This window comes from Turneriella parva DSM 21527, from assembly GCF_000266885.1.
Taxonomy (GTDB): domain Bacteria; phylum Spirochaetota; class Leptospiria; order Turneriellales; family Turneriellaceae; genus Turneriella; species Turneriella parva.
In genome coordinates this window covers 2000629-2057751 of record NC_018020.1, presented here as the reverse complement: position 1 = coordinate 2057751, position 57123 = coordinate 2000629, and the positions used below count along the sequence as shown (strand labels likewise).

Genomic DNA, 57123 nt, shown 5'->3' with positions numbered 1-57123 from the left:
ATTCGACGGTAGAAACTTGTTCAATTAGTCCCTTTAAATGCCAGCAATTGAAGCGAAAAACTGTTTCAGGCTCACTTTTCGGTGTCGTATAGATATAGGCAAAATTGAGAAAATTCTCAAGTAGCGCGCGCGAAATTGATAGGCTTGAATAAGAATCGTATATCAAGTATTCCTCGTTTTCTAACCGAATCTTTTGCCCTCGGGTAAAGTCAATTAGGGTTCTAAACTGAACTAAATACTTCACATAGAACTGACTGCAAATTTCGACGTGGAATTTGCCGCCTGGGTCTAAACCGCGCAAACCAAGGTCAAATTTTTTAAATAGTTCGAAGACACCTTCTGGGTCATAATTACCGTCATTAGTGAGTATGCTCATAAGGTAGGGAGTTTCGCACAACGTGGAATTTACCTGACGCTTGATGACGCCTGTGTCATTATTTCAACCGGTAAAGCCATTTTGCGTCATCAAATGTGCCCGAAGCGCCTGCCGGCGACGAGGCGAAGCCGAGTCTCCGTCCTAGGTGGAGCACAAAACAAGCGTCCCGCTTGTGCGACGAAGGCATCTTTGGCGCATAGGGCCGTGACCCGTCTTCGGGTCTCTGTCTTCAGAGCACGCGTGACGAGCCGTAGGCGAGTCTCCGTCTTCGGTGGAGCCGGGGTTTTGCGCCGCAAAACCCGGAGCACCGCAGGGAGCGCAGCAGGTAAATTTTGTTGGCTGCCGTAAGCGTCAAGAGCCAATTTTCCCGTACCTCTGATAATCAGAGAGAACCAATACACCAGTACGACCTGCCTGTTTGACTGGATAAAACAGCTTATAATGCCCTGCATTTGACTCAAATAGTGGTGGAAGCTTCTCAGCATTAGTGAAGATTTTATTCATATATGCTCGTTCATTTTTTCCGGTCCGACAAATGTGGTCAGTTTCCTCATTTGTGTCATGTTCTGACCACCTCGATTGGCTATCAAAGCAGACAAACAGTTGCTTTCCTTTATGAGAAACTTGGAAAACTATTGAAACCTCAGGAAAATGTTCGTCGAACTTACTCATTAAGTAAAGGGAATTTCTAGCCGTTTTCAGGTATTTTTCTGAGAATTTATAGTCTAAAAGTGTGTTAAAATCAACTTCGTACTTTTTGGTAATTTCTTCGGCATTTCGCAGTAAGAGAGACTCCTTCTTCTTAACGGTAAGCCAGTGCCCGGAGAACAAAAGCAATATGACGATTGGCATAGAAATCAGGTACCAACCGTAATGAAATTTAGAAGCTGCAATTTCGCTTTTTGTGTCCTTATGTACTGAATCTGCGATTATTGTAAGATTTGAAACGATATTGAACAGAAAGGACGCGGCTATTAGAGCCAAAATACCCAGAATGCTAAAGGCAAATAGCTCCGTCAGTTTCTCACGAAATATCTTCAAATCAAAAACATTTATGGTGACGAAAATTAAAAGCCAATATGCCAGGGCTAAAACGCCGAGAAACATGGCTTTACTCGTTAGATTTCGCATTTTAAAGTGATTCATATGTTCCTCGCTTATGGCAGCCAACTAGTTTTCCCCGCAACACCCCTACAAAAATCCACCCACCACCAAGGCCGCCCACCCGTAACCGGCGCTCGTCAGCGTGAAAGAAAAACCCGAGGCCATGCCGAAGGGTGAGAAGATCGACTTCTTCACGTCGGGTTTAATCGATAAGAACACGAAGAGCGCCGGGTTGAGCGCTGAGCCGGCGACGATCAGCCACAGCATTTCTTTTGCTGCGGGTAGGTGTAGTTGGTTGAAGAGCGCGAAGGTGAGCCAGTTTAGAATCGCCATAAAGATGTAGTCGAGGTGTGCACTGAGTAGATATTTTGCGTTCGTGATGAATCCGCCGAAAAGGCCAAGGTATTTTACCGCGACGAGCAACCATGCGAGTGCGAGCGCGATGATCATGAACACTGCGCCCGCTTTGAGTAGAATTTCCATGGGATACCGCGGCGAGCGGCATCGCATGGTAAATAGATTTCAGAGACGCATGTGCCGGCGCTTGCTGGCGGCTGCGGCAAGCTCTTCGGCCCGTCGGTAGGCATCTTCGGGAAACATGGCCTTGAGCCGCCCGAGCATGCCTGCGATTTGCTGTTCATTCAGCGCGAAGAAAACGAAGCGAAAATATTTGAGCAGCTTCTCGGGGCCGTCGGCTGCCATGATGCGGCGGCGGTGCTCATGTATCTCTTCGTCGCTGAAATGCGCCCAAACCATGGGTTCGAGCTCGTCTTCTTCGCGGTTCATGTGGGTCTGGAACGCGGCGCTGAAACGGTTCAGATCAGCGGCGAATTTTTCAGGCTCTGCCACGTGCGCTTCGGCCTCGAATGCGCGCTTCAGGTTTTCGTATGCGCGGTCGAGTTCGCGGTGTTCGGCCATGAGCGTTGCACTCGCGCCCGGCACCCGCAGGTCGAGTTCGGCAAAGGTGACGCTCTCTTCGGTGTGGCTGTGCGCCTCAATCAGGTACCAGACCGCCTGAAACAGCCCGGCAAAACTTGCCCGCTCTGGCGCGACTGAGATTTTGCATCGCCTCGCGCCAGCGCATGATGCGTGCGAGGTGTTTGGGCGAGGCACCGATTTGGGCGGCAAAACGGCGCTCGAGTGTTCGGGGGCTCACCGCGAGGTCTTTTGCGATTTGGCTTATACGGCGTTCACCGCGGTTCGTCTGCAAATGGTAGAGCGCACCCATAGCTTCAGGCGACAGGTCACGAGACAAAAGTTGCAGAAGTAAATGCTGCACGCGCTGCCATTTCTGTGAAAGCTCTTTGCCCGTTTCGAGAATTTCGCTGATGCCCCGCGTCACGCGCGAAGGCACGACATCGTGCATCGCCAGGCTCGCGCTGCCGAGTTCACCCGCGACCGCGCCAAAAAGACGGTAAAAGCCACCCGGTTCGAAAAACAGCAGCAGCGATTCTGTCTTCGGCTCGCTGCGAAACTCGCGCCACTTGTCGAGAATTCCCGTAACACCGAATATACTGAGCGCACGGTTTTCAGAAACGTGGTCGATGCGCCCCTCGAACTGAAAGCCGATAACCGTGTAGACACTCGGCATCACCCGATAGGTGTCGGCGCTTGCATGGCCCGTGACAAAAGCTTTCGCGACAACGCCGCGAAGGAAAGGGTGAACCGGTAAAGCTTGCACCTGCTAACGATTTTCGACCGCGCGCAGTTCGTCGATGCGTGCGTAGACCTTCGCGTCGATAAACACGTTCAAAAGTTCGCTGTCGACGTGGCCGTCTTTGACTTCCATCCAGAGAATGTCGATCGCCTTCTCGGGCGGTATCGCTTTTTTGTACGGCCTGTCCCAGGCGGTCAGCGCATCGTAGATGTCGGCAATCGTCATCATGCGCGTCTGCAGCGAAATCTCAGGGTCGCGCCGCTTGAGCGGATACCCATTGCCGTTGAGTTTTTCGTGGTGGCCATACGCGATCTCGGGCACCCAGCGCAGGTTCGGCGTCCACGGTATCTGCCGCAGAAAATTATAGGTGTGCGTCACATGCGACTCGATCTCTTGCCGCTCTTGTTCGTCGAGAGTGCCTTTGCGGATAGAGAGCATCACGAGTTCATTGTCGTGCAGATAGGGCACCGCATGGTCAGCCGAAAGTTTCACCTTGCGCTCGGCGATTTTTTTCAAGAAGTCGAATGAACCGGCAGCGAGCACAGTCGGTTCGTTCGCCGAAAGAATCGCCGAGAACATCTCTTCGGCTTCTAGCAGATTCTTTTGCAATTCAAGCTCGTGCCGCGCCTCGATTTCGGGCCACTTCTCAGCGGGGGATTTTTTAAGTTCTGCAAGCATGTTACGCAACACGCCCGCCTCAACGTCTTTTTTTATGAAATGGAACCGCCAGCGAATCAGCTCGAGCTGACTCGGGTAGAGTTTCTTCGCTTTTACGAGAACGTCTTCTCGCACACCGACCTTACCAAAGTCGTGCAGCAGCGAAGCGTAGCGCAGCTCTTGAATCTGGTTGCGCGTGAATCGCACTGAATTAAAGCGCGCGCCCGTGTCGCGGTTCACCGCCATCGCGATATTCACCGCATAGTCGGCGACGCGAAACGAATGACCACTCGTCGTCGGGTCGCGCTGTTCAATTGCCGTTACCGAAGCTTTGACAAAACCCTCGAACAGATTCTGAATGTCTTGCAGCAGTTGGTTGTTCTCTATCGCCACCGCCGCCTGCCCTGCCATCGCGCTCACGAGTGAATAGTCTTTGCGCGTGAACGACATGACGGCATCGCCTTTGAGTTCAGCGAGGGTCAGTTTCGCATCGGCGTCGCGCTTGCGGTTAATCAGCTGAATAATGCCGATCACTTCTTCGTGATGGTTCTTCATCGGAATCACCATCATCGACTTGGTGTAATAGTGGTGCGCTTTGTCGTATTCTGAGTTATACGTGTAGCCGGCGTCGACCGGCAGATTGTGCACGTCGTCGATCAAGAGCGGCTCGACGGTGAGCGCCACGTAACCGGCAATCGACTTTTTGTCGATCGGCAGCAGAAATTCGCCCGCATCGAGCTGCATCGCCGACTTCTTGAAACGTATGTGCGTGGGTTTGTCGCCGCTGCCGTGCTTCTCGCTGAGGTAAATCGACCCGCCGTCGGCGCTGGTGAGTTCTATCGCCGAATTCAATACCAGTTCAATGAGGCGGTCGAAATCGCGTTCGGTGGCAAGCGCCTGACCGACTGCCGTGAGACGCCGAATTTCAATATAACTGTTGGCGAGCTTTTCTTGCAGGCTCAGCCGGTCGTATTCTGCGTAGAGGGCATTGATCTGCGATTCACAGGCCTTACGCACCTGTGTCATGCTGATGCCCGCTGGCAGGTAAAGGTGAATCTGCTGTTCGCTCAGCGGCGAGAACAATAGCTCAGAAAAATCATGATCGCCGAGCACGATAATGCGCGATCGGTGCTGCGGGTATTTCTGCAGCCAGTTCGAGATAACTTGCGCGTTTTCAGTCAGCGAAGACGAAGTCACGAGCCACACAACTGCGTGCTCTTCGTCTGCCGTGCGCGGCTTGATCGCGAGGTTGTCGTTGATCGTCGCAAAGATGACCTGATCACGAAACGACTCGAGCGTAATTCGTGAAAGCGCCGGGTCAAAATAGATATGCGAGACCACGGTTCACGCCAAATAGCCGCGTTCATCAGGTCAAGGATAAACTGCCCAATTATGCGCTTCGGGCCCAGCATGGCCCGAAGCGCACGGGCACGACATTCATTACACTTGACATCCCCACTGGAGGGCAGGTTTTCACACATGCTCTTTGAACGTATGCAAAAAGAAAGCCTCGAGGCGCGCAAAGCACGCGACACCGTGAAGGCCGGGGTTCTGACGACGGCACTTTCGCAGGTTAAGGCGATCGCAATCGACGACGGCCACCGGGCGCCGAATGACGCAGACGTTCTGAAAGTCGTGCGCCAGTTTCTGAAGAGCGTCGAAGAGAACCTGGCGCTTGCCGCGCAGGGTAAAATGGACGCCAGCCGCGCCGACGCATTCAAAGTCGAAAAAGAGGTATTGCTCTCTTACCTGCCGCAGCAGATGAGCGCCGACGACCTGCGGGCGGCGCTGAAGAAATCGGGCGCGAAAAATATCGGTGAGGCCATGAAATACCTCAAGGCAAACCACGACGGCCAATATGATGGTAAACTGGCTTCAGAAATCGCAAAAGAGGTAATCGTATGATGTACATCTGGCACGCATTTAAGCACAAGTACAACCTGCTGTTTCTGGGAGCTGGCCTGATTGCAGGTCTTTTTTTCAGCTGGTCATTGCCGCTATTCTACCCCGTACTTTTTGCGGCCGAAACGGTCATTCTGATTGGGGCCGCGACCAACAAACGATTTCAGCGTGCCGTGGGTGCCCTCGAAGGCCGTGAAGCCGAAAAAGACGAGATTCGCCGGCTGAGAAACGCGATCTACGGTTCAAGCTCGGCGCTCAAGAGCAAAATGTCGCCGGCAGAAGAATTGATCCGCCAGATTAAACAGAACACCCGCCAGAACAGCAAAGCTTCTGTGCAATCGGGTGAAGCAATGCTGACGGGCCTCGACGAACTCGAAAGCAATTTTATTCATCTGCTCAATGGCTATTGCCGGCTCGACGACATGCAAAAGGTTGCAGGCTCGGGCCACGAAGCCGAACTCGCGAAACTGAAGGGCGATCTCGCGGCGCTTGCGCCCGATGCACCCGCAGAGACCAAAGACGCCCTGCAGCGCCGCATCGAGCTCGTCGAGAAACGCGCCGCGATGGTGAAAGAGGCCGAGGCGAATAAGAAAAAGTTTCTCGCACAGATTGAAATGGTTGAAGAAACCCTGCGCTACCTGCGCGACCAGTCTGTGCAGGTATTCGAGCCCGAGGTCATCTCTAAGCAGGTGACGGCCGTTTCAGAAAAAATGCAGACGACGCGCGAGACGATGCTCGAAATCGAGAAGATGTCTGCGGGCGCAGACTTCACCCTGCAGCAGACACGCATCAGATAATCCGTAAGAGTGAGGCCCAAGGCCTAACTCTTACGGAAAATTCTCTTCAGATCAGCGGCATGCAGACGCGCGTAAACACGCCCCGCATCAATGATTTCTTCTCGCCGGTCGAATTCGAACATACCGAAACGCGAAACGTCTGGGCTAAACAGCAGATCAAACTCGCGCGATTTCTGGCGTATCAGCTCTGAGCCCTCGAGCATCATTGCGCGGTTGGCGATTTGCAGAATCGGCGGGCGTGTCACAAAAAGGCGCAATGCCTTGAATACGCGCTTGAGGTTGTTCCAGAATTTGTCGCCGGGCTTCAAAAGTTGAAAGAGATTTGTTTCGATCAGATATTCGCGAATGGAATTGTCTTCGAGCGGTGTGCAGTTGATGCCGAGCACGCGTTCGACACCCTGTTCGCGTAAGACATTGCCCGGCACATTGTTGATCGCGCCACCGTCGACGAGATAGGCCCCGTGGTACCGCACCGGGGGAAAAACCACCGGCAGGCTCATGCTCGCGCGCACGGCGCGCCAAATGAGACCACGCGTCAGCCTGATCTCCTGGCCTGAAATCAGATCGGCGGCGATAATTGTCAGAGGCAGAGGCTGGTCTTCGATGCGCGCATTGCCAAAGACCCGCCGCAGAATGCGGTTCACGCTGCGGTCGCGAAAGAACGAAATAAACGGCAGATTATAGCGCAGTAACCCTTTGTCGCTCGGCAAGAACTCTTTGAACTTTTCGCTCATTTCGCGCGCATTGAGTCCCTGCGCATAGAGCGCTGCAACCAGCGAACCCATGCTCGTGCCTGACACATGGTCGAATGCAATGTGGTGTCGTTCGAGCTCTGAGATCACACCAATCTCGCTGAGCGCCCGGGCGCCGCCACCGCCGAATGCGATGCCCTGCGAGTTTTCACAGATCGACCTTGCAATGGCCATCGCCTGAATTTTGAGCGCCGGCGATTCAGAGTTTTCCCAATAGTCGCGCCTTAGTTTCAATCTGAAACGCACGTTGTGTTTAAGCCTCGCCTCAATTTCCGAAGTCGTGAGGTTGTCGCGCGAAGCATGGTGAACATTTATCACCATCGGCCGCAGTTGGGACTGCATGCCCTTTTGTTCTGCCTGACGCAAATAGAGTTCAGCCGTCTTGACCGAAGCCTCGTCTTCTGAGCAAGTCACGATCAACCGGTCAGCCATCGAAATGAGCGCCTTAACTAGGTGCCCCTCGGTTGTTGCCGCATTGACGGTCAGGTAGGCCGAGGGGTGCTTCATCAAGGTCTGGCTAATCGCCTTGCGCAGCGCGTCGGTCGACGCGCCTGCGCGCTTCAAGAACTCGCGCGGAAACAACATGAAATTCTTGAGTTTCTGCGCGGCGATCGCCGCGGTAGTGTTGGGCTCTGCCGCCAGATAATCTGCAGGGGTGCAACTGTACAGATGCAATATGAATCCCAATTCTTGATTCAGCTTAGGTTCGCGCACGATGTTGTGCCGAAGCCTCAGCGCTTCGATGCGAATAAGATTCTGCAACAATAACGGGTAATGCCTCAGCAGCGGATCAAGCTCTTTCTTGGTGATGCCCGCGATATGCGCATCGGTGACCGCGCGCACCTGCCCCGAATGGCGTTCGCCTGTGAGCATCGCGACTTCACCGACGATGTCGCCGGCAAGCAACGAAGCGATGCGCACCGGCTGGCCCGCGCCGATGACTTTTTCGACCCGCAACTTGCCATCGACGACGAAATACATCATGCGGCTATGCTGGTCGGCGCGAAACAGATAATCGCCTTTTTGCAGATGGTGCAGCCGAAAGTGCTTCAACACCCGGCTGAGCTGCGCGTCGCTCAGCGAGCGAAACAGCGCACTGTGGCGCGCGACACCCAAAATCTTTTTCTGGTTCATGGGTTTGTCAGCAGCGCGCGGTATTTCGCCCGGTCGCTCAGCAGCACGCGTACATAATGGTAGGTTTCTTGAAACGGTATCTGCTCGACAAAAACAGCCTCTTCAGGGTCGAGCTTCTTTTTCCACTGTGTATACCGGCCCGGGCCCGCGTTGTACGCGATCGCAAGGCCCACGAAATCTGCTGAGTAATAATCTTTGATCTCGCGCATGAACGCAGTGCCGAGGCGAATGTTGTCTTCGGGTTGAAGCAGGTTGTATCGCTCAAGGCCTTCTTTCGCGGCGACGAGCTTTGCTGTCGAGGGCAACAACTGCATCAGCCCCAAGGCATTCGCGCGGCTGATCGCCCCTGCAAAGAACTGCGACTCTTGCCGAATGAGCGCGAGCACTTCGGCAACCTCGACACGGTTTTTTGCCGCATATTTTTCAATGTGTGCTGCGTAGGTCGTCGGGTAGAGCAACTGCCTCATTTCAAGGGGGATCTCATAAAGAAACGGTCGTAGCTTCTGTTCGCGCAGCCATTGCTTCACCCCAAAAAGAGCAATGTCGCTCTTGCCAGAGACCTGGCCCACAACAACGAGGTTTTCATAGACCATCAGCCTTTCGGGGTTGCGCAAGAGTTCGCGCGCCTCGTCGCGGCTGTCAGCTGCGAAAAGCAGCGCCGCAGTGACGAGAGGGCCGTCGAGTTTTTTCTGGCGTTTCTGCGTGCGCTCGGTGAATTTGCGCAGGTCACTCAAGACTTCAATGCCGCGTGCTTGCGCGAGATCGGCGCTGATGAGCGTCGCCGTCAGCAGCGCAGAGCGTTCGTTACCAGAGGCAGGTGCCGCGATCAGTTGTTTCTGCAGCACCAGCGGATTTTCGATCAGGCGATAGAAATAGTAGTCATCGGCATATTGCGTCGCAATTTCTGTGACGAGCGCCTTTACCTGCTCTGCATTGCCGGTTGCGTCAAAATGCCGCGCCAAGAAATAACGCGCGCCGGCCCCGGTAACTTTACCTGCCGTGATACGCTTCAGCTCTTCAAGACAGGGGATATCCACACCCGAACGCGATTTTGACCTGTCGGGCAGACACGAACGCAGAAAAATGCGCTCTGCCAGGGTCGACTCGGCATCGAAAGAGGTGATGTATTCGGCAGCGATGCCGCGGGCCTTCGCAGAATAGTCTGACGAGCGCTGAGCCTGCCGCAGCTGGCACTGTAATTTGCTCTTCGTCGCTGGGGCAGTCGCAAAAAAATGGTTAACCGCAGCGTACTGTTTCTTCTTTAACAGGCGCTCACAGACATCGAGTGCAGCCTTTTCACCTGATTCACCATAAAAATCGCCGCTAGCTGAAGCGAGCAGGTTTTGAACTGCACGCGCATCGCCTTTTTCGATCATCAGCCGTGAACCGTAGTGCACGAAGAGATCGCGGTCGTGTTTCGAGAGCTTTTGGTTTACGAGACCTGAAAACAGTTTGTGCGCACTCGCTTTGTCTTTCGCGACGCGCAGAGCCTCCATGAGGCGAATGCGGGTAACGGGTGCACTCATGCTGTAGATACCTTGCCCCAGAAGATTGCGAATGTGCAGTCCGTTTTGGGCGAACGCGAAATCTGCCTCGGGGTGCTCGAGGCCCTGAATTGCCGTGGCGAGCGCAGCTGACTTATCACCTGCCCGGTCGAAAGCGTCGGCGGCCAGATACAGAGACTCGCCGTCTTTGAACTTTTCGAGGTGTTCGCGAAAGAGCTGCGCGCTCTGCGGCGCCTGGCCGCCAAGCTGAAGCAAGCGGCCTTTGAGCAGCGAGACTTTTCGCTGCAGGCTATCGGGTGGGTTCGAGATTTGCTGCAAGAGAGAGAGAGCAATGGCGGTCTGGTTGTCACGGGCAGCGAGGTCTGCCAGGTGAAACGCCGCATAGTCCGCGAGTTTTGAGCGATCAGAGCCCTTTAGTGCGCGAATTGCCGCCTCGGCGCAGGCTGCATCGGCGCAGATGGGTGCCTTCGCCGCATCCCGAAAGGCGCTCGCCAGATAGGCCTGCTGCTGCAGAGGCCGGTCGGCAGGGCTCTTTAGTCTCTGCGCGCGCGCATATTCGCTGAGGTAATTCACACCCTGGCCACCCGGCAGGTCGGCATACTCATGCAAGAGATTCGCCTCTGCAGAAGTGCGCCCGCAACAGACGAGCAGATAGCAGCTGGCGGCAAACAAGATGCCTTTAGATAGCATAGACGTAAGGGGGATGTACGCTTTACAGCACGTCAATCAGTTGTAGCCGCACGCATGCTGCAAGATAATCTGCAACAGGTCAGAAAGCCGCTGGTGATAGCGGCAGGTGTATTGCTCGCCACGCTGCTCATGGGCGCTTTAGCCATGTACATCAGCCTACGGTCGGTCGGCGATGGCTCGCGCCACATCGATTTTGCCGTTAAGGCGGGCTCGAACCTCTCGAACGTTTCAGCGCGCCTCAGCGAAGCGAACCTGGTCGGCAGCGAGACCTTATTTAAACTCTATATGCGCCTCACCGGCAAAGCCGGCAGAATCAAATTTGGCGTCTATGACCTGCACGACGGCATGTCGGCCGCAAAAATTGCACAGACGATCACGAGCGGTAAAACCAAAACAATCAGCATCACGATTGCCGAGGGTCTGCACAACCGGCAGATAGCCGACCTCTTCGTCGAAAAGAAATTTTTCGCATCGCGCGATGAATTCTTGCAGGTTGCCGCCAAAAAATCGATTCTCGATAAATACAAAATACCTGCACAATCAGCAGAAGGGTATCTTTTTCCCGATACATACTTCTTGCCACAGGGTTACCCAAAAGACAAGATTATCGAACACATGATCGAGCACTTTTTCGAGAAGGCTAAAGAAGTGAAGAATTTTCCGACTGAACCGCGCAAGATACATGAAACGGTGATTCTGGCAAGCATCGTCGAGCGTGAGGCCAAACTCAAAGACGAGCGGCCGCTGATCGCTGCGGTTTTCCATAACCGGCTGCGCGACAGCGAACCCCTCGAATCGTGCGCAACGGTACAATACCTGTTCGAAAAACCCAAGGCAAGACTCTTTTACAAAGACCTTGAAGTCGAGTCGCCCTATAACACGTATAAAGTGCGCGGCCTGCCCCCCGGCCCGATCGGTTCGCCAGGTATCGCCGCCATTAACGCGACGGTTAACCCTGAAAAGACTGACTACAAGTTCTTCGTGCTCAAAGGCGACGACGCACACCATTTCTCAAAAGACTTCAAAGAACATAACGCGGCCAAAAAGAAGTATATAGGACCTTAGTGCGTCACCCTTCGACAAGCTCAGGGTGACAAATAATTGGCTCAGAGTAAAAAAATAATTTTGTCATGGTGAGCATGTCGAACCATGACATAATCAATGGGCCTTATGACCTGCCATCGCCCGCAGATAACTCAGGATATTCTCAATCTGCTTATCGCTCAAATGTTCATACGACGGCATCTTGGAGCGGGCGCGAAATGCTGACGCATTGCGAATAAATCTTCTGAGCGTCGCCGCATCGCGGTATTCGGTGATATTCTGCGGCACGTTGAGTTCGGGGCCGATGTCGCCCCCCTGCAGATTCAGCGAATGGCACTTGAGGCATTCTTTTCTGAAGAGGTCAAAGCCCATTGCCACACCCGGTTGTTTTTCCATGCCCGCAAAATAGATCGCCGGAAACATTTCTCTGAAATTGACGAGCTCAATCGCGACCACCTCGTACGGCCACGAGAGCGTTTGAAAACCCGCGAGGTTTGTCGAGACAGCATAAAAAGGTTCTGGCGATACCAGCGCCTTGCCCTGGGGTATTTTTGCACTGAACGCATCTGAGTTTTCACCAAAGGCGAGGTAAAAATCTGCGAGCCGGCCCGCTTCAAAATCGGCACGGCTCACGTGCGCAAGGTAGCCGTCGGCACAACGAAAAATAAATTCATCATAGGCAGGGAAATCAACCGCAAACGCCGCGAGCATTTTCGCCAGCGGCAGTGCTCTGTATACGACGCTGCGCTTAAGATAGTAGTCGTCGACAGTTATGTTTTCGGGCGCGAACTTCTGTTTGAGTTCAGAAAGGGGGATCTTCTTCTCTAACGTACCCGTTTTGACCGTGAGCGATTTTTCGCTGCGCGCACACGAGGCTGACACGCACGCCAGAGCAATGATCAGCAGATACGCAGCTTTCATAAAAGATGAACCCGACGGTTTTGCGTGGTGAAAAGCAAAAATTCGCCTCTGCAAGCTCGCAATTTTATCCGTGTTGTCGGCAAGAGTCGGTGGCGACAAGTTTCCACCCGTGACGCTCGGTATCGGCAAATCGATAGTGCTCGTGATCGACGGCCTGGGCGTGGGTGAGCAGCCCGATGCATACCTTTACGGGCCACGCGGAGCCAACACACTTTCGCACATCGGCGAGCTCAAACCGAAACTCGAGATTCCCAATCTGGCGCGCCTTGGGCTGGCGAACCTGACGTATGTCAAGGGCTGGCCGCGCGACGAAGAGACGCTGGGCTTTTTTGGCAAAATCACGCAGCGCAACGAAGGCAACGACAGCATCGGCGGCCACCGGGAACTTCTGGGTACCTATCAAGAAGACAAATACCTGACGTACCCGAAGGGCGTGCCCGAAGATATTATGCAGCAGCTGATGCAGGCCTCGGGCCGCACGTTTCTCGGCAATTCGAACGATGTGCAACAGGGATTTCTCACGAAATATGGCGAAACGCACCTCGATACCGGCAGCCCCATTCTGCTGGTAACTGACGACTCGCTCGTGCACATCTACGTGCACAATGAAAAGTTTCAGCCCGATGAATTCTATCTGCTCGGCCACACCGCATGGGAGGTTCTCTCAGCGCACGGCCTCGGCAGGTTGCACGTGCACTATTTTGGCGGCGACGTCGCGGGCTTTGTGGTCGACGAATCTGCCCCCGTGGCGATGTTCCATTCGCCGCCGAGGGCGCCGACACTCGCAACCACGCTCTACGACGCGGGAATTCCCGTCTATGCGCTCGGCAAGGTCTCAGAAATGATCGAAGGCGCGGCAATGAGCGAAACCTATGGCGTGAAGAATAACGCCGAATGCCTTGAACTGTTGAACCAGGTGATTCGCGACGCGCCGACAAACAAGGCAAAACAATCGTTCGTGCTCGCAACCCTGCCCGATCTTGACGGCCTTTATGGTCACAACCGCGACTCGTTGGGCTACGCCGATGCGCTCGAATCTCTCGACCTGCAGATACCGAGGCTCATGCGAGCGATGGAAAACGAAGACATGCTCTATATAGTCTCTGACCACGGCAACGACCCCACTTTCGAGGGCACGAGCCACACGCGAGAATATGTGCCGCTCATGGTTTATTCGCGCATGTTCAGACCACGCCGGCAGGCGAACCTCGGTATCAGAGCCTCGCTCGCAGACGTCGCCGAGACGATCGCCGACAGTTATGACCTCAACGTACGCTTCGCCGCGACAAGCTTTTGGGAGAACATGATTTCTCAGCTATAGGGGCCGCGCGGGAGAACGCAGCCAATTTCTTGTCTGTGAAGAAGAAAATTTTCCAGAATCTGGCAGATTTGCGTTTTCCTGCGCGGCCCCAGAATATTGATCGAAAACTGTTGACAATTTATCAGATTATACCCCCTGTCTTATTCATGACAAAGAAGTCCATTATCGTGGCGGTTTTTGCCCTGTTCACGCTCACCGCGTGCCGCTCGACACGCAACAACTATGTGATTAAAGAGGCAATCCCCAAGAATTCGAATATCGCCGTGCTCGTCGAAGGCGAGAACGATTTTAAGAATGCCGTTTTGATGGAATTCATGCGCGGGGGTTATGACGTGAAAGCGTTCAACGCAACCGACTTTTACACGACCGACGACGTGCTCGATGTCAAGAGCCTGAAAAAGACGGCTTTCGTCACCAACCTCTTCGACCCGAAAAACCCGCAGCGTCAGGTGGCGGTTGCCGACAAGGTTTTTGAGAATATCTACAAACTGCATATTTTTAACTTCGAGAATCTCAAAGTTGAAATGCTGCAGTCGCTGCAGAAAAAAATGGGCATTCGCTACGTCGTTCTGCTCTCGCTCGCCAAATGGGATGCTGGTTACACCTGGGCGCGGGTGATCAAGCTCGACAATATGGAACTCGTGTACGTGCAAAATTACAGCGTGGGCCGCAAAGACGATTTGAAGAGCGTCGTCGGCACGATGATCGACACGATGCAAAAGGGTAAGTAGACTCTACGGGCGGTGTTGTTTGAAACGCCTCTGCTGCATTCTGGTCTTTGCCGCTGCCTCGGGCAGCCTATCGGCGACAGGCACGACGGCGATTGGCACGTTTTCGCGCAGGTTTGATTCGCCCGTCTCGAAAGAGATTATTCTGCGCTTTCCGATCTTTCTGAGCAAAGCCTACACGCGCGCGAAAAAAGGCCGCGTCATGTACCCAAACGAATTTTCGCGAATGCGTGATGAAAAGAAAATTGCCTCCCGGGTGATCTACGCACCTGAAGAGTACGCGCAGATCAGCAAATTGGTCGAAGGCGGTAACCTGCTCACCGGTGAAATCTTTGAATATGCAGAAAAAGCGAAAGACGAAGACGGCAACGAGATTGAGCCCACCGCTGAAGTGCCTGACAAGAAATATGTGCTGGTAAAACTCTATCATTACAGCGCCTCGACGGGAAAAATCTCGGCCTTCACGGTCTATTCGAAACCCGAAACCGTGGTGATCGACCTGTTGCGCACCATGCTGCCACTTGAAAAAGACCGGTACCTCAGCAGGCCGATTACCTCGGCGAGCAAACTGGCAATCATGGCGCCGCTCGAACCGGTTGAACTCAACGATTTCTATATCAGCCTGCTTTCGCAGAAGTTTAAGGTACATGCGCTTTCGGGCAGTGATTTTGAATCCACGACACCCAAAGATCTGCAATACACGCGCCACCTCGTGACGCAGGGGGTATCGTATTTCGCGCCGATGCTGACTGTTTCTGAAATGCCACCACCCCTTTCAGCAGCCGGGGACAATGAAGCCAATAACGCCGACTACAATGCGTTTTCGGCTATCGTCGCCCGCAAAGACTATGGCTTCGACCGGGAGCTCAGGGGTATTCTCGGCCGCATACGCGGCCGCACCGGTGCAGACTACCTGCTGCTGCTGAACCCCGACGGCAAAAACTCCTTTGCCCGCGGTTTTGACCTGACGACCGGCGGCATGGTCTGGTATCAAGATTCGTTTCCGGCGAAGTCTTCGGCGAATTCTGAAATGCTCGCGAGCATGATCAGCGAGATGCAGCGTCCGCTGGTAATTTTGAGCGAAGAGCAGATCAACAAGATAGCCGAAGAGAAAGACCGCATGTCGGCGCAGGGTGCATCGGGCGGCCTTGCGAGCGTCGCGATTCTCGACTTTTACGACCGCACGAACACCCCGCTTTATACCTGGCTTGCATCTTCGCTATCGATTGCCATCGACGACTCGATGAAAAAAATCTTCGAATACGACCGCGCAAACGAAAAGAAGAGCTTTGAAGCCGGCAGCCGTATCTTTCGTTCGCCGACAGATGTGAATGAAAAGACCCTAAAAGAATTTCAGGCGGCGACGGGGGCCGATTACCTGATTTTCGGTTTCTATTCAGTCAGCGCCAAAACGGGCAATATCGTGATCGAATCGAAAATTTTTGACCTTGCGAAGAAGAAAGAGATTGGCGGTTCGACAACGGAGTCGCCGGTAGACGTGCGGCTCTTTAACGTCGTCGATGAAATCTCGCAAGGCATTGTACAAGATATCTTCAGTATGACACAGCAACAGACAAAATAAACGGGGAAAAATATGAAAACGACCTTAATCCGCATCGCGCTCTGCGCTTCACTCGCCGGCCTGGCGCAAAACCTGGCCGCCGAAGCAGCGCCGGTAACCTTTCAAGACCGCATGCTTCTCGATATCGGCGCGAACGCGCTGGTGCCTTCGGCGCAGCCCGCGGGGCTCGGGGGCTCATTGGGTTTCGGCCTCGCGTTTCGCGATTTTAACCTGTTTCTGCGCGGCACCGGCATGATAGCCGAACCCGGCCTTAATCAGCGCACTCTAATTTTACCCACTTTGCGCACAGAGGCCCGCATTCACCTGTTGCCCAATTTCATCACACTTCTGCCCTACGTCGACGCTGGTACGATCACGACCAAAGTGAAGAGGCAAGATGGTTCGCTGTCGTCGAACATCAACTCGATGTATGCCGAAGTCGGCCTGGGGGTAGAGATTTTGCTCACGCACGAAATTTCATTTATACCCCGATTTGGCGTCGCGCACGCACTTCTGTATGCTGATAATGACTCGAATAATTTCTCGGGGCCTACCGTTTCTGCGGCTTTGCGCTATACGTTTGGGCGAAGTCGCGCGTTGGATTTCTAGCCAAACGACCGTTTTGGCAGGGGTCTTACATTCCAAAACGAAGTGCGATAGGGCTGCGAAAGTAGACCTCGGCCGGGGTTCGGTAATTCAGCCGCTTGCGTGGTCGGTTATTTAGTAATTTAAGCGCTGCGTCAACCTGTTCCTGGTCGATGCGCCGAAAATCTGTGCCTTTGGGAAAAGACTCGCGCAGCAGGCCGTTCGTGTTTTCGTTCGTACCTCTCTGCCATGGCGAGCCGGGGTCACAAAAGTAGATGCCGCAGTTCAGCACTTGCTGCAGGTCGCGGTAGCCACTCATCTCGGTGCCCCGATCGTAAATGATACCCCGCAGCCGTTCGTTATCGATGTCGGCGAATAGGTCGCGCGCTGCAGCGTTAAACTGTGTCACCAATTTGCGCTCCAGTTTCGCCGCGAGCAAGTAACGCGAATGCCTTTCGACGAAAGTTGCAATCTGCCCGGTGCCCATTTTACCCTCGACCAAATCGCCCTCCCAGTAGCCGGGTTTGCGTCGCGTCAAAGCTTCGGCTGGCAGGTCGTGAATGCGAAAAACCCTTTGTTTTCAGCCTCAATCCTCACTTTGCGCTTGTATGGTTTGCCTTTGCGGCGCAGGCACAGGCGATAAAAATTCGATGTGCCGGATTTCTTGCGCACATGATTGTAAATCGTCTGCATGCAGACACCGTCGAAACGTTCTAGGCGCATGCGGCCTGCGATCTGTTCTGGTGACAGCGTCGACTTGAGCGATGCTCCGATCTCTGACCAAAGCTCTGGTGTAACCTTCGCGGCGTTGGTATTAGTCTGGCGCTTTCGCGCCTCGTCTCTGGCGCACCGCGCGCTGTAATGTCGTGGCATTGAATTACGCCGAATCTCTCGAAAAATAGTGCTCGGGTGTCGCTTAAGATTTCTGGCGATTTGGCTGGCCTTGAGGCCCTCAGCAAGGCTTTCTTCTATACGCAGTCTTTCATCATTTGATAGTTGAACGTAGGGTCGCATCCGGGGGCTCCGTGGTCGTTTTTCGCAAATCAACCTCGAAACCCGGGAGCGGCCTTACATTACTTTATCCCTTTCGCACTTCGTTTTGGAATCTGCCGGTTGGCCGAGGCCACCCCTTGCCAAAACTCTTGTCACCCTGTTTTGCATAGCAAAAGTGTCTCAAACATAAGGGAAAAGATAAATAAAGGGAAATATGCTCGCAACTGCAGAAAAGAAAGCGCTTATCGCTACACACCAGAAAAGCTCGAAAGATACCGGGTCGGTAGAAGTTCAGGTAGCGCTTCTGACTGAAAAAATTAACCGCCTGACAGGTCACTTTCAGGCACACGTGAAAGACCACCACTCACGCGTAGGTCTCTTGAAGATGGTAGGCCGTCGCCGCCGACTGCTCGACTACCTGCGCAAGAACAGCGTTGATCGTTACAAGGCGATCATTGCTAAACTCAATCTCCGTAAATAACCCCTTATTTGCGTCGGGCGGTGTACTTTGGGCCGAAGGCTCAAGGTATATCTGCGCGCATTCTCTAAAGAAGGTAAATTATGCAACATGATTTTAAAGTTCACAAAGAATCAGTAGACCTCAAAGGCCAGCCATACGAACTCGAAACAGGTATGTGGGCCCGCCAGGCCGACGGCTCGGTGCTGCTGCGCTGGGGCAATATGGTGCTCATGGCGAACGCGACCGGGGCGAAAAAATCAGGCGAAGGCCTTGATTTCTTTCCCATGACGGTTGAATACCGCGAGAAATATTACGCCGGTGGCCGTTTTCCCGGTGGTTTTCTGAAGCGCGAGAATCGCCCGTCAGACAAAGAGATATTGACGTCGCGCGTTATCGACCGCCCGATTCGGCCGCTTTTTCCCGACAACTACACCAACGAAGTACAGATTTTCATCACGCTTCTGAGCGCGCAGAAAAACTACAGCGCTGATGTGCATGCGATTACAGCCGCATCAGCAGCACTCACCATTTCAGGTCTGCCATTCGACGGCCCGGTAGCGGGTGTGCGTATCGCGCGCGTGGCAGGCAAGTTTATTCTTTTCCCAAACCGCGATGAGATTCAGGCGGCAGACATTAACCTCGCGCTCGCGGGTACGATTAAAGCAGTGACAATGATCGAAGGTCTCGCCGACGAAGCGACCGAAGAAGACATGATCGCTGCGGTCAAACACGGTCATGAAGAGATCAAGCGCCTCTGCGAAATGCAGCTGAAGCTCAAGGCGAAAGCTGGCAAACCGCGCCAAGAAGTCGCACCCGCCGAAACGCACACCGAACTGCGCAAGCAAATTGCCGACCTCGGTCTTGCCGATATGAAAAAGGCGAATGAAATTAAGGGCAAGTTCGAGCGCCAGGCGGCAATCGACGCCTGCAAAAAAGCAGTACTTGAAAAGTTCAAACCTGAGTTTGCGGGCCTTGAAAAAGATGCCGCAGAGAAACGCGAGAAGCTCATTAAATCGCTCATTGCCGACCTTGAGGTCGATGTCGTACGTGACCAGATCTTTCACGACGGCGTGCGCGCCGACGGACGCAAGCTCGACGAAATTCGCGCGATCAGCATCGGTGTCGGCGTTTTGCCCGGCACCCACGGTTCAGCGCTTTTCACACGAGGTGAAACACAGTCTCTCGGCGTGCTGACGCTTGGCACTGAAAGCAATGCACAAGATACCGACGATGTCGAAGGCGAATCTTCAAGCCGTTTTTATCTGCACTATAACTTTCCCCCGTTCAGCGTGGGCGAGGTGAAGCGCTTCATGGGCCCTGGCCGTCGCGAAATCGGTCACGGTAAACTGGCCGAGAACTCGCTCGCCGCAGTTGTTCCCGATGCGAGCCGTTTCCCGTACGTCATGCGTCTCGTGTCAGAAATTCTCGAGTCGAATGGTTCGTCTTCTATGGCTACCGTCTGCTCGGGCTCGCTCGCCCTCATGGATGGCGGCGTGCCGATCAAAGCACCGGTAGCCGGTATCGCGATGGGCCTCATTACCTCGGGTGAAAAGTTCGCTGTACTCTCTGATATTGCCGGTCTCGAAGACCATTTCGGCGATATGGATTTCAAGATTGCGGGTACCACAAAAGGTATCACGGGCTTTCAGCTCGACACCAAGGTTCAGGGCATCAGCTATGAAATTATGGAGAAAGCGATTCACCAGGCCAAGGCCGGCCGTGAACACATTCTGAAAGTGATGGGCGAGGCGCTGGCGAAACCGCGTACCGAACTCAAAGACAATGCCCCGCGCATTTCAACGCTGACGATCGACCGTGACCGCATCGGCGAACTGATCGGCCCCGGTGGCAAGAATATCCGCTCGATCATCGAGAAAACGGGCGCCGAAATCAATGTCGACGATAACGGCCTGGTTCAGATCGCATCCAACGACGGCGAATCGGCACGCAAAGCGAGGGCAATGATTGAAGGCCAGTTCGCTGAAGCCGAAATTGGCAAAATCTATGAAGGCACCGTGCGCAAAATCATGGAGTTCGGCGCCTTTATCGAGATTATGCCAGGCCGCGACGGGCTTTGCCATATCAGCAAAGTAGCCGCCGAACGTATTGCGAACGTCGGCGATGTGCTGCAAGAAGGCCAGAAAGTCAAAGTGAAAGTTCTGGCGATAGACCGCCAGGGCAAAATTTCGCTTTCCATTCGCGACGCTGAACAATAGGCCGGGCGACCGGCACTAAGGCCAGCGACCGACACCATGCGTTGGATATCCACCAAACCCGCTTTTCAGGTCGAGAAAATCGTTCTGCAAAACGGTCTGGTGGTGTTGCTCGAAAATATTCCGCACAGAACCAGCGCGACTGTCGGCCTTTGGCTACCGGTCGGCTCAAGGTTCGAGCGCAAACGCGAATCGGGTTACTCGCACTTTGTCGAGCACATGCTCTTCAAGGGCACCCGCAAACGCCACTACACTGAGATTTCGCGCGCGATCGACCGCCTCGGCGGGCATATGAATGCGTCGACGAGCAAAGAAATCACCGACTATTACATCAGCCTGAGCAGCCGGCATATACCGGTGGCGCTCGACGTGCTCGCAGACATGTTTTTTGACTCCACTTTCAGCAATGAAGAGTTCGTCGCTGAAAAGAAAGTGATCGTTGAAGAATTGAAAATGGGCGAAGACCAGCCCGACGATTACCTGTTCGACCTGTTTTATGAAAGCCAGATCGGTGATAACTCACTCGGTCGGCCGATAGCGGGCAATGCCAGAGGCATTCAGCGCACAACACGCGACGAGCTCTACGAATATTACCGTTCGCACTATGGCCCCGAGGGCACAGTGCTTTCGCTCGCAGGCGCTCTCTACTCAACCCCCGCTGAGAAACGCGCACTCATTGCAGAAATTACCCGGCACTTTGACCGCACCGACCACGCTTTGCAGGGTAAACCGGGTTACCACCGCGAAGAATTTCGCGATGCGGAGTTTCAGACCGAACGCGCACCGAAGCAGCGCCTGTTGAAACACCAGGCAAAAGATCTGGAGCAAATCAATTTCGTCTTGTCTTTGCCCGGCGAAAAGACGCAGCTCAACCAGCCGGCTGACCTGCAGGTGCTGACGCACTATCTCGGCGGCACGATGTCATCGCGGCTGTTCGTCGAGCTGCGCGAGAAAAAGGGTCTGTGTTATTCGGTCAGTACCTTTCATTCGCAATTTCTGCACGAAGGCGTCTGGGGCATTTTCTGCGCCACCTCACCCGACAAGTACACGACCGCGGTCGAGACTGCCCTGCAAGAAGTGAATGAACTCACCACCGGCATCGACGCGGGTGATCTCGAAGAAAGCAAATCTGGCCTGCGCGGCAGCGTTGAACTCGCCATGGAGAGCGCCTACCGCCGTGCAAGCTACAACGCCCGCACTTACCTTTACCATGGCATTGTGAAAGACTGGCGCGACTACCTGGTTCAGCTCGACAAGGTCACCCCGACGACATTCTTGTCGGCGCTGCGACATGTCTGGCGGGGTGCATCACCGGGAATCACAAGCCTTGGCCCGAAAATTTCGGCAGCAACGCAGAAGAAACTGTCGAACCTCGTTAAACAGCCATTACTGAGTCAGTAAATCGACTCCGTGCGTGCGCACCTGAAGCCGGCACGGCTGTTAGCCGTCGGGCAAACCGTTTACTCACTTCGGGCGCATCTGAAACCCGCACGGCTGTTAGCCGGCGGGCGAACTGTTTACTCACTTCGAGCGCATCTGAAACCCGCACGGCGGTCGCGTGCGAGTGAGGGCATGCCGCCGGCGAGGCGTACATGGCTCTTGGCATATTCGAGTTCGAGCTCAAAAGAGCCGCCGCGAATCACCTTATACTTTTTGCCGAAGCGAATATCGCGTTCGGTGTTGCCGCGATAGGGCAGCAGCCAGCTGCTGGTCCATTCTGCGGCGTTACCACACATGCCGACGAGCCCAAAGGCGTTGGTATCGGTAAGTTTGTCGATATCTAATGGCCCCGATGCCTTTTCCCGGGTGACGCAGGCTTCTTGCGGTGAGAAATCCCCCTTGGGAAACGAAGTCGATTCGACATAAGTTTCTGCCTGAGAGCTGACGATCTGGTTGCCACGGGCGGCACGCTCCCATTCGAATTCGGTCGGTAGCCTTTTACCCGCCCATGCGCAGTAATTTTCTGCATCCTTATAGGTCACGCGCGTCACCGGCTGGTTTAGGCTGAGGCTCTGATAAGCGGTCGGCACCTTGCCCCGGGTTTCTTCGAGATAGCGCGTAAACTGGCCGATCGTGACCTCGTGTCTGTCGATGTAGAACGCGGGAATATCAAAACGGTTCGCGGCGCGGCCACCAGACCGGGCGGGTACGTAATGCAGCTCGCCGGCCTGCTGATTGCCCATAACCACGATGCCATCGGGTATCAGCTGCATCGGCGCATTGTCTCGGTTAACGAGCCGTGTCGTCACCTCGCGTGTCATGCGCGGTCGGTCGGCAAGCGCGCTGAACGCCTCGTTCGTCTGCACAACGACGATGCGCCTACCGGCGCTGAGACTGCGGCGGCGCCCCTCAAAACGGAATGAATAGGCCTGCGCGCCATTCGATTTCAGATCGACGGCCCTGCCGATAGTTTCCCCGGTTTCGTTCAGCACCTGGTATTCAGCCGCTGCGGGAATCGTCTCTGCGCTCGTAATTTCGGCGAGACGCGTGACCGGGTCGACACGTTCGACTCTCGCCACGACACGCACGTCGCGGGCCCAGAGAGCGCCCAAAATAACGAAAAAAGCCACCAACTTGCCCACCCTCTATTATCGGCGGTTTGGCACCGACCTTTGAGCCACAGCCTGGGGGTAGAAATATCCGTAAAACTACCTATAAAATTGGACTCGTTTGGTCTCTTTTATTATCTTAAGGTATGCCAGGCGATGCACTAGTACACCGAATTAACCGAATCCAGGGGCAACTTGAGGCGTTGAAGCGCATTGTTACCTCTGGCGAAGCCGACTGCGTCAAGACAATTGAGCTCGCGAAAGCAGCTTCGAACGCGATCAAGAAGTTTGCTCAGGCTTACGTCGAGACGCACCTCGACCAGTGCATTGAAGAAAAGGTCGCAGTGAAAGAACTGCACGGCGAAATGCGCAAAGTCGTGCATTCGTCGTTTTCGCTTTAAGATTTCGGCCAAAAGCCGGCCCGGTCACGCCACTTTTCAGGTGGTATAATACGCGTTGATTTTGACGTACTCTTCTGTGTAATTGCAGCCGTAAACCGTCCAGGCTTTCTTACCTGTGCCCAGAGAAATTTCGAGCTTCAACTCTTCGTTCTTGTTCAGGTAGTCTGAGAGCTGCGCCAGCTGTTCGTTGGTATAAGCTTTGCCCCCCCAGCGAATGCGAATCTTTTCGGGCACAACCTTCACTCCCGGCGTTTTGCCGATCGCCATGAAGATGCGGCCCCAGTTGGGGTCGCCTTTATAAATGGCCGTCTTGACGAGCGGCGAATTGATGATGCTCTTGCCGATCGCCTTCGCCTGTTTTTCATTGAGGCAGTCTTTCACGGTTACGGTAAAGAGCTTCGTCGCGCCTTCGCCGTCGCGGGCGAGCATGCGCGTCAGTTCAAGAGCGACCTCATGAAACGCTTTCGCAAAAGCAGACGCGCTCACTTTGCCTGCGAGCCCATTCGCCATCGCGAGCAGTGTGTCAGAGGTGGATGTATCGGTGTCGACCGACAATGAATTGTACGTTGGCTCTACGGTGGCTTTTAAGAGCCTTTTCAGCTCGGCGGCAGGCACTGCCGCATCGGTAAAGATATAAGACAGCATCGTCGCCATATTCGGCTCTATCATACCCGAACCTTTTGCGACGCCGACGATGGTCGCCTTGCCGACCCTGCGGCAGACAAATTTCGGAAATGTATCGGTCGTCATGATCGCCTTGGCAAAACCTTCGAAGTCCGCATTTTCGCTGAGGTTGTTTTGCAGATTGCCCAGCGCTTCGATCACCTTCTGCGCCGGCAACCTGCGGCCGATAACGCCTGTCGACGAGGGAAACACCTGCGTCACAGGCACACCCAGCTGATCAGCGACAGACTTGCAGATCTTCACGCAGTCGTCATAACCCTGTTTACCGGTGGCGACGTTGGAGTTTTTCGAGTTCACCACCACAGCGCTGACCTTGCCGGCTTTGATATGCCTGATGCCGACCTGCACCGGGTTGCCCTTGATCTGGTTGCGCGTAAAAACAGCCGCAGCGTTTGCCGGCACATCAGACACGACGACACCCAGGTCGAGCGAAGAGTCTTTGATGCCTGCGTTCGTGATAAAAGTCTTGTAACCACGCGGAATCGCCGCCAGCGGTTTCGACTTGAAACTTTCAGAAATGGTGTTGTTGACTGTCATAATGGCTACGCGCTTAAGCCCGTGGCCATTATCACAGACACGCCGACTATCGGTAATTGTTATATTGAAGAGGAATCGGCAAATCGGCGGCGTTCAAAAGCTTCATCACATCTTGCAGGTCGTCTTTTGATTTTGCGGTGACCCGCACCTTTTCGTCGATGACCTGCGAGCGCACCTTCAGCTTGGAATCGCGTATCAGCTGGTTGATCTTCTTCGCGTGCTCTTGCGCGATACCGTTGATGAACTTCGCCTTTTGCCTGACAGTACCGCCAAAGGCCGACTCGAGTTTCTGGTAATCGACCGATTTCAGAGCAATACCGCGTTTGATGAGTTTTGAATCGAGTACGTCTTTCAGCTGCTTGAGTTTACCTTCGTCGTCGGCGATGAGGGTAAGCTCTTTGTTTTCAAGCGTAATGGCGACTTTGGTACCTTTAAAGTCAAACCGGGTGCCGATCTCGCGCTGCACCTGGTCGATGGCGTTTGTCACCTCTTGCCAGTTAACCTCAGAGACGACGTCGAAAGATGATTCTGCTGCCATTTTCTCTCCGCGGTTCGCATCCCTTGCGGGGATACGAAGCGCACTTTTTAGCGACCTTTACGGGTCTTCTTCGCAGCCGCTTTCTTGGCCGCTGGTGCTTTCTTTTTCGCCTTGGGCGCAGCTTTTTTCGCCGCCGGCGCGGCTGAAGCAGAAACCATGTGGTTCGAAGCGTCAAAGCGTTCGGTCAGCGAACCGCCACCGGCTAATGCCATGCGCTCGAGACGCATTGATTTGCTGCGAAATTTCGGAATGAAGAGACCGAGAATGTAGGTACGAATCACGTACCAGCCAAGCGACACTTCATTCAGCTGCGGGTCGATGCGGTGCGCAATCTTCGCGTGTGCTTCTGGCAGCTGGCTCCAGTGCAGGCCCATTTGTTCGTGGTGCGCGGTGTGCAGGCCGTTGTTCAGCAAGAATTTGTTATAGAGTCCGGTGAAGTTGCGCGAGTGGTTGTACTGCGATTCTTCGTCGGTGTGCACGTGCTGAATGTAGTTAATGATCAAGACAAACTGAGTCGCGACAATCATGGGTATCGCCACATAGAGCAGCGCTTTGCGCGAATCAAGGTAGAATGCCCCGGCTATCCAAAGAACCCAAACGACGTATTGCGAAATATAATAGAAGAACTTCGGCTTGTTGACGTTCCAGTAGTGCTTAAGAAAATCTGAGGTGGGCTTCTGCTGGTAGACCGCGCTCACAAACGGGAAAGTGATCATCGTCAGCAGGTTGTTTCTTTCAGACAGGCGCCAGGTAATGGTGTAATCGCCCTCGCGGTTGTTCAGCTGGTGGTGGTTCATGTTGTGCGTGGGAATCCAGGCATAAACGGGAAAACCGTAGAACAGCGTCAGCCAGTAGTCGGTGAGCTTATTCAGAAAATCAATTCTCCACATCGGTATGTGGTTATGGTTGTGCGCCATTGCAAAGCAGCTCGTCGCCATCAGAATCGAGCCCAGAAACAGCCACACGTTAAATTCGGGCAGGTTCCAGTTCACGATCAGCAGCGCCGTCGTGACGATCATGTAAAAAACTGACAAAACATCCGCTTTATATCTTAGCATAGTGCAGCGTACAAAGTCAAGACAGTGCGTCAACCGTAGCAGGGTTTTACCCTGCTACGGTTGACGCACTAACCTATAGCTGCCCAGACCGGGTAAGAAAATGGGAATCTGCCGCGACACACGAAAGCCGAGGCGTTCATAGAGCTGAAGCGCGGCCGTATTGCCGAGCTCGACATCGAGCCAGACGTCTGTTGCGTGCGTCTCGCAGAAATTGCGGATCAATAACGAACCGATGCCCTTGCCCCTGTGCTCGGGGGCGACGCAGACGTTCTGTATATAGTGCCCCGTGACGTCGCTTTTGTCCATGAACGGCCGCAGAATCCAAAGCTTGGGCACGAGAAGAATCAGGTCAACAAGAGGCAGGGCACTTTTGAAATCCGCCTCTTCTGCTTCTTTGTTGATTTCACGGTGGTTGTAGCCGATGAGAATTGCCTGCACAACGCCTTCAGCTTCATAAACCTGTATGTACCGGTGCGAGAATGAATTGGCATCGAGCTGAATGAGTTTCTTCAAGATTGGCAGCGCATGCCCGCGCGAACCGAACAGCAGAGGAAAAAGATAAGCGTCGGTATCATATACCAGGCCGGCGACGACATCAAGATCGGTCGCGGGCGACATGAGACGAATCGGCACAGCAAAACCTCAGCGCAGTTCAACACTCAGCGAGAGCGACTGCGCTTCGACGCTGCCGGCGATACCGAACGCTGAACACTGAAAGATGAGATCGCTGCCGCCGAGGTAGCGCTCGACAACGAGCTTGCCATGAACAACGCGCGCGCTGTTCGACGCATCAATTTCACCGGTGCGGTCGAGCGTCAGCACCGTATACGTGCCCGGCGCTGAGGCATTCGTGACAAAGCGCATGTTGCCCGCAGACTTGAATTCACCCTTCTGTGTCGCTTGAAACGCATAACTTTGTTTCAAGGGCACAGCACACTCTCTGCCACCCGAATTCAGGGGGATTGAGTTCGTTGTTGCGGCGGTCGCCGTTGGCGTGCCGCTCGCCGCAATGCCATAGGGCTCAATACCCTGCGCAAACTGCATCGGGCCGGGCACACCTACCCACTTCTGCAGATTCTGGCCCTCGGGCGAAACCACAAAATAAAACGGAATGCCGAAACGGCCTTTGATCGGCGCATGGCTGTACTCGTTTTTCGGTACGCGGTAGAGCACAAATTTTTCGCGCAGCAGCTTGTTCACCGCTGCATTGGGCAACACCTTCGTTTCAAGTTGCACGCAAGCCCCGCAGCGCGTCGGGTCAGAAATCAGCGCGAAGACATTCTGCTTCTTGAGCTTCGCAGCGTCCAATGCGGCTGCGCGATTGTCTATCCAAGCCAGGCTCGTGTCGATTTGCGTTCGGCTCAATATTTCGGGCGCATTGATATTCACTGAAATTGTCTTTTCAATCGTTTCGGGCATATAACAGATTGCGGGCTCGGCTTCGCCGCAGAGCTGCAGGCGCACCTTCACCGGCAAGGCGTAAGTGCGACCGAATTCATTCATCGCGAGTTCTGATAGTTCGAGAGTAAACTTGCCTTTGCCGCGCAGCACGAATTCATCGCCGACGCGCACACCTTTAGGCTGCGCAGTCATTGCGAGCTGAAAGCCCGATTCCGGCGCGGCCCGAAAAGCGATCGGTATCGCCATGCCTTTTGCATTGGCGTGGCGCAGGTATGCATGGTGCCCTGCAGGTATGGTGACCTCAACGCTCAGGCGGGCCGTGCCGCCGAGCCCGATCGAAACCGAAGCGGGCAATGCCACCAAAGTGTCTTCAACCGGATGCCGGTCAGCTAGCGCATGAACAGAGGCGCCAAGCACCATGAATGCAGCCAAAATTTGTCGCATGGGTAATATCACCTCAAATGCCGGGCGCGTAAAGAGTAAATACCCCGGGGTACTTATTGCCACCCACACTGACTGCGGCAACCTGGCTGGCGTTTATGAGCAACGAACACAACGGCTGGTACAACAAGATTTTCTCGGCGGCCTACGACCCGTTCATGAGCGTCGTCGAAAAAAATGCGCTCAGCGGCCGGCGTAGAGCGCTTCTGGGCAATCTCAGCGGTCGAGTGCTCGAGCTTGGCTGCGGCACCGGCATCAACTTCGAATTTTACGCTGCAGCGGCAGAAGTGCTGGCAATTGAACCCTCAGATGCGATGCGCACACAGGCACTCGATAAACTCTCACGGGAAAAATTCGCTGCGCGCATACGCGTTGAGCCGTGGCTGCTCGAAGACGAGCGGCTCGTCGCCGCCTACCCCGCCGGCAGCTTCGACGCAGTCGTCTGTACACTTGTTCTGTGCACTGTGCCAGACCCGGCAGCGACGCTCGCACTTCTTTACCGGCAGCTGAAGCCGGGCGGCAAACTCATAGCCCTCGAACACGTGCGGGCCAAAAGCGGCCTCGGCCAGAGCGTGCAAAATCTCATGAATCCGTTTTGGCGCCATTTAGCAGAGGGCTGCCAACTCAACCGCGACACACATGCAACTATCGAAGCGGCGGGGTTTCACGCGGTCAAAAGCGATGAGTTTGACTATGGCCTGCTATTTATCGCAGGTGTCTATCGGGCGTGAGCGCAGACTGCTAGAAGTCTAGTTGTTCTTTGGCGTCTTCGTAGCCGAGCATCAAGAGTTCTTCGGCCTGAGTTCTCGAAAAGTTCAGCATCGAAGCTACCCCGAGCATTCGTTTTGGTGCCACGGTTAGAATCTTCGTATCACCCGAAACGATGCGAGGGCGAATCATGCTTTGCAGCGTGCCGAGAATACCCTGTTCACGCAGCTCTTCATGCATGCGCTTCTCTGACTGAATGCCCGCCATAAATGATTGGTACGAACCCAGAAGCGACTGCTCGAGCATCAGTTCAGCGATTCCTTTTCTGCTTTTGGGAATAGACATAGGCGTGCCACCGACAGGCGATAGCAGCACGACAACAATCTCCCGTGAACCGCGCTCTAGCGCCGGCAAGATCGGCGTATTCGCCATGATTCCGCCGTCCCAATGTGGTTCGCCGTTCACATTCTGCCACGGAAAAAGTAGCGGAATCGCGCTCGAAGCCATAATCTCATCAACGCCTATTTCTTTGTTGGTAAAAAACCGCAGTCTCGAGCGAACGATATTGATCGCACAAATCACCACTGCGATATCACTTTCGCCGAGCGCACGCATGTCGATATTTTGCGAGAGAAATTTTCGCAGCGGAGTCGTGTCGAGAACGGCTGAATATCCGCTGCGCGAAATAAACTGCCAGATTTTTCGCCAGAACGAAAAGGCAAATACATTGTCTTGCGCAATGTTCAGCCAGAATGTCTGCAGTTTACGGGCGTCGAATCCCGAGGCAATGGCGCAGGCATTGATCGCCCCGACAGATGTGCCGCTGATGAGGTCAGGCTTCCAGTCTATTTCTGAAAGATATCGATAGACACCTGCCTGGTAGGCACCGCGGGCGCCGCCTCCCGAAAGTATTAAGGCCCGTGCAGACATATTAGTTCAAATGAGAAATATTCGGCACGAAGGTAAAGCACCGTTTCTTGCTGGCATCGCCATGATTCACCGGTTCGGTTACCTGAACAGGCTATGCCGGCAAGAGCTTTGTGATTTAACCCTTTTTGCTGGCCGCGCCGTTGGCGGTGCCATATGCTGCCGCCATGAAAGTGATACTGGTCACCGGCGCCAACCGCGGCATCGGCAAAGAGACTATTCGCCAGCTTGCGCGCAGTGGTCACAAGACGATTCTCACCGGGCGTAACCCCGACCACGTTCGCGATGCGCAAGACGATCTGGCCGCAGAAGGGGTCATCACCGATGCGTGCGCCTGCGATGTTCGCGACGAGAAGCAGGTGCGCCATCTGGTTCAATATGTCGAAGAGCGCTACGGAAAACTCGACGTACTTGTGAACAATGCCGGTATCTTTCTCGAAGGCAGCGACAGCACGAAGGCAGATATCGACATCATTCGCCAGACGTTTGACACCAACGTGCTCGGGCCCTACCGCATGATTGAGGCACTGTTGCCGCTTTTGAGAAAGTCTGGTGATGCGCGCATCATTAACCTTTCAAGCGGCATGGGTGGTCTGACTGAAATGAACGGCGGCTACCCAGGCTACCGCATTTCTAAAACCGCGCTGAATGCCGTGACGCGTATCTTCGCCAATGACCTCGCTGCTGACAAGATCAGTGTGAACTCAGTCTGCCCGGGATGGGTGAAAACCGACATGGGCGGTGAACGCGCGACGCGCGAGGTTGAACAGGGAGCTGAAACGATTGTCTGGCTTGCAACGGCAGACAAGGTGCCGACCGGCAAGTTCTTGCGCGATAAAAAAGAAATCTCATGGTAGCTAATAAAAAAGCCGGCTTACGCCGGCCTTTTTATTAGCAGTTGGCTGAGAATTATTTGCCAGCTTTAGCGGCTTTTTCTGCTGCTTTTGCTTCTTTTTCAGCTTTCGCTTTAGCTGCTTTTTCTGCTTTGGCTGCTGCCTTAGCTTCTTTGGCTGCCTTTGCTTTAGCTGCCTTTTCTTCTTTCGCTGCTTTAGCTTTCGCTGCTTTTTCTTCGCGTGCTGCTTTCGCTTTGGCTTTCTTTTCTTCTGCCGCTGCTTTTTTAGCTGCCGCTTTGCTTTCTTTTGTTTCTGCTGCCGCTGGTGCAGTAGATGCTTCTTGTGCCATTACGGGCGCTACGAATGTCGCAGCGATGACGAGCGACAGAATTGTGAACAGTTTTTTCATTTTAATTGTCTCCTGAGAAAAATGAGGATTTTCTCCTCTCGCACATATTACGCTGTACTCAGTATTTTCGGACACGAAATTTACTGCAGCCCGGGCTACCGGTAGGAGATTATACCCATGAATAAGCCGGTACACGCCTTTACAAACGATGCTCTGGGTGACGACGACGCGACTGGTATCGCTGAGCTGATCAGACACCGCAAACTGAGTGCGCTTGAAGTCACCGAAGCTGCCATCGCGCGTGCACAAAAAGTCAATTCAGTCTTGAATGCGATAGAGGTTCCCGCTTTCGACGCAGCGCTCTATGCCGCCAATGCCCCAATCGGGCAGGCCGCCTTCGCGGGAGTACCGACGTTTATCAAAGACAACGCCGATCTTGAGGGGTTTCCAACACGCAACGGTTCGCGCGCGTTCACCGCAAAGATCGCGGCAAAGCACGGCGACTACACAGAACAATACCTCGCACTGGGCTTCAACGTGCTGGGCAAAAGCTCATTGCCCGAATTTGGCTTCAACGCCTCGACTGAGTTTGCGGGCGAACACCCGACACGCAACCCGTGGAACACCGACTACTCAGCCGGTGGTTCGTCGGGCGGTTCGGCCGCACTCGTCGCCGCCGGTGTCGTGCCGATTGCGCACGCGAATGACGGCGGCGGTTCGATTCGTGTGCCGGCTGCATGCTGCGGCCTTGTCGGACTCAAACCGACACGCAACCGCCACCGCAATAACAGCTCGGCGAATTCAATGCCGGTGAATATCGTCAGCGAAGGTGTGGTGACGCGATCTGTCAGAGACACTGCGCGCTTTCACGCGGCGATGGAGACTGTGTACAAGAACCCACAGCTGAAACCTATCGGCCACGTCGAAGGCCCGTCGAAGAAAAAACTCCGCATCGGTTTGGTGATCGATTCGATCAACGGCCATGCCACCTGCGCAGAAACGCGTACCGTCGTCGAAGACACGGCAAAACTGCTGGAATCTCTCGGCCACCGCGTTGAGGCGATGCCGCTGCCAGTACCCAAAAGCTTTATCGCCGATTTCACGCTCTACTGGTCGATGCTTGCGTTTCTGCTCGGCACATTCGGCAGGTTCGTGCTCGCGCCCGACTTTGACGCGACCAAACTCGACGCGTTCAGCCGCGGGCTTATCGATCACTATAAGAAACACATTCTTTCAACGCCGATGATGCTCTACCGCATGTACAGGTCGGCTGATCTTTACGCGCAGGTGATGAAAGATTATGACGCGGTGCTATCCCCCGTGCTCGGACACACTGTACCCAAACTCGGACACCTGAACCCCGAGACGCCGTTTGAAACCCTGTTCGAACGCCTGACCGAGTACGTCGCATTCACGCCGCTCAACAACGCCGCGGGCAGCCCGGCAATTTCGCTGCCGATGGGCGTATCGAAAGCGGGTCTGCCGATTGCGGTGCAGTTTCAGGCGGCGCACGGCGACGAACGCACGCTGCTCGAGATTGCGTTTTTGCTCGAGGCGGCGAAGCCGTTCAAGAAGATTATGGCATCGTAGCGCTGCGCGCTACGACGCCATCTTTTCCAGATACGCCAAAGCATCGGGGTGCATCGGCTGCTGGCTTGGGTGAAAATTCAGGCGCATGTAGTCGACCATACCTTCGAAGAACACGCGGCCCAGTGAATTCTCTTTGGTAAAAAGATCAACGAGCTGCTGCGGCAATGTCGCCCAGGGAAACTCTTTGTCTTTCAATACCAGATATGAAGTACCCAGCGCGACATACGCGGTAATGATACCATACGCGAACGCCATACCCGACATGCGCATAGCATAGTTGTTACCGCCGACCAGTTCGAGCACGTCGAATGCGAGGTCGCGGTGCTCCATCTCTTCTGCGGCGTGCCAGGCGTAGAGCTCGCGCACATCGGCGCGTTTGATCTTCTCAAGTTCGCCCGGCTGAAAAAGCGACTGCGCAAAGCCCGCCGTCATGTTCTCGGCGGCTGCAGTCACTGAAAGCGCCCACTGGTGCAAAAACTCAAAGCCGAGATTTTTGCGCACAAAAGGTTCGAGCCATTCAAACGTCGGCACCGTGAAGAGCCACATGAACCAATCCATATTGCCGACGTTTTCGGCGACCGCTTTGTTGAAACGCTCGTGCGCCATGCTGTGCTGCATCTCTTGCCCCACGAACGCTTTGATATCCGCCTGCATTTTGGGGTCGGTGACACGATCGGCGAAGTGTTTTACTGAACGAATAAAGAAAGATTCACCATCGGGAAACATAAGGCTGAGCGTGTTGAGCACATGGCTCTGCAGCGCGTCTTTGCCCGCCCAGTGCGCCGGCACCGGCTCGGCAAAAGTGTCCTTATTTTTTCTCACGGTCATTTGCATAAAACCCCCTCGGGGCCGCTGGCCCACAGTGGCTCCGTGAGGCAAATAGTGAACAAAGCGTCAATAAATTCTGTAGCAAACGCTACAGAATTTGTGCGAGACACCGCGCTAAGGCCGCGGTGTCTCGCACAAGTTAAAAAGTTTGCCCGAGGCTAACCCCCGCCCTAAACTCGCTGAGGTAGACGGCCCCGGTTTCGGCATAATTCATTTCGCCGAATACGTAACGAACATGGCCCGAGACCTGCCAGCCTTCGCTGGCGAACAGGTGCGCGCCGAAAAGCGGCGACATGACGGGGTAAAGGTAGAGACCATCGGCAATGCCGTTTCTAACCGACGCAAAACCAAACCCGGGCTGAAAACCGACGAACGGCGCGAGCGGCCCTGAGCGCTCGAAATTGTACGCGATACCGAGCATCGCCTGGTAAATCTGCTGCAACGCGAGACTTTTCGAAGCCCCCAGCAGAGCATAGAGATCGCCACGCACCGAGACACCCGCGCGGCCATACCACTCCGCTTCGGCGCCAACGCCGTACGCCACCGCCCCCTGAGCGGTCAGAAATCCCGGCGCGAAGCTCACGGCAGCCCGACGTTCTGCGGCGAACGTGCCTGAGGTGAAAGTGAAGGCAACGATGAGGATTTCTAACCTCAGCGTTATGAACCGTAAGTGCCTATGTCGCTGTGCCGGCATGTTTAAGTTTCAGCAAGAGCAGTGCGTCTCTCAATCCGCACTCCATGCACGGCCAGTACGTCGCTTTTGCCACGCAGGCGAATGCGCAGCTGCAGCGCATCAGCGAAAGCCTCGCGCTTTGAGTGAGACATGACTGCATCAGACACGAGTAGCCAGGTTCCCAGCTTCTTATTCGCGTGCTCAAGTCGGCTCGCCGTGTTCACAACGTCACCAATCGCCGTCAGGTGCGCTGCTTTGCCATAGCCAATTTCACCAATGATTGCCGGGCCGGAGTGTAAGCCGATACGCAGTTCAAGCGGCTGCCTCAGCTCTGCGGCGAGAAATTCATTCATCAGTGCCAACTGCCCGTGCATTTTCAGCGCCGCTTCGATCGCGTGCTGCGCGGCAATGTCAATCGATTCAGACAATCCGAAAATTGCCATAATGCCATCACCGATAAATTTATCGATGTAGCCCCCGGCATCTTCGATGATTTTTCCCATGCTGCGAAAATATTGATTGAGCACAAACACGACGTCATATGGCAGCCGGCTCTCTGAAAATGAAGTGAAGCCCTTCAGGTCTGAAAAAAACACGACAACCTCGCGTTCGATGCCATCGGCTTCGGGTTTTCGGCGCATTGCATTGGCCACCGATTCTCCGAGGCCAATGAGGGGGGCAATTTTGACATCGCCTGTGACCCGAGCCTGGCAGGCAAGGCGCACATCACCTTCTGCGCCAATGCGGTTCAGCAAACTCTGTTCAGAAGATTCTGCCCGGGAGATATTTGTTAAGCCCGTGAGCACACGCACGCGGCAGGTAGAGCACCTGCCATTGCCGCCGCACACGTGCGCGTGCTCGATACCATTCAAGAGACTCACTTCGAGCAAGCTGGTACCCGATGCGGTCTTAACCGCAGGGCCATCGGCATATTGCACGTTGATCGTGGCCTTGCTGCCGGCACGGTGATTCACAAGCCTGCGCATTGCCCAGAGAGCAGCCATGAGCAGCAGGTACGCGCCAACCAGCAGCGCATAGACAAGCATTTTGACTCTGAGAACCTCCTTCTCATCGCCGCCGTGGTTCGCAAGAATCTGCTGCACCCAGTCTGCAGAGGCCGCACGTCTGGTGATTTCTGTGGCGGCAGCCAGCACACCGGCGAGCCCGAGAGTTGGCAGCGCGATCCACAAAACGAGAAAGGCGGTGCGGTAGCGCGCAAACCACGGTTTCAGATCGAGCGTTGCCGTAGCCCCATACCAGGCATGCACCCAGACAATGAGGCTCATGACCACCACAAACCAGATGCCGCCGTCTTTGACGTTCTGCATCAGGTAATATGAATACGTGTCGTTGTAGCCGAACAACCACCACTGCGCCCGCGTGCCCGCAAGGTGCATCAGCAGAATGAAGGGTATTGCGAGACCTGTGTAGATCTTGATTTTTTCAGTGCGGCTGAAATGCCATGCCTGCCTGAACATCAGGCGCCAGAGAGAACTCTGTGCATGCAGAAACAGCGCCACGGGAAAAAGAAACTGGAATACTGTATTGCGCCAGAAGGCGAGAAAAACCTTGCGGCCTTCTTCAAGCGCTTCAAGCGAAACAAGGCCCAGTGCGTGGTTCATAAAATGCGTCGCGGTATAGAACACGAGCACGAGAGACGCGAAAAAACGAATACGTATCAGAATAGGTGCCTGGGTCCACTGCATAGTCGTGAGCCCCGAATGATTCAGGTACTGTCAAGCGCCTTAAAGATCAATTTTCCCGAACGATCGGCGTTGGCGGGCGTCAAAGGCATATGCGAGTGACCTTTTTGTTTCTATTGCTGCTGCACGTACCGCTCTATGCATGCCCCGATGCCGGTGAGGCTGCAAACGCCTGGGCACAGGAAAACTTTGGTGGTGACGAAGAAAATCCACTCGTGGTACAGAAGCGCGTTACCCGTCTGAACCCGATGGTCTCTGCGGTGCAAATCACTTTACCGGCCGACCCCGATGATCAAGAGGCCGGCCCGAAAATTGTTACAGCTTTCTTTACCGGGGCAAACTGTGAATTCGCACAGCAATTTGATGGCGAAATTGCCGATTCCATTGAAGTGGGGGCGACAAAATATCTGTTCATAAGAACTGAGGTGGTTGATGCAGAAGAGAGACAGGTCAATTACCAGCCAGTTACCGTGCAGTCATCGGGAGAAATCGGCTATACGCGTGACCAACATGGTTCAGAAATTCAATTCGCGCAATCTTTGCAGCAGCGCTGCGAAGGTAATGTCGGTCAAATGGCGACCTGGCAGCGCGACAAGAACGACAACCGCCTGCTGATCGTCACGGAGCGGCAGAGTGACCGCGACGAAAAATGCCGGCTGATTCAAGACTCTTCGACTTTTCGGTATTACCGGCTGACAGACGACATCTGGCGCCTCGATGACGGCGACAGCGAAGCTGAGACCACAACAACTGCAAAGCGAAAGCCTTAAGCTCAGCGCCGGCTTTTGTTTACGCCACAGCGGTCTGCGTTGGGTCGGGTAAAGGCCGCGTGTGATTATGAGATCCTCAAATTTATTAACATCATTCGCGAAGGCACAACTACCCCGATTCATCTTTGGCCTGCGTTGGCTGACGATCTCTGCGTTAGTCGGCTCGATTGCCGGCACTGCATCGGCTTGGTTTTTGATATCGCTTAATGCGGTGACCGGCTTTCGCGAAGCTCATGCGGCAATCATCTGGCTGTTGCCTGTAGCAGGCCTCGTGGTCGGTGCGCTTTACCATTTCTGGGCAGGCCCGGCTGAACAGGGCAACAACCTGCTGATCGATGCGATACACGACCCGGTGCAGCGCGTGCCTCTGCGCATGGCGCCGCTGGTGTACGTCGGCACGATGATCACGCACCTTTTCGGCGGTTCGGCCGGGCGCGAGGGCACGGCATTGCAGATGTCGGCGTCGCTCGCGCACCCGCTCGTTCGCCTGTTCAAGATGAATGCGCATGATAAGAGGCTGCTGCTCATTGCCGCGATCAGCGCGGGTTTCGGTTCGGTTTTCGGTACTCCGCTCGCGGGAGCAATATTCGCGCTAGAAGTTTTTTTGGTGGGTTCGGTTCGCTACGACGCTATCTTTCCCGCATTCGCGGCTGGCATTCTGGCCAACTACGTAGGTCACCTCTGGCATGCGCCGCACACAGTTTACCGTGTGGGTGCAATACCCCCGCTCGATGCGAATGCGTTCGTGTGGGCGATGGCAGCAGGTCTGATCTTCGGCATTGTCGCCTGGCTCTTCAGCCATGGCATGCACAGACTGCAGCGCACCTTCAAGGTTATGGTGCCGCACGCCGTGATGCGGCCCGTAGTGGGTGGTTTGATCGTTGCGGTCGCTGTCTATTTTGTCGGCACGCGCTATATCGGGCTCGGCGTGCCGGTGATCGAGCAGGCCTTCGCCATGCAGGCGGCGCCGCACGAATTTGTTTTAAAAATTGCGTTCACTATTCTGACGCTGGCGGCGGGGTTTAAAGGTGGCGAAGTCACCCCGTTGTTCTTTATCGGCGCAGTTCTGGGTAGCGCTCTGTCGATCTTCATGCCACTGCCGGTGGGGCTATTGGCCGCGATGGGTTTTGTCGCAGTCTTTGCCGGCGCAACCAACACGCCGCTTGCCTGCACGGTTATGGCAATGGAACTTTTCGGCGCCGACGCCGGGGTTTATGCCGCGATTGCGTGCGTCATTGCATTTCTGAGTTCGGGCAAAGCGACTATTTATACAAAGCAGCAGCGGGCTTAACTCACGAGATCCGCAAGGGAAATCTGCAGCGCGTCGTAATGATGCTTTGGGTCACGTTGGTAATTAACGACCGAGATATCGAGCACTGCATTTCCAGTAACTTCGGCGAATTTGACGCGCAGCGATGAGAGACCCACGGTCGTCAGCCAGGCATGCGTAAGGCGCTGCGACCTGAAGAATTTTTCCGGCACCTGAATCGGCGTTTCGCTTTCAACCGTGCCGGTTGCAAGCTCGATCTGCATGAGGCAGCTGCCCGTAAAGTTCGCGAGCCCGGCCTCACGGTATTCGCGGCCATCGCGGTTCAGCAGCCATAGATATTTGTCGTTGAATGCTGCAATTTCGAAATCACCGGCATACCTGTCGATGCGGCCGAAGGTCGTGCCGTCGTGGCCGACGATCGTGATCGACGGGTCGGTGTGCCCGCCTCGGGAATGCTCATAGAGTTGCACAAAGCCAATATAGTCACCCAAATCGAGCAGCCAGTTGGCGACAAACATGCCATAACCCTGCATGAAACATTTCACGGGCACACCCCAGTTCTGCGCGCCTGAACTTACGAGAGTGTCAACGCCCCCGTCATCGAAATCTTCGTGCTGTACCTTGAGAGCGCTACCCCCGATCGCGAGTGTCTCTTGCGCCCTCGCCAGTTTAATCGGGTTCATCGCGTCGCAAGATATTGTCTGCCTGAAATCACACCTGCATGTTGTCGAGCGCCGTTTCGATTTCGGCCGCCAGTTTCGCCGCCTGGGTTGATCCGCCTTTGGCGAATGCTTTGAGCGCATCGCGCAGAGTCTTCACTTCAGCGAACGAAAGCTCATTCGCGGTGAAGGTTTGTTTGTCGGCATTCTGTACGAGTTTCATGTCTGAGGATCTCGTGCGTACTCATGATGGCAAGCGGATACGTGAGCTGATCGAGCGCAATAGCAATATCCCGCCCACGTGCCAGACAAACTCTGTACTCATGGCACCTGTACTAAAACACATCGAAGAAATTGCCGCAGACATCGGCATACCAGCCGACGCGCTGACACTCTACGGCCGGCACAAGGCCAAAGTCCCCTTCTCGCTCTACGACGCCGCACGCGCGAAACAGGGCAAACTCATTCTCGTGACCTCGACCACGCCGAACAAGGCAGGCGTCGGCAAGACGACGACTTCAGTGGCGCTCGGCCAGGGTTTGCGCCGCCTCGGCAAGAATGCGGTCGTCGCGCTGCGTGAACCGTCGCTCGGCCCGGTCTTTGGCATGAAGGGCGGTGCCACCGGCGGTGGCGGCTCGCAGGTGCACCCGACTGCTGACATCAACCTGCACTTCAACGGTGACTTCCACGCGATCACCAGCGCGAACAACCTCATCGCGGCACTCGCCGACAATGCGCGCTACTACGACAAGGGCAACGACCCGCTCAAAAAAATTCTCTGGAAGCGCGCGCTCGACATGAACGACCGCGCGCTGCGCTCTATTATTACCGGGCTCGACGGCAACGGCGGTGCGCAAGAGACCGGCTTCGACATCACCGCGGCCTCAGAAATCATGGCGATACTCTGCCTCGCGACCGATTACGATGATCTCGCAAGGCGGATTGATAACGTGCTGGTCGGTCACCGCGTATCGGGTAAACCTTTCCTCTTTTCTGAACTGGCGTCGACAGGTGCGGTCATGGCTCTGCTCAAAGACGCGATGCACCCGAACCTCGTGCAATCGACCGAAGGTGTACCGGTATTTGTACACGGCGGACCGTTTGCCAATATTGCGCATGGCTGCAACAGCATCGCAGCAACACGATTGGCAATGACCTATGGCGACTACGCCATCACCGAAGCTGGCTTCGGCGCAGACCTGGGAGCGGAAAAGTTTCTGAATATTAAATGCCGCAATGCAGGCATCGAACCCGCCGTGACGGTCATTGCAACCACCTCGATCTCGCTCAAGCTACACGGCGGGGCAGCAGAGAGTGAAATCCGCAAGGCAAATTCGGCCGCACTCAAGAACGGCCTCAAGAATCTCGAACGGCACATCGCGAACCTGCAGTCGTTCGGCCAGGCCGTCGTTGTCGGTTACAACCGCTACGATTTTGACAGCGCCGACGAAATCGCGATGGTGAAGGACTGGTGCGGCGAGCACGGCACACGCTTTGCGCTCAATGATGGCTATGCGAAAGGCGGCGAAGGTGCCACTGAACTGGCGAACGAGGTTCTGAGCGTCATTGCGCAGAACGAGTCGACGCCGCTTCGCTTCACGTACGAACTTACAGAAAAGCCTGAGGACAAGCTGCACAAAGTCGTCACGCACATCTACCGCGGAAAATCCGTCAGCTTCAGCACGCGCGCCAAAAACACTCTCGCACGCCTAGCCGGCACCGAAGCTGAGCGCTACCCGGTGTGCATTGCCAAGACGCAGTATTCGTTTTCACAAGACCCGGTGCTGGTCGGCGTGGCAGAAAATTTTAATATCCACTTCGAAGACATCATCGTGAACAGCGGCGCGGAGTTCTTGGTCGCGGTCGCCGGCGACATGCTGCGCATGCCGGGTTTGCCGAAGGTACCGCAGGCTGGCAAGATCAGCGTGGTGAAGGGTGAGATTGAGGGGTTGTTGTAGGGGTAGACCCCTTAGTACTCCCCCTTCGCAGGCACCGTCATAGCCACCGAATTAATTCGGTGGCTATGACGACAGAACAATCCCTCTCCCCTCCTTGGCAAGGAGGGGTGGCGCGAAGCGACGGGGTGGTTACCTACACCACCGCCCCAAGACTCGCCAGGAAGCGGCCCAGCGCCTCTTCGCTAAACAGGCCCGCCGTATCGCCTTGCCGCAACCGGTAGAACGCCTCGATGATGACACCCCGCAGGTATTGGCGCAGGTGTTCGGGGTGCGTATTCATGTCGGCCATACAGTATTCGAGGTCGGCCTCGAATTTGGTATCGGTCTGCGCCAGATTCTGCAGGTGGGGCAAGTCGTTCTGGAGCAAGTGAAAGAAACGTACCTGCCCCCCGGGATCGTATTCTGGCAGGTAAAAAGCGTAAGCGTGGCCGAGGTCGTGCAGCACAAACTCGAACGCGTCGCGCGTCGAACCGACTGGCTTACCGGCGATCGCTGCGGCGAAATCGACCGTGACGATGCGCGCACCGGTCGCCTGAGTCGCGAGCATATCTCTCGGACTATGCGGGGCCTGGCTGAGCCGCAGAGGCGAGCCTGTTGATTTATCTGCGGATAAGCGGCCGTGCAGCCAGTCGCCGAGTACCTGCCAGACCATGCCCGGCATACCAAAGGCGTTCAGGTTTGCTATCGCGCTCTGGGCTCGTGGGGGTGGTGAATCCTCATTATGCAACCATTCTAGTTTAGCCGCCAGATTGGTTTGTGCTCGTGATGGCCTGAGGTGGCGGCAGCGCTCATGGGTGAAGAGCAGCACAAACCAAAAAGTATATTCGGCGTCGCTGAGCTTACCCGATGCGTACAGGTCGCCGAGGCGCGTGAGCTGCGGTGCAAGCCGCGCCGCCTCTGCGGGCAGGTCTTCGTGCTGAATGAGCAGCCGCCGGTATTTGCCGATCAGTTTACCGTCGCTTAGCGGCATGAATGCGGCAGGCCGCCGTAAAGACTCAGCGGCTCAAGGTCTTTTGAGGGCTTTTTGTGCTTATTTTGGTTTTCGCCCTGTCTAAAAAGCGCACCTCAACGCCGTGGCGCAGTCGTTAAAAGAAGTCAAAGGGTCTCTTGCCGCGCTGCGCGACCAGATCGACGCGCGTTACACAGAGCTCAACCTCAAAGATGTCGAAGCCGAACTCGGCGACCTGAACAAAAAGATGGAAGACCCGCGCCTCTTTGCCGATGACAGCCGCGTGGGCGAAGTGCGCGAATTACAGACGCGCATTGCGGTGCTCGAGCGCAAAATCAGCTCGTGGAAAGCGCTGAAAGCCGAGATCGCCGACGCGCTCGAATACGCTGAAATTGCCGAGATGGAAAACGCCGAAAACATGGCGGCCGAACTCGAGCAGCGCGGCACCGACGCGCGCGCGACCTTTGACAAACTCGATCTCGAAAGCCTGCTCACCGGCCCCGACGATATGAACAACGCGTTCGTCAACATTCACCCCGGCGCCGGTGGCACCGAGTCGCAAGACTGGGCCGACATGCTGACGCGCGCCTACATGCGCTATGGCGAAAAAGCCGGGTTCAATGTCGAACTCATTGACTATCAAGAAGGCGAAGAAGCGGGCATCAAGAATGCGACGATTCTGGTGAGCGGCCCGAACGCATACGGATATCTCAAGGCTGAAAACGGAATTCACCGGTTGGTGCGCATTTCGCCGTTCGATTCAAACAAGAGACGGCACACCTCGTTCGCGGCCGTGCACGTTTCGCCCGAAATCTCTGACGACGTCGAGATTGAAGTTCTGGAGAAAGACCTGCGTATCGATGTATACCGCGCGAGCGGCGCAGGCGGCCAGCACGTTAACAAAACAGAATCCGCTGTGCGCATGACGCATCTACCGACCGGCGTCGTCGTTTCAAGCCAGACGCAGCGCAGCCAGATTCAGAACCGGCTGACGTGCATGAAGATGCTCAAGGCCCGCCTGTACGAAATGGCGCGCGCTGAAAAAGAAGCCGAAATTGAATCGCGGTCGGGCGAACGCAAAGATATCTCATGGGGCAACCAGATTCGCAGTTATGTCTTTCACCCTTATAGCATGGTCAAAGACCTGCGCACCGGCGAAGAGACCTCGCAGGTGCAGAATGTGATGGATGGCGACTTTGGCCCGTTTATCGACGCCTTCTTGCGCAATAAAAAAAGAAACTAAACCAGGATTCAACATGAAACTTAAATTTGCAGTAGTTCTTGTAGCAGCAACTGCGCTCTGCGCCTGCGCCACCTCAAAAGCAGTCGATGAAAAAACAGGTCGCGCGGCGAATGCAAAGGCCGACAACAAGACAGGCTTTTATTACGACGACATGGCACGCTATCTGGCCGGCTTCGATCTGCCGGGGGATAGCAACCTCAACCAATACACGACGTCACCGCAATATGGCGAGCACCGCCAGAAGATGGCCCGCTTCTGGGAAAGGGTGCGCACCCAGAACATTGAACCGGTTACCGAATGGCGCGAGTCGACATTAAACCGTAACCCCAACGGCGTTGTCTGCCGTGACAACCGCCCGGCGGTTTACCCGCTCTGTGGCGCAGATATTATTAACCTCTACACAGTCTGCCCCAAAGCGAGCGAGTACATCATGATCGCGCTCGAAAAAGCCGGCGACATTCCCCACCCTGAGAAAAACTCACCGGCATACTTTCACGGCCTCGCGACAATGCGCGCGGTGATCAACAACATCGCCGACCGCAATTATTTTTCGTCTGCGCACATGAAGTCGAACATCATCAAGAACGCAGAGATTCCCGGTATTGCGCCCGTGCTGCTTGCCTTCGCCGCGGGTATCGGCTGGCACATCGTCGAGATGGAAAAGGTTTTTCTCTCACCCGACGGGATTCCGGTTGCCCTGACCGACGAAAACCTCGACTTCAAGCCACGCGGAGTGCGCATCTGGTTTCGTACCGACGACGACCGCCGCCTGCGCTCGCTCACTTATATTGAACAATACCTCGACAGCGAAAGCACACAAGAAACGCACCCGCTTTACCGTTACCTGAAACAGAAACGGGGCAGCTTCATGATGCTAAAAGCGGCAGTCTACCTGATGCACAACGACTATTATCGCTCGGTGCGCGAGATGTTCATGAAGATACCCGACGTGCTCGTGCAAGACGATTCGGGCTTTCGTTATATCGACATCAAAAACGACTTTGACATCGCTATTTATGGCCATTTCAGAGAACCCGCGATCAAGATGTCGGTGCGCCCTAAGAACCCACAACAACCAGAACTCGCCGCGCTCTATATTGAAAAAAATCCGGTTGAACTGCCATTTCATTTTGGCTATGGCTCGCTGCGCAGACCACCGCGCTCGAACCTGATGGTTGCCCACCGCAAAGGCGCATAAAATGGCGACTCTCACCAGACAAATCGGCTTTCTCACCGCGGCATTTACGGTCATCGGCAGCATGATCGGTTCGGGTGTATTTCGTACAAGCAATGAACTTTTCTTTGACGCGCGGCTAAACGCAACAACGATTCTGATTCTTTGGGCGGCCGGCGGCCTGATCGCCCTCGCGGGTGCCCTGAGCTACGCAGAACTTGCGGCGGCGTACCCCGAGGCAGGCGGCGAATTTGCCTACCTCAACCGCATCTTCGGTAAACTGCCGGCGTTTCTCACCGGTTTCATTTCGCTCACCGTGGGCTTTTCAGCGCCCATTGCGTTCACCTCGCTTGTGATCGTTGACCTTGTAGTGCAGGGCTCGTCGCAACTCATGGCCCGGCAGCTGCAGGTTTCGTCATTTCGCCTGCAACTGATAGCGGCTTTTGTTCCCGTCATTCTCGCGCTCTTTCACATTGCCCGCGTCAAAGTTGGCGAAGGCATGCAGAACACGCTCACTGCGCTCAAGACCGTGCTGATTTTCGTCATTGCGATCGCGCTCTTTTTCGTTGCGGCGCCCGCAACCAACGCGGTGCAGGTTGCCGAGGCTGCTCCCGAATTCTGGAAATGGGGAGGTCTGATTCTCACGGTCATGTTCGCCTATAGCGGCTGGAACGCCGCCTCATACCTTGGCGGTGAGGTAAAAGACCCGATCAAAAACCTGCCCCGCGCGATGGTCGCCGGTACAATCATCACCTGCGCCATCTATCTTTTGCTGAACTATAACTTTCTGAAATTCGCCGGATTTAACCGCGAAACGACCGATCTTGCTGTGAACGCATTTACCGCCCTTTTGGGTAAAGCCGGCGGCGCAGCATTGTCTTTTCTGATCGCTTTTTTTCTCGTGTCTTCAGTGTCAGCCGAAGTGATGATTGGCCCGCGTGTCTATTACGCGATGGCCGACCAGGGTCTGCTTTTCAAAAAACTTGCGCAGGTTCAGCCCAAGCTCGGCACGCCTGCATTCGCGATAATTTTGCAGACGGCAATCAGCGTCGTCTATATTCTGACGTTCGGCTTTGGCGGCACGCTCAACCTCTTGATCTTCATGGGCTTCGCTCTGAGTTTTTTTCCCTGGCTCACCGTATTTGGCCTGCTCTACTCGCACTATAAGAAGCAGAACCGCATTATCGCAAACCGGCCATACCGCTCGCCGTTATTTCCGCTGTTTCCGGTGTTGTATCTGACGGCTTCGCTCTTTATGATGATATCGTCATTGATCTACAAAACCGAACAATCACTCTGGGCGATTGGCGTGACAGCGGTTGGTGCGGTGAGCTTTTATATCTGGCAGAAGATGAAGAAAACTTAAGGTCCAGTCATGCTTCGACATGCTCAGCATGACAACATTTGTCACCCTGAGCCTGTCGAAGGGTGCCTGACCTAGGGAGTCCCCGAAGGATCCCAACAGGTACGTAAGTTTTCGTTCATCGAATCGAGCTTCGCCATGTCTTGCGCATCGATTTCGAAATCAAATATAGCAAAGTTCTCGGCGATGCGTGCGGGCGAGACCGACTTGACGAGCACAATGTTACCCTTCTGAATCGACCACCGCAGTAAAACCTGCGCGACCGTTTTGCCATACTTTTCGGCGAGCGGTTTGAGGGATAGATCCTCAACTTTTTGACCATGCGCCAGCGGGCTATAGGCCTCGATACTTATGCCACGCGACTCGCAATAGTTTTTGAGTTCTGTCTGGCTGAGCCACGGGTGCAGCTCGATCTGGTTGACCACAGGCTTGATCTTCGCCGCGCCGAGAAGTTCGTCGAGGTGCTTCGGCATATAATTGCTGACTCCGATCGAACGCACCTTACCCGAAGCGTGAATATTCTCGAGCGCCTGCCACGCGGCGGCGCGGCTTTTTGTCACGGGAAAATGGATCAGGTAAAGGTCGATGTAGTCGAGGCCAAGGCGCTCGAGGCTGCCGGCAAACGCCGACTCGGCGCGTGCCTGGTCGGTGTTCCAGAGTTTGGTTGTGACATAAATTTCGCTGCGGGCGATGCCGCTGTCGCGAATCGCGCGGCCGACGTCTTCTTCGTTGCCGTAAATACGCGCTGTGTCTATATGCCGGTAACCCGCATCGAGGGCCGAGCGCACCGCCTTGTAACATTCGCCCGAAGCGGCTTTCCAGACTCCGAAGCCGAGCTGCGGAATTTCATGACCATCGTGTAATTGAATGCGGGGTACCATGGCTTGAACTTGCCAGGCGATGTGGGGCGACAAGAAAATCGCTTGGTGATTTTCTTGTCGCCCCAAGTCAAATAATCATTGGCAAAGGGCGGGTGACACAAGAAAAGACGCAAGGTGGCTGCGACAATCGATCTCGAAAACGCCGATGAAAAACAGCTGTTGCAGAGCCGGCTCTGCGATCTGCCGCTGCGCATCGAAAACACCTGGCTCAAAGAAGTGATCGACCGGCTGTACGCCGAACTCGAGGCACGCGGGCTGTCGTTTAAACCGCCTTGCTATCTCGGCGACGAATGGTTTTCACCCGAAGGGGTGCCGGTGATTGCTCTGCCCTTCTACCTTGCGCACCCAAAGCTCGTGCAGCTCGAGCGCAAAATGATCGGCGAGGCCGAAGGCGAAAACCGCGATGAGGCGATGCGCCTGCTGCGCCACGAATGCGGGCATGCCTTCGTGCATGCTTTTAAGCTCACGGCGCGCAAGACCTGGCGGGAAGTATTTGGCCACCCGCGAAAGCCGTTCAGCGACTATTACCGTTACCAGCCTTACAGCAAATCTTATGTGCGAAACCTGAAAGACTTTTATGCACAGAGCCACCCCGAAGAAGATTTCGCCGAAACCTTTGCGGTGTGGCTGAACCCCGATCAGAACTGGCGCGAACTCTACGCCGACTGGCCGGCACTGAGAAAACTCGAGTACATTGAATCACTCGTGCCAGCCCTCGGCGACAAGACCGTCAAAGTGAAGCGCTCACAGTATTTTTTTCACATCAGCTCACTCAAGAAAAAACTGGAGAATCACTACCGCCAGAAGCGCAGGCTCTATATCGAGCACGAACCCGACTTCTTTGACGAAGATCTGAAACTGGTTTTTCCCTTAACGGAGACCAAGGCGCGCACGGCAGCAGGCCGGTTCTTGTCGGCAAACCGCAAAGAACTCGAAGAATCTGTCGGCAGATACACCGGCGAGAAAAAGGTCATGATACGCAATTTGTTCAACCGGCTGAAAAAACGCTGCGACACCCTGGGCCTTTGCGTTGAAAATGCAAACAGTGCAAAAGCGCTCATGGCTTTCACTGCGTACCTGACTTCCCTGGTGAGCAACCACCGTTATACCAATCGCTACAAGCCCGCAAAATGAGAGTTCTGGTCGCGTTCGATTTTCCGACGGCATTGCCGAAAAACGGCGATTACCGTTCACTGTTGCATGCCGAAGACTGGCGGCCGACGCGCAACGTTATGGAAGCAATCGCTCGCCTCGGGCACGAACCGATTCTGCAGGGAGTCTATGACGACATTCTGCCGCTCGTCTTCACGATTAAACGCAAGAAGCCCGACATCGTCTTTAACCTGCTCGAATCTTTTCGCCAGAAACGACACTACGAGGGGGCGCTTGCGGGCCTCTTTGATTTGTTGCAGGTACCGTACACCGGTTGTTCTGCCGAAGCGCTTACCATTTGCCGCAATAAGTCTTATACCAAACTTCTGCTCAGGCACACGAAGATTAAATTTCCACGGTCGGTTGTGTTTCCGCGCGGCAAGACGAACCGTTCGATCAAAGACCTCAAGTTTCCGGTGATCGTGAAGCCGCTCGGTCTCGAAGGCTCTGACGGCATTTCGCAGGCTTCGTTCGTTGCCGACGAGGCTGCCTGCATCGAGCGCGTCAAGACGCTGCACGAAACCTACGAGGTCGACGCGCTCGCCGAAGAATACATTGAAGGCCGCGAAATTTATGCAGGCGTTTTAGGGCTCGAAAAGCTCACGGCGCTGCCGCTGCGCGAGATGCTGTTCACGAACTTTCCCGAAGACAGGCCCAAATTCGCGACCTTTCATGCGAAGTGGAACCCTGAATTTCGCAAAAAATGGGGTATCAAGAATACCTTCGCCAAAGGCATAGACGAAAAAACCCAGGCGGATATAGAACAGATTAGCAAGTCGGCGTTTCGTGCGCTCGGCCTTTCGGGCTTTGCGAGGCTCGATCTGCGCCTCACCGACAAGAATGAGATCTTCGTGCTTGAGGTTAACCCCAACCCGAATATAGCAAACGACGATGAAATCGCCTACGCGTCGCAGCGCCTCGGCATCTCGTACGACCAGCTGATACAAAAGCTGCTCGACTACGGCAAACGCCGACGAGGTTAGATCGATTTACAGCCTGTTTGCCTGCCATTTTTGTACGCAAATGAAATACGATATCGCAGTGCTCGCCGGTGACTATATCGGCCCCGAAGTGATGAAAGCGGCGCTTGAAGTGCTGGCAAAACTTTCAGACGAAAAAGACAGTTTTGGCTTTCACGAAGCGCTCGTGGGTGGCTCGGCGATCGATGCGACCGGCAAGGCGTTGCCGGCTGAGACGCTCAAGACTGCCGAAGGCGCACATGCGATTCTATTCGGTTCAGTGGGCGGCCCAAAGTGGGAGCATCTGCCACCAGCAGAACAACCCGAGCGCGCCTCACTTCTACCGCTCAGAAAGCATTTCTCGCTCTACGCAAACCTGCGCCCTGCGATCATCTATAAAGAGCTAAAAGAGGCTTCGCCTCTGCGCGCCGACATCGTGGGCGACGGCCTCGACATTCTCATCTTGCGCGAACTGACGGGCGATGTATACTTCGGCGAACCGAAGCTGCGCCGGGGAGAAGGCGCGAATGAAGAAGCTCTCGATACGATGATCTACAAGCGTTATGAAATCGAGCGCATCGCGCACCTGGCGTTTCAATCTGCGCGCCTGCGCCGCAAGATTGTGCACTCCATCGATAAGGCAAACGTGCTGACGAGCATGGTGTTCTGGCGCGAGGTCGTAACGCAGGTTGCGAAAGAATATCCCGACGTTACGCTGCATCACCAATACGTCGACAACGCGGCGATGCAGCTCATTCGCTGGCCTTCGCAGTTTGACGTCGTTCTCTGCCCGAATATGTTTGGTGACATTCTCTCTGACGAAGCCAGCCAAATCACCGGCTCGATCGGCATGCTTGCCTCTGCATCACTCGGCGAACAAAATAAATGGGGCCGCGACGGCCTGCAGTTCGGGCTTTATGAACCAGCCGGTGGCACCGCACCCGACATTGCCGGTAAAGGTATCGCCAACCCCATCGCGCAAATTCTGTCAGCAGCGCTGCTGCTCAGGTATTCGCTGAAGCTCGAAGACAAAGCAGTGAGGATAGAGAACGCGGTGAAATCGGCAATCGCCGCAGGCGCGCGTACGCGCGACTTAACGGCAGACTCTGCTAAGGCTATATCGACCGCAGAGATGACGCAAGAGATTGTGAAACGGCTTTAATGTTTGTCACCCTGAGCATGTCGAAGGGTGACACGGTCATGGTTCGACAGGCACCGAAGACGGAGACCCGAAGCGGGTCACACCATGACGAAAAACAATTACGTTGCAGCGTGTGCACAAGCAGGCAATTAGTTTGACACGGTGCTGGATGCAGGCCCCTTTTGGCAATCGAAACAAAACCTGAAATTCTTTCGCTGACAGAAGCAGAGTTAACTGAACTTCTTGTTGCCGACGGCCACAAGAAGTTCAGGGCCCAACAGGTGTTTCAGTGGCTGCACCTGAAGCAGGTATTCGACCCGGCGAAGATGACGAACCTGAAACCCGAGTTTCATGACTACCTCAGGGCAAGATTCACACTGCCAGAATTCAAGATTCTGAACGAGACTAGATCCCCCTCTGACCAGACTGCCAAATACCTGTTCGAATTTGGTAACCGCCAGGTCGAGAGTGTCTGGCTGCCCTATGAAAACCGCCAATCGATCTGCATTTCGGTGCAGTCGGGTTGCTCGCTCGATTGCAGCTTCTGCGCCACGGGCAAGATTGCGTTCAAGGGCAACCTGACCGCCGGGCAGATTCTGTCGCAGGTTTATGGCATGCAACAGCTCTACGACCGGCGCATCAGCAACGTGGTCTTCATGGGCATGGGCGAACCGTTCTATAATTATGACAACGCGATCAGGGCAGCGAGCCTCATCGCCGACCAGCACGGCATGAACATCTCGCGCCGCCGCATTACCCTCAGTACCTCGGGGGTATTACCCGGAATCAAACGTTTCATCGAAGAAAAACAACCTTACCGGCTCGCACTTTCGCTGCACGCGGTATTTGCCGACAAGCGCCGCCAGATTATGGATATCGAAGAGAAATTTTCATTCGAAGAGGTTCTCGAATATCTGTTGCAAAAGCGAAACGACCTGCAACAGGGTCAGCTGATGTTCGAATATATCATGATCGACGGGGTCAATATATTCCCTGACGATGCCAAAGAGCTGGCGCGTTGGGCGAAGCTCTTGAAGGCGAAAGTCAACCTGATACCGATGAACACATCATTCAACGGCATGCACCGCCCCTCTGACGATAAGATAATTGAATTCTGGCAGGCGCTTGTGTCGCGCGGTATAGTTGCGGTGAACCGCAAATCGCCCGCAAAAGACATCGACGGCGCCTGCGGCATGCTTGCGGGCAGGCAAGAGAACACGCTTAAAGTTTAGGCGGCACCTTGACACTGAAGCCCGAAGACAACGTCGACAGCGGCCCTGCGGGTGATGCCGGCGCTGAGACTACCCCCGCCTCCGGTGCGACTTTCCAGTTTACAAGTTTCAAAGAATTCTTACAGTTTGTGGCATATGTCGGCGACGATGTGCAAATGGAATTTGCAGAACCCGTGCTCGACGCGGCCGGCGCAGCGTTGGTGCAAAAGGGCGTGCATATGCGGGCCACTCTGCAAAAGAGCCTGCAGCAGTTTTTTGACCGCGGTAATCTCAACGAAAATATACTGATCGCAGATACCGCGACCCTGCACAATGCACTGCGCGATCGCGTCTGCCGCACGCTGCTGCGCTGTCTCGAACCGGGTCGCTTTCACGTGGCGCAGGCGCTCGCCGATGCCTCGCAGATCAATATTCGCGGCATGCTCGCGAGCGTCGTTGGCCGTCGCGACATATTGCCCGTCGTCTTGAAGCTTGATAAATCAGAAGACCCGATTCTGCCGCATCTCGGCGAGGTCGCGCTCGTTGCAGCGGGGCTCGCCGAGCAGTACTGCAAGCATGCAGGCAGCGGCACGCTCACGCGTGAGATTGTGCGCAACGCAATGATCGGCGGTTTGTTGCATGACATCGCGCTCGCAGACGATGACGATTTTCTGCTGAACGATATCGAAAAAATCAGCGAGAGCGCGCATGCGGGTCGAAGCGCTGCCCTGACGAGGCAACTTGTTCCTGATTTGCCTGCCGAGGTGACCGACATCATCGAGCACCACCACCGCACGTCGGCACCGTATGAACCCGAAACCGATTCGCAGCTATCTGCGCAGGCGATTGCCGGTGAAGCGCTTGCACTCGCGGAGTATATTTTTGTGCAGCTGAGGTCGCAGTACAAAAAAGACGAAAAGATGAATTCAGCCGAATTGCTGTTCTACGACCTCGGCCGGGCCTTCGGTCAGGGGAGATTTCATCCGCAATTCAAGAAAATCGCCGCAAGGCTTTGGGAAAAGCTTTTCGCCACACTGCACTATGGTTATGAAATTGGTGTAGTTGAAAACCGCTGCCCGAAAAAACCCTCGGCAATTGCCTACCCGACGCCGCGCTGCACGCAAATTATGTGTCATCGCCACGTGACCGCTTGCGAACACTACGATTCGCAGTTTCCGCTTGAGGTGCTGCAGGCGACGCGGTTTCCGGGTCGACCGGGAGTCATGATCGACCCGGGTAAATATGGCAAGTGCAGGCTTGCGGCCGCGCTGCCGAAGGGCATTAACGAAAAGCTCACTGCAGACGCCTGGCTCAGACAGAACCAGCAGGCAGCCTCAGGCGAGCCGGGCGCGTAATTTCAAATAAGGGCCACCATCGGTGACCTTGACCCATTCTTTGTAACCTTTGCCGCACATACCGAGGCCGTTGATGTGCAGGTCTCGCGAGATCATGGAGATGGATTGCAGAATTTCAGGTACATAACCCGTAACAATTACGGGCGAGAAATACTCGTCTGTCAGTTTGCCGTGACGAATTCGGCGCGCGACAAGCGCTTCGAGCTGAATACCCCAGCTTTTCGGGTCTTCCATACCGTTCGTGGCACGATCGACGAAATAGCCGTCGGCAACCGAAGCGATCATCGCATCGAGCGAATCTTCGCCGGGCATAAAGTAGGTGTTCGTCATGCGAGAATAAATCTTATGATCGAAGCTTTCGCGGCGGCCATTGGGTGACCTTGGGTAGCCGAGCCGCGATGCGCTTGCGTGGTCGGTCATCGGCTGATTGAGAACTCCCCCTTCGACGATGCGCGTTTCAGAAGCAGGCATGCCCTCGTGATCGAAATAATAGCTGGCTGCAGCCGTTTCGAGCAGCGGAGAATCATAGAGACGCACACCCGGTGCTGCAACTGCCTTGCCGAGATATTCTGTGCCGCGCGCCCTGCCTTTTTGCATGGTATCGGCTTCGGTGCCATGCCCGAACGCCTCGTGCGCGAGCATGCCCGAAAGCGACGGCGAGAAGATACACTCGTATTGGCCCGGTTCGAGGCGGGGTGCGCCGAGAATTTTTTCACCATCGTGCAGCATGCCGTCGATCAGTTCGAGATTTTCACCCATGAGGTTCCACGAACCCCGACGGCTGAACCCATCATAAATCTGAGCGGTTGAGTTCGTGGTATCGTCTTTCAGTACAGCGGAGTAGATTGCCTCAAAGCGCGGCAGGTATTGCTCGAGTGATTTTTCACGGCTCACGTAAATTTCGCGGGTGTTCGTCTGTTTGTATCGCGCCGATGCCATTGCGACGAGAGGTTTACGCGCCTTGATTTCGCGTGCGATGCGCGCAGCGAATTTGGCTTTGTCTGCCTCGCTCAGTTCATCGGGCGATGGCCCACCCGCGCTCAGGGTAGCCGGCGCTTCGGCATGCAACGCCAACGTGCCCTTGAGCTTACTTGCCCTGACTGTTCGCTCTAACCCTTCGATCGTTTTGCTAATGTCTGAAACACTGTGCACAACCGATGAGGCTTCATAGATGAGGCCGTTGTGCAAAATACTCACGACGATACCGCGCTGGGCAGACAGTGGTTCAACAAAGGTCTGGTTCAGATTGCTGCTGACGCTCAGCCCCGAGGTTTCTATAAAAAGGGCCCGCGCAAACGCATATCGCTCATGCAATGGCGCTAACGCCGATTCAATCTTCGCACGTGTGACGTCTGCGTTCATTACCTGAGCGCGGCGAATTTCTGGTCGACGAAAGCCTGCATCTTCTGCATCTGCGCAGGGGTGAGATTGACTTTTTTGCCGAGCTCGCTGTCGCTGAGCGATGAGTGGTTATGCCCCAGTGGCAGACCCAACTTCTTCAAATCTTCAATCAAGACCTTTACCGCTTTACCTTCGCGATAGTACATAATGTAATCCCGGTCATTCACCTCTTCTTTGCCAGAGGTTGTATTCTTAAAAGCAATTTTGCCTTCGCAGTGGCAGGTGCCGGTGTTACGACCATCGGTGAAAGTGAAAAATTTGGTACCGCGCACCGCGGCGACAGAATTCGGAGTTCTAAGTGAAAATTTGCGGTTGCCTGTAAGCGGCTCGACCATCGTCCAGGCATTGCCTGATTGCAGATAGACCTGTTTATCGTCGCCCGTTCTTTCATAAACGAACCGGGTGTTCTGCTGCACTTCTATTTTGGCGCCGGTCACGTGAAAGATCACCGTGCTCTGGTCAGCCGTCACGATGGTATCGCCCGCATAGATTTTTTCACCGGTGCGGGCTGCGCGCGTTTTTTTCGAACCGTCGGCTTCGATGTGCTCAATGAGCGCGCTTCCGTTCACGCGGCCGATGATGCCGTCAGTGGGCAACGCCGCATCGTGACAATGCGTTATGGCTGCCAGCAGGGTGACGGCGATCAGGTACTTCATAAATCCCCATTAGGCACCTGACGCACCTGTCAAGCGGTTATAGCATTTTGTAGATCGATTCAGGTATCAGGTGGGCGCGCGAAGTGATTTCTCGCGGCAGCTCAGGCATCTTGTTTTCTGTCCAGAGCCAGGGGCCGAGAACGTTGATGATCGGCGCCTGTTCGCCGGCGAACACCATGCCAAAACCTTTGCTGATGTCTTCGGGCAGGGTCGGCCTGAAGGGCACGCCGTTGCTGTGCGCCTTGTATATATTCTCTTCGTTCTGGTAATTCATGTCATAGAAAAATTGCGGAAATTTCTTTCCCGAGGCCTTCCATTCGGCGCGCCACTCAGGCTGAAAGCCGGGCTCTTTGTTGAACCGGCGCTGCGCGAGAATCGCGATGCCGCGCACAGAATTGCTGAGAAACATACCGATGCGAATAATCTGCAGCTTGTCGGGGTTGCGGATAGCCAGCTCTTCCATCGCGATTTTCGTAAAGGTCATGGCGCCGTAGATGCGCGTGAGGGTCGGCAGCGCCATAAAGCCCGAAAGCGCAATCGTCTTCTTGGGCTTCAGCGCTTTGCTGAGTTTCAGGTAAGGAATCACAGAATATTCCAGGCTCGGCATGATCATCTCGGCTGTCGACTCGGTGACATCCATACCGACTGAACCGCGTGCGGGAATATAGATGACGTAATCGACAGGTTTCGCGCGCAGCTTTTCATCGGCGAGCATTTTGTCGACGGCGCCGGCATTCTCAAGGTCTATGCCGTGAATTGTATGATCGGCGCCGCTGATGTCTTCGCTGCGACTCGTCGTGGTGATAATCTCAGCCCCCGCTGCTTTGGCTGCTGCGATAGCCGCTCCGCCTGAAACTGCTCCCGCCCCGACAATAAATACGCGCATCGATATCTCCTTAACCTGCGTCCTGCTGAAATTTCTGTTTAAATAGTTGGCGCAGTGGGCCCAGCGCGGCCTCAATTTCGTCTGCCTTGCCGCTCGCGAGCATACACCACACGAGTTCACGCCGGGTCTTCAGCCACACTGACCGACCGCTCGCCGCATAAATTGCCGTTTCGGTCGCGAGCCGCTCTGCTGGTCTTTCGGCAATGCTGGTTTTGGCTGCGCGTGAGGCGTGCTCTTCACTTTCAAAAGTACGCCCTTCGCAGACGAATTGTCTGCCGTGAAGGTAGAACTGGTATTCACGCTTCTTGACTTGCATGTCGTCGACTTTCTCGGTGCTGTCAGTGCGCGTCACTTGCTTCGCCTCTTCTGGCAAAATTTCGATTTTCTTGCGACAGCTCGCTGCGATGAGCGCCGCCGCAAGCGATGCGACCAATACCTTTCGTGACACTACTTGATTGCGTCGCGGTAGTCGGGTATCGTTGCCACAACCGACCCATCGCGCATGATTTTCGAAGAACCGAGCGCCAAAGGCAACTGGTACTTTTTCAGATAAAAGTCAAAATCGCTTTTTTGCGTCGCATCGACCATCTGCAGACGCGCGTCGATCATCATGAGTTTACCGAATTTTACGTCACCCTGGTAGAGATAAAGATAGTTTTTAACGTCTTTGACCGGCAATGGCGGAAAATTCACCTTGGTCTTGCTCGAAAAGAAGAGCTGCAGGCCGTCGTTCTGCACCCTCATGTCGCTGATGAATCCGCCGATCTGCGGCGGGGGAAATATCTTGAACGGCTCAACGATAATCTTGTTACCCGACATGGTGATACCTCGGCCAGAGGGTACGGGCAGCAGCTTTTCCATGTTGAGGCCGACGGCATCGAGCAGCGTCTTCGTGTACGGGTTGCCGAGCGAGCGAATGCGCTCTGCCTCGATCACCATGAGCGTCTTTTCCCGGTCAAGATACATCTTGCCGATCATCTCAAAACCCAGCCAGACGACGAGTTTCATGTCACCGGTGAGGCGTAACTTTTTCACCATTTTACCGCCCTCGTCGTCGTCGAAAAACTCCATCTTCATGTTTTTGAGGGGCGAACCATCGTAGTTGAAGACATTGTTGTTGAAGATGAATTCCATGACGCCCGTGCGCACGAAGGCTTCACCTGAGAGAATGTCGATGCGAAATGAATTCACATCGTCGAAATTGACGACCCCGCCCTTTGCTTTGGGTATCGCTTCGCCGATCAATTCTTTCACCTGCATATTGATCTCGTCGGTCAGGCGAAAATGCAGGTTGGCGAGCTTCATGTACGTACCCGAGCGCGAATGGGTTCTAAAGCCCTTCGCTTCGCCGCCAAGCTCCATCGGTTTATGCTCGAGCTTATAGTGAGAAAGTATGATTTTCAGGGCAAAAACACCCAGAACGGTTGCAACAGCCATAATGATGCTCAGGTGAATGAGCTTGCCGATCAGAATTTTACGCTGCTGTTTTTTGTCGACCATTGTTCACGATTTTTTCTTTGACGGGTGTGTCAAATTCATAAAGCGAGTAAATATGAGTCGCAAAGAGAAGCTCTACATTACGCTCGCGGGCTTCTTTGTCACGAATGCGATTCTCGCCGAGATGGTCGGCGGCAAAATCTTCACGTTCCAGATTCCGGCGATGCTCTTCTGGCAGAGCACGGTCGCGAACCTATCGGTCGGCGTACTCGTATGGCCGGTCGTCTTCATCATGACCGACGTGATAAATGAATATTACGGCATGGCCGGTGTGCGCCGCGTCACATTGCTGACGATCGTGCTCATTTCGTATGTATTCGTTGCGCTTTATTTTATGGGCAATACGCATGCAGCGTCGTTTTCGGCGATCAGCGACGAAAACTTTAACGTCGTCTTCGGCACCGGCCAGAGCATTATCATCGGTTCACTCGTGGCATTTGCGGTCGGGCAGTTTCTCGATTTTTTCGTTTTTCACCAGTTAAAACTGCGCACAGGCCACCGGCACCTTTGGCTGCGCGCAACCGGCAGCACGGTTGTCAGCCAGCTCGTTGATACGTTTATTGTACTCTACATCGCCTTCGTTTTGCCCGGCAAGTGGACCTACAGCGAATTTATCGCGGTCGCCACCTCAAACTATTTTTACAAACTGCTGATCGCCGTCGCCGTCACCCCAGTCATCTACTTCGTGCACCTGATCATCGACAACTATCTCAAAGATAAAACCTAATGCTTTGGCTCTGTGTTGCGCACGAGAAAGAAATTCCCGGTTTTGCCAGTTTTTCAAAAGCAGGATTTCAAACACACGCGCTGGGCGTCGGCCAGTTCAAATCTCTGGCGCAATTTTCTGCGCTGGTTGCCCAGAACAAACCGGCGCGCGTCGTGCTCGCGGGCAGTTGTGGCTCGTTAGATCGAAACGAGGTGCTTAAGGTTTTTGCCTGCCAGCACTTTGCATACCCTTCGATAGCGCATGAAGAGCTG

General features: G+C 54.7%; 56 protein-coding genes and 1 pseudogene (2 of these 57 cut by a window edge). 27 read left to right on the top strand and 30 right to left on the bottom strand.

All coding sequences use genetic code 11. The features are described 5' to 3' along the window. The 6 genes from TURPA_RS09940 to TURPA_RS09915 form a co-directional block, all read right to left on the bottom strand. A protein-coding gene (locus tag TURPA_RS09940) for a DUF5677 domain-containing protein (protein ID WP_041948444.1) crosses the window boundary here: on the bottom strand, positions 1 to 376 show its start. It extends 452 nt beyond the left edge of the window; 376 of the gene's 828 nt are visible here — the first part of the coding sequence; its start codon is at positions 374 to 376; the stop codon falls past the left edge of the window. A gap of 351 nt (positions 377 to 727) precedes the next feature. After that, complete coding sequence (locus TURPA_RS09935) at positions 728 to 1522, bottom strand: hypothetical protein (RefSeq protein WP_014803170.1); 795 nt, start codon at positions 1520 to 1522, stop codon at positions 728 to 730. 45 nt (positions 1523 to 1567) lie between these two features. Further along, complete coding sequence (locus TURPA_RS09930; protein ID WP_014803169.1) at positions 1568 to 1963, bottom strand: hypothetical protein; 396 nt, start codon at positions 1961 to 1963, stop codon at positions 1568 to 1570. Between the two features lie 39 nt (positions 1964 to 2002). Continuing rightward, positions 2003 to 2593, bottom strand: a complete 591-nt coding sequence (locus TURPA_RS09925; protein ID WP_157210461.1) for a hemerythrin domain-containing protein — start codon at positions 2591 to 2593, stop codon at positions 2003 to 2005. Next, a complete protein-coding gene (locus TURPA_RS23415) occupies positions 2475 to 3161 on the bottom strand; it encodes a helix-turn-helix domain-containing protein (protein WP_014803167.1) in 687 nt (228 codons plus the stop codon). The genes TURPA_RS09925 and TURPA_RS23415 overlap by 119 nt, the downstream gene beginning before the upstream one ends. A 3-nt stretch (positions 3162 to 3164) precedes the next feature. Further along, complete coding sequence (locus tag TURPA_RS09915; protein WP_014803166.1) at positions 3165 to 5135, bottom strand: HD domain-containing phosphohydrolase; 1971 nt, start codon at positions 5133 to 5135, stop codon at positions 3165 to 3167. Positions 5136 to 5273: 138 nt separating this feature from the next. Here TURPA_RS09915 and TURPA_RS09910 point away from each other — a divergent pair, with 138 nt between their 5' ends. Both TURPA_RS09910 and TURPA_RS09905 read left to right on the top strand, forming a co-directional pair. Beyond that, positions 5274 to 5699 carry a GatB/YqeY domain-containing protein gene (locus TURPA_RS09910; protein WP_014803165.1) on the top strand — a complete coding sequence of 142 codons (426 nt, stop codon included), beginning with the start codon at positions 5274 to 5276 and terminating at the stop codon, positions 5697 to 5699. Next, positions 5696 to 6493, top strand: coding sequence for a hypothetical protein (locus TURPA_RS09905; protein ID WP_014803164.1), 798 nt, complete (start codon positions 5696 to 5698; stop codon positions 6491 to 6493). Before TURPA_RS09910 ends, TURPA_RS09905 begins: the two co-directional genes overlap by 4 nt. Positions 6494 to 6516: 23 nt before the next feature. Here the strand turns inward: TURPA_RS09905 and TURPA_RS09900 are convergent, their stop codons facing one another. Further along, positions 6517 to 8379, bottom strand: coding sequence for a patatin-like phospholipase family protein (locus TURPA_RS09900; protein ID WP_014803163.1), 1863 nt, complete (start codon positions 8377 to 8379; stop codon positions 6517 to 6519). Next, entirely contained in the window at positions 8376 to 10574 is a 2199-nt protein-coding gene (locus tag TURPA_RS09895) for a lytic transglycosylase domain-containing protein (protein WP_014803162.1), read from the bottom strand. Before TURPA_RS09895 ends, TURPA_RS09900 begins: the two co-directional genes overlap by 4 nt. Positions 10575 to 10628: 54 nt before the next feature. Between TURPA_RS09895 and mltG the strand changes: the two genes are divergently transcribed. Further along, complete coding sequence (gene mltG, locus TURPA_RS09890) at positions 10629 to 11639, top strand: endolytic transglycosylase MltG (protein ID WP_014803161.1); 1011 nt, start codon at positions 10629 to 10631, stop codon at positions 11637 to 11639. Positions 11640 to 11732: 93 nt separating this feature from the next. Here mltG and TURPA_RS21730 read toward each other — a convergent pair whose 3' ends face one another. Next, positions 11733 to 12539, bottom strand: coding sequence for a c-type cytochrome (locus TURPA_RS21730; RefSeq protein WP_014803160.1), 807 nt, complete (start codon positions 12537 to 12539; stop codon positions 11733 to 11735). 109 nt (positions 12540 to 12648) lie between these two features. Between TURPA_RS21730 and TURPA_RS09880 the strand changes: the two genes are divergently transcribed. The 4 genes from TURPA_RS09880 to TURPA_RS09865 all read left to right on the top strand — a co-directional run bounded on the left by TURPA_RS09880 (position 12649) and on the right by TURPA_RS09865 (position 16758). Beyond that, a complete protein-coding gene (locus TURPA_RS09880) occupies positions 12649 to 13860 on the top strand; it encodes a phosphopentomutase (RefSeq protein ID WP_041948441.1) in 1212 nt (403 codons plus the stop codon). A gap of 146 nt (positions 13861 to 14006) precedes the next feature. After that, complete coding sequence (locus TURPA_RS09875) at positions 14007 to 14591, top strand: hypothetical protein (RefSeq protein ID WP_157210460.1); 585 nt, start codon at positions 14007 to 14009, stop codon at positions 14589 to 14591. A gap of 19 nt (positions 14592 to 14610) precedes the next feature. Further along, positions 14611 to 16170, top strand: a complete 1560-nt coding sequence (locus TURPA_RS09870) for a hypothetical protein (protein ID WP_014803157.1) — start codon at positions 14611 to 14613, stop codon at positions 16168 to 16170. A 12-nt stretch (positions 16171 to 16182) separates the two neighbouring features. Beyond that, a complete protein-coding gene (locus tag TURPA_RS09865; protein WP_014803156.1) occupies positions 16183 to 16758 on the top strand; it encodes a hypothetical protein in 576 nt (191 codons plus the stop codon). Positions 16759 to 16783: 25 nt separating this feature from the next. Here the strand turns inward: TURPA_RS09865 and TURPA_RS24330 are convergent. Next, positions 16784 to 17748: pseudogene (locus TURPA_RS24330) on the bottom strand (IS30 family transposase). 193 nt (positions 17749 to 17941) lie between these two features. Between TURPA_RS24330 and rpsO the strand changes: the two are divergent. From rpsO to TURPA_RS09840, 3 genes are all read left to right on the top strand, one after another. Continuing rightward, positions 17942 to 18208 carry a 30S ribosomal protein S15 gene (gene rpsO, locus TURPA_RS09850; RefSeq protein ID WP_014803155.1) on the top strand — a complete coding sequence of 89 codons (267 nt, stop codon included), beginning with the start codon at positions 17942 to 17944 and terminating at the stop codon, positions 18206 to 18208. A gap of 80 nt (positions 18209 to 18288) precedes the next feature. After that, entirely contained in the window at positions 18289 to 20403 is a 2115-nt protein-coding gene (gene pnp / locus TURPA_RS09845) for a polyribonucleotide nucleotidyltransferase (RefSeq protein WP_014803154.1), read from the top strand. A 36-nt stretch (positions 20404 to 20439) separates the two neighbouring features. Beyond that, positions 20440 to 21801: a M16 family metallopeptidase gene (locus TURPA_RS09840; RefSeq protein ID WP_014803153.1), complete on the top strand. Its 1362-nt coding sequence runs from the start codon at positions 20440 to 20442 to the stop codon at positions 21799 to 21801. A gap of 116 nt (positions 21802 to 21917) precedes the next feature. Here TURPA_RS09840 and TURPA_RS21725 read toward each other — a convergent pair whose 3' ends face one another. After that, positions 21918 to 22919: a formylglycine-generating enzyme family protein gene (locus TURPA_RS21725; protein ID WP_157210459.1), complete on the bottom strand. Its 1002-nt coding sequence runs from the start codon at positions 22917 to 22919 to the stop codon at positions 21918 to 21920. Positions 22920 to 23095: 176 nt separating this feature from the next. On the opposite strand from TURPA_RS21725, the gene TURPA_RS09830 reads away from it, so the two are divergent. Continuing rightward, positions 23096 to 23350, top strand: coding sequence for a metal-sensitive transcriptional regulator (locus TURPA_RS09830; protein ID WP_014803151.1), 255 nt, complete (start codon positions 23096 to 23098; stop codon positions 23348 to 23350). Between the two features lie 36 nt (positions 23351 to 23386). Here TURPA_RS09830 and argJ read toward each other — a convergent pair whose 3' ends face one another. The 5 genes from argJ to TURPA_RS09805 are packed head-to-tail and all read right to left on the bottom strand — an operon-like array spanning position 23387 to position 28012. Further along, entirely contained in the window at positions 23387 to 24571 is a 1185-nt protein-coding gene (gene argJ, locus TURPA_RS09825) for a bifunctional glutamate N-acetyltransferase/amino-acid acetyltransferase ArgJ (protein WP_014803150.1), read from the bottom strand. A 46-nt stretch (positions 24572 to 24617) separates the two neighbouring features. After that, positions 24618 to 25109: a YajQ family cyclic di-GMP-binding protein gene (locus TURPA_RS09820; protein WP_014803149.1), complete on the bottom strand. Its 492-nt coding sequence runs from the start codon at positions 25107 to 25109 to the stop codon at positions 24618 to 24620. 47 nt (positions 25110 to 25156) lie between these two features. Then, entirely contained in the window at positions 25157 to 26167 is a 1011-nt protein-coding gene (locus TURPA_RS23870) for a fatty acid desaturase family protein (protein WP_014803148.1), read from the bottom strand. A 54-nt stretch (positions 26168 to 26221) separates the two neighbouring features. Continuing rightward, positions 26222 to 26800 carry a GNAT family N-acetyltransferase gene (locus tag TURPA_RS21720; RefSeq protein WP_157210458.1) on the bottom strand — a complete coding sequence of 193 codons (579 nt, stop codon included), beginning with the start codon at positions 26798 to 26800 and terminating at the stop codon, positions 26222 to 26224. 9 nt (positions 26801 to 26809) lie between these two features. Next, the gene (locus tag TURPA_RS09805) at positions 26810 to 28012 is read right to left on the bottom strand and encodes a thioredoxin family protein (protein ID WP_014803146.1); all 1203 of its coding nucleotides are present in this window, start codon (positions 28010 to 28012) and stop codon (positions 26810 to 26812) included. Positions 28013 to 28107: 95 nt separating this feature from the next. On the opposite strand from TURPA_RS09805, the gene TURPA_RS09800 reads away from it, so the two are divergent. Beyond that, on the top strand, positions 28108 to 28740 hold the full coding sequence (locus TURPA_RS09800) for a class I SAM-dependent methyltransferase (RefSeq protein WP_014803145.1): 633 nt from the start codon (positions 28108 to 28110) through the stop codon (positions 28738 to 28740). 10 nt (positions 28741 to 28750) lie between these two features. On the opposite strand, the gene TURPA_RS09795 is transcribed toward TURPA_RS09800, so the two are convergent. Then, the gene (locus TURPA_RS09795) at positions 28751 to 29647 is read right to left on the bottom strand and encodes a patatin-like phospholipase family protein (RefSeq protein WP_014803144.1); all 897 of its coding nucleotides are present in this window, start codon (positions 29645 to 29647) and stop codon (positions 28751 to 28753) included. A 164-nt stretch (positions 29648 to 29811) separates the two neighbouring features. On the opposite strand from TURPA_RS09795, the gene TURPA_RS09790 reads away from it, so the two are divergent. Continuing rightward, complete coding sequence (locus TURPA_RS09790) at positions 29812 to 30501, top strand: SDR family oxidoreductase (RefSeq protein WP_014803143.1); 690 nt, start codon at positions 29812 to 29814, stop codon at positions 30499 to 30501. 52 nt (positions 30502 to 30553) lie between these two features. Here TURPA_RS09790 and TURPA_RS09785 read toward each other — a convergent pair whose 3' ends face one another. Further along, positions 30554 to 30886: a hypothetical protein gene (locus TURPA_RS09785; RefSeq protein ID WP_014803142.1), complete on the bottom strand. Its 333-nt coding sequence runs from the start codon at positions 30884 to 30886 to the stop codon at positions 30554 to 30556. A gap of 117 nt (positions 30887 to 31003) precedes the next feature. On the opposite strand from TURPA_RS09785, the gene TURPA_RS09780 reads away from it, so the two are divergent. Continuing rightward, positions 31004 to 32416 (top strand): amidase, encoded by a 1413-nt coding sequence (locus TURPA_RS09780; protein ID WP_014803141.1) that lies wholly within the window; start codon positions 31004 to 31006, stop codon positions 32414 to 32416. A 9-nt stretch (positions 32417 to 32425) separates the two neighbouring features. Here the strand turns inward: TURPA_RS09780 and TURPA_RS21715 are convergent, their stop codons facing one another. The 3 genes from TURPA_RS21715 to TURPA_RS09765 form a co-directional block, all read right to left on the bottom strand. Further along, positions 32426 to 33238 carry a metal-dependent hydrolase gene (locus TURPA_RS21715; protein WP_157210457.1) on the bottom strand — a complete coding sequence of 271 codons (813 nt, stop codon included), beginning with the start codon at positions 33236 to 33238 and terminating at the stop codon, positions 32426 to 32428. A gap of 145 nt (positions 33239 to 33383) precedes the next feature. Next, positions 33384 to 33938, bottom strand: a complete 555-nt coding sequence (locus tag TURPA_RS09770) for a hypothetical protein (RefSeq protein WP_014803139.1) — start codon at positions 33936 to 33938, stop codon at positions 33384 to 33386. Positions 33939 to 33940: 2 nt separating this feature from the next. Then, a complete protein-coding gene (locus tag TURPA_RS09765; protein ID WP_014803138.1) occupies positions 33941 to 35623 on the bottom strand; it encodes an adenylate/guanylate cyclase domain-containing protein in 1683 nt (560 codons plus the stop codon). Positions 35624 to 35712: 89 nt separating this feature from the next. Between TURPA_RS09765 and TURPA_RS09760 the strand changes: the two genes are divergently transcribed. Both TURPA_RS09760 and TURPA_RS09755 read left to right on the top strand, forming a co-directional pair. Continuing rightward, positions 35713 to 36390: a hypothetical protein gene (locus TURPA_RS09760; RefSeq protein WP_014803137.1), complete on the top strand. Its 678-nt coding sequence runs from the start codon at positions 35713 to 35715 to the stop codon at positions 36388 to 36390. Positions 36391 to 36457: 67 nt separating this feature from the next. Next, the gene (locus TURPA_RS09755; RefSeq protein ID WP_014803136.1) at positions 36458 to 37681 is read left to right on the top strand and encodes a voltage-gated chloride channel family protein; all 1224 of its coding nucleotides are present in this window, start codon (positions 36458 to 36460) and stop codon (positions 37679 to 37681) included. Here the strand turns inward: TURPA_RS09755 and TURPA_RS09750 are convergent. Then, positions 37678 to 38343: a hypothetical protein gene (locus TURPA_RS09750; protein WP_014803135.1), complete on the bottom strand. Its 666-nt coding sequence runs from the start codon at positions 38341 to 38343 to the stop codon at positions 37678 to 37680. The genes TURPA_RS09755 and TURPA_RS09750 overlap by 4 nt on opposite strands. A gap of 28 nt (positions 38344 to 38371) precedes the next feature. Further along, a complete protein-coding gene (locus TURPA_RS23410; protein WP_014803134.1) occupies positions 38372 to 38542 on the bottom strand; it encodes a hypothetical protein in 171 nt (56 codons plus the stop codon). Positions 38543 to 38642: 100 nt separating this feature from the next. On the opposite strand from TURPA_RS23410, the gene TURPA_RS09745 reads away from it, so the two are divergent. Next, positions 38643 to 40277: a formate--tetrahydrofolate ligase gene (locus TURPA_RS09745; protein WP_041949187.1), complete on the top strand. Its 1635-nt coding sequence runs from the start codon at positions 38643 to 38645 to the stop codon at positions 40275 to 40277. A gap of 133 nt (positions 40278 to 40410) precedes the next feature. On the opposite strand, the gene TURPA_RS21710 is transcribed toward TURPA_RS09745, so the two are convergent. After that, a complete protein-coding gene (locus TURPA_RS21710; protein WP_014803132.1) occupies positions 40411 to 41247 on the bottom strand; it encodes a hypothetical protein in 837 nt (278 codons plus the stop codon). Between the two features lie 103 nt (positions 41248 to 41350). Between TURPA_RS21710 and prfB the strand changes: the two genes are divergently transcribed. Genes prfB through TURPA_RS09725 form a run of 3 tightly spaced genes read left to right on the top strand, consistent with a single transcriptional unit; the run spans position 41351 to position 45009 of the window. Next, positions 41351 to 42469: a peptide chain release factor 2 gene (gene prfB / locus TURPA_RS09735; RefSeq protein ID WP_014803131.1), complete on the top strand. Its 1119-nt coding sequence runs from the start codon at positions 41351 to 41353 to the stop codon at positions 42467 to 42469. Between the two features lie 13 nt (positions 42470 to 42482). Next, the gene (locus TURPA_RS09730) at positions 42483 to 43667 is read left to right on the top strand and encodes a hypothetical protein (RefSeq protein ID WP_014803130.1); all 1185 of its coding nucleotides are present in this window, start codon (positions 42483 to 42485) and stop codon (positions 43665 to 43667) included. Between the two features lies 1 nt (position 43668). Then, positions 43669 to 45009, top strand: coding sequence for an amino acid permease (locus tag TURPA_RS09725; RefSeq protein WP_014803129.1), 1341 nt, complete (start codon positions 43669 to 43671; stop codon positions 45007 to 45009). A gap of 71 nt (positions 45010 to 45080) precedes the next feature. Here the strand turns inward: TURPA_RS09725 and TURPA_RS09720 are convergent, their stop codons facing one another. After that, positions 45081 to 45851 (bottom strand): aldo/keto reductase, encoded by a 771-nt coding sequence (locus tag TURPA_RS09720; protein WP_281054985.1) that lies wholly within the window; start codon positions 45849 to 45851, stop codon positions 45081 to 45083. A 150-nt stretch (positions 45852 to 46001) separates the two neighbouring features. Here TURPA_RS09720 and TURPA_RS09715 point away from each other — a divergent pair, with 150 nt between their 5' ends. The 5 genes from TURPA_RS09715 (at position 46002) to TURPA_RS09695 (ending at position 51705) form a co-directional block, all read left to right on the top strand. Then, a complete protein-coding gene (locus tag TURPA_RS09715) occupies positions 46002 to 47021 on the top strand; it encodes a putative zinc-binding metallopeptidase (protein ID WP_014803127.1) in 1020 nt (339 codons plus the stop codon). Next, positions 47018 to 48022, top strand: coding sequence for a D-alanine--D-alanine ligase family protein (locus tag TURPA_RS09710; RefSeq protein WP_014803126.1), 1005 nt, complete (start codon positions 47018 to 47020; stop codon positions 48020 to 48022). Before TURPA_RS09715 ends, TURPA_RS09710 begins: the two co-directional genes overlap by 4 nt. 40 nt (positions 48023 to 48062) lie before the next feature. Then, complete coding sequence (gene leuB / locus TURPA_RS09705; RefSeq protein WP_014803125.1) at positions 48063 to 49160, top strand: 3-isopropylmalate dehydrogenase; 1098 nt, start codon at positions 48063 to 48065, stop codon at positions 49158 to 49160. A gap of 161 nt (positions 49161 to 49321) precedes the next feature. Next, the gene (gene rlmN / locus TURPA_RS09700; RefSeq protein ID WP_014803124.1) at positions 49322 to 50371 is read left to right on the top strand and encodes a dual-specificity RNA methyltransferase RlmN; all 1050 of its coding nucleotides are present in this window, start codon (positions 49322 to 49324) and stop codon (positions 50369 to 50371) included. A gap of 8 nt (positions 50372 to 50379) precedes the next feature. Further along, positions 50380 to 51705 carry an HD domain-containing protein gene (locus TURPA_RS09695; RefSeq protein ID WP_014803123.1) on the top strand — a complete coding sequence of 442 codons (1326 nt, stop codon included), beginning with the start codon at positions 50380 to 50382 and terminating at the stop codon, positions 51703 to 51705. Here TURPA_RS09695 and TURPA_RS09690 read toward each other — a convergent pair. Genes TURPA_RS09690 through TURPA_RS09670 form a run of 5 tightly spaced genes read right to left on the bottom strand, consistent with a single transcriptional unit; the run spans position 51685 to position 56148 of the window. After that, positions 51685 to 53067, bottom strand: coding sequence for a TldD/PmbA family protein (locus TURPA_RS09690; RefSeq protein WP_014803122.1), 1383 nt, complete (start codon positions 53065 to 53067; stop codon positions 51685 to 51687). The two genes, TURPA_RS09695 and TURPA_RS09690, sit on opposite strands and share 21 nt — an antisense overlap. Then, on the bottom strand, positions 53067 to 53762 hold the full coding sequence (locus TURPA_RS09685; RefSeq protein WP_014803121.1) for a FecR family protein: 696 nt from the start codon (positions 53760 to 53762) through the stop codon (positions 53067 to 53069). Before TURPA_RS09685 ends, TURPA_RS09690 begins: the two co-directional genes overlap by 1 nt. Positions 53763 to 53799: 37 nt before the next feature. Further along, a complete protein-coding gene (locus TURPA_RS09680; protein ID WP_014803120.1) occupies positions 53800 to 54648 on the bottom strand; it encodes a hypothetical protein in 849 nt (282 codons plus the stop codon). A 10-nt stretch (positions 54649 to 54658) separates the two neighbouring features. Next, positions 54659 to 55096 (bottom strand): hypothetical protein, encoded by a 438-nt coding sequence (locus tag TURPA_RS09675; protein WP_014803119.1) that lies wholly within the window; start codon positions 55094 to 55096, stop codon positions 54659 to 54661. Then, complete coding sequence (locus tag TURPA_RS09670) at positions 55096 to 56148, bottom strand: hypothetical protein (protein ID WP_014803118.1); 1053 nt, start codon at positions 56146 to 56148, stop codon at positions 55096 to 55098. Before TURPA_RS09670 ends, TURPA_RS09675 begins: the two co-directional genes overlap by 1 nt. Before the next feature lie 52 nt (positions 56149 to 56200). Between TURPA_RS09670 and TURPA_RS09665 the strand changes: the two genes are divergently transcribed. Together TURPA_RS09665 and TURPA_RS09660 are read left to right on the top strand one after the other, a co-directional pair. Further along, positions 56201 to 56872 (top strand): queuosine precursor transporter, encoded by a 672-nt coding sequence (locus TURPA_RS09665; protein WP_014803117.1) that lies wholly within the window; start codon positions 56201 to 56203, stop codon positions 56870 to 56872. Then, positions 56872 to 57123: the 5' portion of a phosphorylase family protein gene (locus tag TURPA_RS09660; RefSeq protein ID WP_014803116.1), read on the top strand. 330 nt of this gene lie beyond the right edge of the window; 252 of the gene's 582 nt are visible here — the first part of the coding sequence; the start codon lies at positions 56872 to 56874; its stop codon lies beyond the right edge, outside the window. Before TURPA_RS09665 ends, TURPA_RS09660 begins: the two co-directional genes overlap by 1 nt.

Coding starts and splice junctions, on each gene's coding strand:
- TURPA_RS09865 (WP_014803156.1), top strand. CDS start 16,183: ATGAAAACGACCTTAATCCGCATCGCGCTCTGCGCTTCACTCGCCGGC.
- TURPA_RS09745 (WP_041949187.1), top strand. CDS start 38,643: ATGGCACCTGTACTAAAACACATCGAAGAAATTGCCGCAGACATCGGC.
- TURPA_RS09875 (WP_157210460.1), top strand. CDS start 14,007: ATGACAAAGAAGTCCATTATCGTGGCGGTTTTTGCCCTGTTCACGCTC.
- TURPA_RS09750 (WP_014803135.1), bottom strand. CDS start 38,343: ATGAACCCGATTAAACTGGCGAGGGCGCAAGAGACACTCGCGATCGGG.
- TURPA_RS09795 (WP_014803144.1), bottom strand. CDS start 29,647: ATGTCTGCACGGGCCTTAATACTTTCGGGAGGCGGCGCCCGCGGTGCC.
- TURPA_RS09670 (WP_014803118.1), bottom strand. CDS start 56,148: ATGGTCGACAAAAAACAGCAGCGTAAAATTCTGATCGGCAAGCTCATT.
- TURPA_RS09730 (WP_014803130.1), top strand. CDS start 42,483: ATGAAACTTAAATTTGCAGTAGTTCTTGTAGCAGCAACTGCGCTCTGC.
- TURPA_RS21730 (WP_014803160.1), bottom strand. CDS start 12,539: ATGAAAGCTGCGTATCTGCTGATCATTGCTCTGGCGTGCGTGTCAGCC.
- argJ (WP_014803150.1), bottom strand. CDS start 24,571: ATGACAGTCAACAACACCATTTCTGAAAGTTTCAAGTCGAAACCGCTG.
- TURPA_RS09770 (WP_014803139.1), bottom strand. CDS start 33,938: ATGCCGGCACAGCGACATAGGCACTTACGGTTCATAACGCTGAGGTTA.
- TURPA_RS09935 (WP_014803170.1), bottom strand. CDS start 1,522: ATGAATCACTTTAAAATGCGAAATCTAACGAGTAAAGCCATGTTTCTC.
- TURPA_RS09685 (WP_014803121.1), bottom strand. CDS start 53,762: ATGAAGTACCTGATCGCCGTCACCCTGCTGGCAGCCATAACGCATTGT.
- TURPA_RS09905 (WP_014803164.1), top strand. CDS start 5,696: ATGATGTACATCTGGCACGCATTTAAGCACAAGTACAACCTGCTGTTT.
- TURPA_RS09930 (WP_014803169.1), bottom strand. CDS start 1,963: ATGGAAATTCTACTCAAAGCGGGCGCAGTGTTCATGATCATCGCGCTC.
- TURPA_RS09725 (WP_014803129.1), top strand. CDS start 43,669: ATGGCGACTCTCACCAGACAAATCGGCTTTCTCACCGCGGCATTTACG.
- TURPA_RS09785 (WP_014803142.1), bottom strand. CDS start 30,886: ATGAAAAAACTGTTCACAATTCTGTCGCTCGTCATCGCTGCGACATTC.
- TURPA_RS09760 (WP_014803137.1), top strand. CDS start 35,713: ATGCGAGTGACCTTTTTGTTTCTATTGCTGCTGCACGTACCGCTCTAT.
- TURPA_RS09830 (WP_014803151.1), top strand. CDS start 23,096: ATGCCAGGCGATGCACTAGTACACCGAATTAACCGAATCCAGGGGCAA.
- TURPA_RS09765 (WP_014803138.1), bottom strand. CDS start 35,623: ATGCAGTGGACCCAGGCACCTATTCTGATACGTATTCGTTTTTTCGCG.
- TURPA_RS09840 (WP_014803153.1), top strand. CDS start 20,440: ATGCGTTGGATATCCACCAAACCCGCTTTTCAGGTCGAGAAAATCGTT.
- leuB (WP_014803125.1), top strand. CDS start 48,063: ATGAAATACGATATCGCAGTGCTCGCCGGTGACTATATCGGCCCCGAA.
- TURPA_RS23410 (WP_014803134.1), bottom strand. CDS start 38,542: ATGAAACTCGTACAGAATGCCGACAAACAAACCTTCACCGCGAATGAG.
- TURPA_RS09665 (WP_014803117.1), top strand. CDS start 56,201: ATGAGTCGCAAAGAGAAGCTCTACATTACGCTCGCGGGCTTCTTTGTC.
- TURPA_RS09895 (WP_014803162.1), bottom strand. CDS start 10,574: ATGCTATCTAAAGGCATCTTGTTTGCCGCCAGCTGCTATCTGCTCGTC.
- TURPA_RS09805 (WP_014803146.1), bottom strand. CDS start 28,012: ATGCGACAAATTTTGGCTGCATTCATGGTGCTTGGCGCCTCTGTTCAT.
- TURPA_RS09820 (WP_014803149.1), bottom strand. CDS start 25,109: ATGGCAGCAGAATCATCTTTCGACGTCGTCTCTGAGGTTAACTGGCAA.
- TURPA_RS09680 (WP_014803120.1), bottom strand. CDS start 54,648: ATGCGCGTATTTATTGTCGGGGCGGGAGCAGTTTCAGGCGGAGCGGCT.
- TURPA_RS09710 (WP_014803126.1), top strand. CDS start 47,018: ATGAGAGTTCTGGTCGCGTTCGATTTTCCGACGGCATTGCCGAAAAAC.
- rpsO (WP_014803155.1), top strand. CDS start 17,942: ATGCTCGCAACTGCAGAAAAGAAAGCGCTTATCGCTACACACCAGAAA.
- TURPA_RS09690 (WP_014803122.1), bottom strand. CDS start 53,067: ATGAACGCAGACGTCACACGTGCGAAGATTGAATCGGCGTTAGCGCCA.
- pnp (WP_014803154.1), top strand. CDS start 18,289: ATGCAACATGATTTTAAAGTTCACAAAGAATCAGTAGACCTCAAAGGC.
- TURPA_RS09900 (WP_014803163.1), bottom strand. CDS start 8,379: ATGAACCAGAAAAAGATTTTGGGTGTCGCGCGCCACAGTGCGCTGTTT.
- TURPA_RS09910 (WP_014803165.1), top strand. CDS start 5,274: ATGCTCTTTGAACGTATGCAAAAAGAAAGCCTCGAGGCGCGCAAAGCA.
- TURPA_RS09800 (WP_014803145.1), top strand. CDS start 28,108: ATGAGCAACGAACACAACGGCTGGTACAACAAGATTTTCTCGGCGGCC.
- TURPA_RS23870 (WP_014803148.1), bottom strand. CDS start 26,167: ATGCTAAGATATAAAGCGGATGTTTTGTCAGTTTTTTACATGATCGTC.
- mltG (WP_014803161.1), top strand. CDS start 10,629: ATGCTGCAAGATAATCTGCAACAGGTCAGAAAGCCGCTGGTGATAGCG.
- TURPA_RS21710 (WP_014803132.1), bottom strand. CDS start 41,247: ATGCCGCTAAGCGACGGTAAACTGATCGGCAAATACCGGCGGCTGCTC.
- TURPA_RS09790 (WP_014803143.1), top strand. CDS start 29,812: ATGAAAGTGATACTGGTCACCGGCGCCAACCGCGGCATCGGCAAAGAG.
- TURPA_RS09755 (WP_014803136.1), top strand. CDS start 36,458: ATGAGATCCTCAAATTTATTAACATCATTCGCGAAGGCACAACTACCC.
- TURPA_RS09780 (WP_014803141.1), top strand. CDS start 31,004: ATGAATAAGCCGGTACACGCCTTTACAAACGATGCTCTGGGTGACGAC.